The 55,008-nt window shown below is 59.6% G+C and carries 58 protein-coding genes and 1 tRNA gene (1 of these 59 only partly in view); 28 read left to right on the plus strand and 31 right to left on the minus strand.

Translation table 11 applies throughout. The annotated features are described in order from the left end of the window. On the minus strand, window positions 1-344 hold the start of the coding sequence (mgtE, locus tag MRBLRC7O_RS03275; protein WP_020809600.1) for a magnesium transporter. 1,030 nt of this gene lie to the left of the window's left edge; only the first 344 of its 1,374 coding nucleotides appear in the window; the start codon lies at window positions 342-344; the stop codon falls past the left edge of the window. A 286-nt stretch (window positions 345-630) separates the two neighbouring features. Further along, entirely contained in the window at window positions 631-1,875 is a 1,245-nt protein-coding gene (locus tag MRBLRC7O_RS03280; protein WP_080866556.1) for an MFS transporter, read from the minus strand. A 235-nt stretch (window positions 1,876-2,110) separates the two neighbouring features. Between MRBLRC7O_RS03280 and MRBLRC7O_RS03285 the strand changes: the two genes are divergently transcribed. The 3 genes from MRBLRC7O_RS03285 (at window position 2,111) to MRBLRC7O_RS03295 (ending at window position 5,154) form a co-directional block, all read left to right on the plus strand. After that, a complete protein-coding gene (locus MRBLRC7O_RS03285; RefSeq protein ID WP_003509989.1) occupies window positions 2,111-3,019 on the plus strand; it encodes a diacylglycerol/lipid kinase family protein in 909 nt (302 codons plus the stop codon). Between the two features lie 286 nt (window positions 3,020-3,305). Continuing rightward, window positions 3,306-4,679, plus strand: a complete 1,374-nt coding sequence (locus tag MRBLRC7O_RS03290; RefSeq protein WP_003509986.1) for an aspartate aminotransferase family protein — start codon at window positions 3,306-3,308, stop codon at window positions 4,677-4,679. A 4-nt stretch (window positions 4,680-4,683) separates the two neighbouring features. Next, entirely contained in the window at window positions 4,684-5,154 is a 471-nt protein-coding gene (locus tag MRBLRC7O_RS03295) for an OsmC family protein (RefSeq protein ID WP_003509984.1), read from the plus strand. A 171-nt stretch (window positions 5,155-5,325) separates the two neighbouring features. Here the strand turns inward: MRBLRC7O_RS03295 and MRBLRC7O_RS03300 are convergent, their stop codons facing one another. The 6 genes from MRBLRC7O_RS03300 to MRBLRC7O_RS03325 all read right to left on the minus strand — a co-directional run bounded on the left by MRBLRC7O_RS03300 (window position 5,326) and on the right by MRBLRC7O_RS03325 (window position 8,801). Next, complete coding sequence (locus MRBLRC7O_RS03300; protein ID WP_003509983.1) at window positions 5,326-5,535, minus strand: type II toxin-antitoxin system VapB family antitoxin; 210 nt, start codon at window positions 5,533-5,535, stop codon at window positions 5,326-5,328. 59 nt (window positions 5,536-5,594) lie between these two features. Further along, window positions 5,595-7,100, minus strand: coding sequence for an AMP nucleosidase (gene amn, locus MRBLRC7O_RS03305; protein WP_003509981.1), 1,506 nt, complete (start codon window positions 7,098-7,100; stop codon window positions 5,595-5,597). Window positions 7,101-7,203: 103 nt separating this feature from the next. Next, window positions 7,204-7,377, minus strand: coding sequence for a hypothetical protein (locus tag MRBLRC7O_RS03310; RefSeq protein WP_003509979.1), 174 nt, complete (start codon window positions 7,375-7,377; stop codon window positions 7,204-7,206). Between the two features lie 10 nt (window positions 7,378-7,387). Continuing rightward, on the minus strand, window positions 7,388-7,570 hold the full coding sequence (locus tag MRBLRC7O_RS03315) for a hypothetical protein (protein WP_020809511.1): 183 nt from the start codon (window positions 7,568-7,570) through the stop codon (window positions 7,388-7,390). A gap of 157 nt (window positions 7,571-7,727) precedes the next feature. Continuing rightward, window positions 7,728-8,324, minus strand: a complete 597-nt coding sequence (locus tag MRBLRC7O_RS03320; RefSeq protein WP_003509977.1) for a P-loop NTPase family protein — start codon at window positions 8,322-8,324, stop codon at window positions 7,728-7,730. A gap of 138 nt (window positions 8,325-8,462) precedes the next feature. After that, on the minus strand, window positions 8,463-8,801 hold the full coding sequence (locus MRBLRC7O_RS03325) for a DUF2147 domain-containing protein (protein WP_003509976.1): 339 nt from the start codon (window positions 8,799-8,801) through the stop codon (window positions 8,463-8,465). A gap of 603 nt (window positions 8,802-9,404) precedes the next feature. On the opposite strand from MRBLRC7O_RS03325, the gene MRBLRC7O_RS03330 reads away from it, so the two are divergent. Next, on the plus strand, window positions 9,405-9,668 hold the full coding sequence (locus MRBLRC7O_RS03330; RefSeq protein ID WP_003509974.1) for an SEL1-like repeat protein: 264 nt from the start codon (window positions 9,405-9,407) through the stop codon (window positions 9,666-9,668). 304 nt (window positions 9,669-9,972) lie between these two features. Here MRBLRC7O_RS03330 and MRBLRC7O_RS03335 read toward each other — a convergent pair whose 3' ends face one another. Both MRBLRC7O_RS03335 and MRBLRC7O_RS03340 read right to left on the minus strand, forming a co-directional pair. Next, a complete protein-coding gene (locus tag MRBLRC7O_RS03335; protein ID WP_003509973.1) occupies window positions 9,973-11,085 on the minus strand; it encodes a pyridoxal phosphate-dependent aminotransferase in 1,113 nt (370 codons plus the stop codon). A 156-nt stretch (window positions 11,086-11,241) separates the two neighbouring features. Then, window positions 11,242-11,589: a hypothetical protein gene (locus MRBLRC7O_RS03340; RefSeq protein WP_020809747.1), complete on the minus strand. Its 348-nt coding sequence runs from the start codon at window positions 11,587-11,589 to the stop codon at window positions 11,242-11,244. A 327-nt stretch (window positions 11,590-11,916) separates the two neighbouring features. Between MRBLRC7O_RS03340 and MRBLRC7O_RS03345 the strand changes: the two genes are divergently transcribed. After that, complete coding sequence (locus tag MRBLRC7O_RS03345) at window positions 11,917-13,134, plus strand: NAD(P)/FAD-dependent oxidoreductase (RefSeq protein ID WP_065694919.1); 1,218 nt, start codon at window positions 11,917-11,919, stop codon at window positions 13,132-13,134. Window positions 13,135-13,141: 7 nt separating this feature from the next. Further along, window positions 13,142-13,942: an aldolase/citrate lyase family protein gene (locus tag MRBLRC7O_RS03350; protein ID WP_003509969.1), complete on the plus strand. Its 801-nt coding sequence runs from the start codon at window positions 13,142-13,144 to the stop codon at window positions 13,940-13,942. A 1-nt stretch (window position 13,943) separates the two neighbouring features. Here the strand turns inward: MRBLRC7O_RS03350 and MRBLRC7O_RS03355 are convergent, their stop codons facing one another. Further along, entirely contained in the window at window positions 13,944-14,120 is a 177-nt protein-coding gene (locus tag MRBLRC7O_RS03355) for a hypothetical protein (RefSeq protein ID WP_162993007.1), read from the minus strand. An 89-nt stretch (window positions 14,121-14,209) separates the two neighbouring features. Then, window positions 14,210-14,551: a hypothetical protein gene (locus MRBLRC7O_RS03360; protein WP_003509967.1), complete on the minus strand. Its 342-nt coding sequence runs from the start codon at window positions 14,549-14,551 to the stop codon at window positions 14,210-14,212. Between the two features lie 163 nt (window positions 14,552-14,714). On the opposite strand from MRBLRC7O_RS03360, the gene MRBLRC7O_RS03365 reads away from it, so the two are divergent. Next, window positions 14,715-14,805 (plus strand) — tRNA-Ser (locus MRBLRC7O_RS03365). Window positions 14,806-14,936: 131 nt separating this feature from the next. Here the strand turns inward: MRBLRC7O_RS03365 and MRBLRC7O_RS03370 are convergent. Continuing rightward, window positions 14,937-15,074 (minus strand): hypothetical protein, encoded by a 138-nt coding sequence (locus tag MRBLRC7O_RS03370; protein WP_162690761.1) that lies wholly within the window; start codon window positions 15,072-15,074, stop codon window positions 14,937-14,939. Between the two features lie 425 nt (window positions 15,075-15,499). Here MRBLRC7O_RS03370 and MRBLRC7O_RS03375 point away from each other — a divergent pair, with 425 nt between their 5' ends. Beyond that, on the plus strand, window positions 15,500-16,516 hold the full coding sequence (locus MRBLRC7O_RS03375) for a porin (RefSeq protein WP_080866034.1): 1,017 nt from the start codon (window positions 15,500-15,502) through the stop codon (window positions 16,514-16,516). 608 nt (window positions 16,517-17,124) lie between these two features. Beyond that, the gene (locus MRBLRC7O_RS03380) at window positions 17,125-18,147 is read left to right on the plus strand and encodes a porin (protein WP_080866035.1); all 1,023 of its coding nucleotides are present in this window, start codon (window positions 17,125-17,127) and stop codon (window positions 18,145-18,147) included. A 170-nt stretch (window positions 18,148-18,317) separates the two neighbouring features. On the opposite strand, the gene MRBLRC7O_RS03385 is transcribed toward MRBLRC7O_RS03380, so the two are convergent. After that, complete coding sequence (locus tag MRBLRC7O_RS03385) at window positions 18,318-20,390, minus strand: lytic transglycosylase domain-containing protein (protein ID WP_162690762.1); 2,073 nt, start codon at window positions 20,388-20,390, stop codon at window positions 18,318-18,320. A gap of 362 nt (window positions 20,391-20,752) precedes the next feature. Here MRBLRC7O_RS03385 and dapA point away from each other — a divergent pair, with 362 nt between their 5' ends. Together dapA and smpB are read left to right on the plus strand one after the other, a co-directional pair. After that, on the plus strand, window positions 20,753-21,637 hold the full coding sequence (dapA, locus tag MRBLRC7O_RS03390; protein ID WP_003509960.1) for a 4-hydroxy-tetrahydrodipicolinate synthase: 885 nt from the start codon (window positions 20,753-20,755) through the stop codon (window positions 21,635-21,637). A 161-nt stretch (window positions 21,638-21,798) separates the two neighbouring features. Further along, complete coding sequence (smpB, locus tag MRBLRC7O_RS03395; protein ID WP_003509959.1) at window positions 21,799-22,281, plus strand: SsrA-binding protein SmpB; 483 nt, start codon at window positions 21,799-21,801, stop codon at window positions 22,279-22,281. A 194-nt stretch (window positions 22,282-22,475) separates the two neighbouring features. Here the strand turns inward: smpB and MRBLRC7O_RS03400 are convergent, their stop codons facing one another. Further along, window positions 22,476-23,975, minus strand: a complete 1,500-nt coding sequence (locus tag MRBLRC7O_RS03400; RefSeq protein WP_003509958.1) for a methyl-accepting chemotaxis protein — start codon at window positions 23,973-23,975, stop codon at window positions 22,476-22,478. A gap of 215 nt (window positions 23,976-24,190) precedes the next feature. After that, the gene (locus tag MRBLRC7O_RS03405; RefSeq protein ID WP_003509957.1) at window positions 24,191-24,760 is read right to left on the minus strand and encodes a LabA-like NYN domain-containing protein; all 570 of its coding nucleotides are present in this window, start codon (window positions 24,758-24,760) and stop codon (window positions 24,191-24,193) included. 392 nt (window positions 24,761-25,152) lie between these two features. On the opposite strand from MRBLRC7O_RS03405, the gene rpoZ reads away from it, so the two are divergent. The 11 genes from rpoZ to recO all read left to right on the plus strand — a co-directional run bounded on the left by rpoZ (window position 25,153) and on the right by recO (window position 34,682). Beyond that, the gene (gene rpoZ, locus MRBLRC7O_RS03410) at window positions 25,153-25,545 is read left to right on the plus strand and encodes a DNA-directed RNA polymerase subunit omega (protein WP_020009554.1); all 393 of its coding nucleotides are present in this window, start codon (window positions 25,153-25,155) and stop codon (window positions 25,543-25,545) included. 132 nt (window positions 25,546-25,677) lie between these two features. Continuing rightward, window positions 25,678-27,912, plus strand: a complete 2,235-nt coding sequence (locus MRBLRC7O_RS03415; protein WP_003509955.1) for a RelA/SpoT family protein — start codon at window positions 25,678-25,680, stop codon at window positions 27,910-27,912. Between the two features lie 197 nt (window positions 27,913-28,109). Next, on the plus strand, window positions 28,110-28,256 hold the full coding sequence (locus MRBLRC7O_RS03420) for a hypothetical protein (protein WP_003496944.1): 147 nt from the start codon (window positions 28,110-28,112) through the stop codon (window positions 28,254-28,256). 473 nt (window positions 28,257-28,729) lie between these two features. Beyond that, on the plus strand, window positions 28,730-29,308 hold the full coding sequence (locus MRBLRC7O_RS03425) for a DUF2062 domain-containing protein (protein WP_003509953.1): 579 nt from the start codon (window positions 28,730-28,732) through the stop codon (window positions 29,306-29,308). Continuing rightward, entirely contained in the window at window positions 29,305-29,709 is a 405-nt protein-coding gene (acpS, locus tag MRBLRC7O_RS03430) for a holo-ACP synthase (protein ID WP_003509952.1), read from the plus strand. Before MRBLRC7O_RS03425 ends, acpS begins: the two co-directional genes overlap by 4 nt. 208 nt (window positions 29,710-29,917) lie before the next feature. Beyond that, window positions 29,918-30,664 carry a signal peptidase I gene (gene lepB, locus MRBLRC7O_RS03435; protein WP_060723996.1) on the plus strand — a complete coding sequence of 249 codons (747 nt, stop codon included), beginning with the start codon at window positions 29,918-29,920 and terminating at the stop codon, window positions 30,662-30,664. Further along, window positions 30,661-31,380, plus strand: a complete 720-nt coding sequence (gene rnc / locus MRBLRC7O_RS03440; RefSeq protein ID WP_080866037.1) for a ribonuclease III — start codon at window positions 30,661-30,663, stop codon at window positions 31,378-31,380. The genes lepB and rnc overlap by 4 nt, the downstream gene beginning before the upstream one ends. Window positions 31,381-31,453: 73 nt before the next feature. Further along, on the plus strand, window positions 31,454-32,404 hold the full coding sequence (era, locus tag MRBLRC7O_RS03445; RefSeq protein ID WP_161974047.1) for a GTPase Era: 951 nt from the start codon (window positions 31,454-31,456) through the stop codon (window positions 32,402-32,404). A gap of 175 nt (window positions 32,405-32,579) precedes the next feature. Beyond that, a complete protein-coding gene (locus tag MRBLRC7O_RS03450; RefSeq protein WP_020813373.1) occupies window positions 32,580-33,332 on the plus strand; it encodes a Crp/Fnr family transcriptional regulator in 753 nt (250 codons plus the stop codon). Between the two features lie 136 nt (window positions 33,333-33,468). Continuing rightward, on the plus strand, window positions 33,469-33,846 hold the full coding sequence (locus tag MRBLRC7O_RS03455; RefSeq protein WP_031234546.1) for a response regulator: 378 nt from the start codon (window positions 33,469-33,471) through the stop codon (window positions 33,844-33,846). 56 nt (window positions 33,847-33,902) lie between these two features. After that, complete coding sequence (gene recO, locus MRBLRC7O_RS03460) at window positions 33,903-34,682, plus strand: DNA repair protein RecO (RefSeq protein ID WP_060723998.1); 780 nt, start codon at window positions 33,903-33,905, stop codon at window positions 34,680-34,682. Here recO and MRBLRC7O_RS03465 read toward each other — a convergent pair whose 3' ends face one another. Next, window positions 34,683-35,897 carry an MFS transporter gene (locus MRBLRC7O_RS03465; RefSeq protein WP_162690763.1) on the minus strand — a complete coding sequence of 405 codons (1,215 nt, stop codon included), beginning with the start codon at window positions 35,895-35,897 and terminating at the stop codon, window positions 34,683-34,685. It lies immediately after the preceding gene. 166 nt (window positions 35,898-36,063) lie between these two features. Between MRBLRC7O_RS03465 and MRBLRC7O_RS03470 the strand changes: the two genes are divergently transcribed. Continuing rightward, window positions 36,064-36,798 carry a class I SAM-dependent methyltransferase gene (locus tag MRBLRC7O_RS03470; RefSeq protein ID WP_080866038.1) on the plus strand — a complete coding sequence of 245 codons (735 nt, stop codon included), beginning with the start codon at window positions 36,064-36,066 and terminating at the stop codon, window positions 36,796-36,798. Window positions 36,799-37,006: 208 nt separating this feature from the next. On the opposite strand, the gene MRBLRC7O_RS03475 is transcribed toward MRBLRC7O_RS03470, so the two are convergent. The 4 genes from MRBLRC7O_RS03475 to MRBLRC7O_RS03490 form a co-directional block, all read right to left on the minus strand. Then, entirely contained in the window at window positions 37,007-37,849 is an 843-nt protein-coding gene (locus MRBLRC7O_RS03475) for an MOSC domain-containing protein (protein ID WP_003501958.1), read from the minus strand. 11 nt (window positions 37,850-37,860) lie between these two features. Then, entirely contained in the window at window positions 37,861-38,505 is a 645-nt protein-coding gene (locus MRBLRC7O_RS03480; protein ID WP_080866039.1) for an HD domain-containing protein, read from the minus strand. Beyond that, window positions 38,502-41,273, minus strand: a complete 2,772-nt coding sequence (locus MRBLRC7O_RS03485; protein WP_162690764.1) for a DUF2339 domain-containing protein — start codon at window positions 41,271-41,273, stop codon at window positions 38,502-38,504. The genes MRBLRC7O_RS03480 and MRBLRC7O_RS03485 overlap by 4 nt, the downstream gene beginning before the upstream one ends. A 170-nt stretch (window positions 41,274-41,443) precedes the next feature. After that, a complete protein-coding gene (locus tag MRBLRC7O_RS03490) occupies window positions 41,444-43,003 on the minus strand; it encodes a VOC family protein (RefSeq protein ID WP_080866040.1) in 1,560 nt (519 codons plus the stop codon). 290 nt (window positions 43,004-43,293) lie between these two features. Here MRBLRC7O_RS03490 and MRBLRC7O_RS03495 point away from each other — a divergent pair, with 290 nt between their 5' ends. The 3 genes from MRBLRC7O_RS03495 to MRBLRC7O_RS03505 all read left to right on the plus strand — a co-directional run bounded on the left by MRBLRC7O_RS03495 (window position 43,294) and on the right by MRBLRC7O_RS03505 (window position 46,071). Next, on the plus strand, window positions 43,294-44,337 hold the full coding sequence (locus MRBLRC7O_RS03495) for an ABC transporter substrate-binding protein (RefSeq protein ID WP_035212343.1): 1,044 nt from the start codon (window positions 43,294-43,296) through the stop codon (window positions 44,335-44,337). Between the two features lie 130 nt (window positions 44,338-44,467). After that, window positions 44,468-45,256: an ABC transporter ATP-binding protein gene (locus MRBLRC7O_RS03500; RefSeq protein ID WP_003501967.1), complete on the plus strand. Its 789-nt coding sequence runs from the start codon at window positions 44,468-44,470 to the stop codon at window positions 45,254-45,256. Next, window positions 45,253-46,071: an ABC transporter permease gene (locus tag MRBLRC7O_RS03505; protein WP_003501970.1), complete on the plus strand. Its 819-nt coding sequence runs from the start codon at window positions 45,253-45,255 to the stop codon at window positions 46,069-46,071. The genes MRBLRC7O_RS03500 and MRBLRC7O_RS03505 overlap by 4 nt, the downstream gene beginning before the upstream one ends. Window positions 46,072-46,255: 184 nt before the next feature. Here the strand turns inward: MRBLRC7O_RS03505 and MRBLRC7O_RS03510 are convergent, their stop codons facing one another. The 9 genes from MRBLRC7O_RS03510 to MRBLRC7O_RS03550 form a co-directional block, all read right to left on the minus strand. Then, window positions 46,256-46,942: a ZinT family metal-binding protein gene (locus MRBLRC7O_RS03510; protein WP_080866041.1), complete on the minus strand. Its 687-nt coding sequence runs from the start codon at window positions 46,940-46,942 to the stop codon at window positions 46,256-46,258. Window positions 46,943-47,111: 169 nt separating this feature from the next. Continuing rightward, window positions 47,112-47,933 carry a mechanosensitive ion channel family protein gene (locus MRBLRC7O_RS03515; protein ID WP_003501978.1) on the minus strand — a complete coding sequence of 274 codons (822 nt, stop codon included), beginning with the start codon at window positions 47,931-47,933 and terminating at the stop codon, window positions 47,112-47,114. Between the two features lie 75 nt (window positions 47,934-48,008). Next, the gene (locus MRBLRC7O_RS03520) at window positions 48,009-48,527 is read right to left on the minus strand and encodes a tyrosine phosphatase family protein (RefSeq protein ID WP_080866043.1); all 519 of its coding nucleotides are present in this window, start codon (window positions 48,525-48,527) and stop codon (window positions 48,009-48,011) included. After that, the gene (locus MRBLRC7O_RS03525) at window positions 48,524-49,147 is read right to left on the minus strand and encodes a YfbR-like 5'-deoxynucleotidase (protein ID WP_003501981.1); all 624 of its coding nucleotides are present in this window, start codon (window positions 49,145-49,147) and stop codon (window positions 48,524-48,526) included. Before MRBLRC7O_RS03525 ends, MRBLRC7O_RS03520 begins: the two co-directional genes overlap by 4 nt. A gap of 2 nt (window positions 49,148-49,149) precedes the next feature. After that, window positions 49,150-49,998: a CAF17-like 4Fe-4S cluster assembly/insertion protein YgfZ gene (gene ygfZ / locus MRBLRC7O_RS03530; protein WP_080866561.1), complete on the minus strand. Its 849-nt coding sequence runs from the start codon at window positions 49,996-49,998 to the stop codon at window positions 49,150-49,152. 122 nt (window positions 49,999-50,120) lie between these two features. Further along, window positions 50,121-50,888: a hypothetical protein gene (locus MRBLRC7O_RS03535; RefSeq protein ID WP_060726125.1), complete on the minus strand. Its 768-nt coding sequence runs from the start codon at window positions 50,886-50,888 to the stop codon at window positions 50,121-50,123. Window positions 50,889-50,902: 14 nt separating this feature from the next. Next, a complete protein-coding gene (locus tag MRBLRC7O_RS03540; RefSeq protein ID WP_003501987.1) occupies window positions 50,903-51,160 on the minus strand; it encodes a hypothetical protein in 258 nt (85 codons plus the stop codon). Window positions 51,161-51,265: 105 nt separating this feature from the next. After that, entirely contained in the window at window positions 51,266-51,703 is a 438-nt protein-coding gene (locus MRBLRC7O_RS03545; protein ID WP_003501989.1) for a TIGR02301 family protein, read from the minus strand. A gap of 98 nt (window positions 51,704-51,801) precedes the next feature. Continuing rightward, window positions 51,802-52,218, minus strand: coding sequence for an NUDIX hydrolase (locus tag MRBLRC7O_RS03550; RefSeq protein WP_020811564.1), 417 nt, complete (start codon window positions 52,216-52,218; stop codon window positions 51,802-51,804). A 129-nt stretch (window positions 52,219-52,347) separates the two neighbouring features. On the opposite strand from MRBLRC7O_RS03550, the gene MRBLRC7O_RS03555 reads away from it, so the two are divergent. Both MRBLRC7O_RS03555 and MRBLRC7O_RS03560 read left to right on the plus strand, forming a co-directional pair. Further along, entirely contained in the window at window positions 52,348-52,671 is a 324-nt protein-coding gene (locus tag MRBLRC7O_RS03555) for a YnfA family protein (protein ID WP_031234137.1), read from the plus strand. Window positions 52,672-52,681: 10 nt separating this feature from the next. Then, window positions 52,682-53,443, plus strand: a complete 762-nt coding sequence (locus tag MRBLRC7O_RS03560) for an SOS response-associated peptidase (protein WP_003501994.1) — start codon at window positions 52,682-52,684, stop codon at window positions 53,441-53,443. A gap of 83 nt (window positions 53,444-53,526) precedes the next feature. On the opposite strand, the gene MRBLRC7O_RS03565 is transcribed toward MRBLRC7O_RS03560, so the two are convergent. Beyond that, window positions 53,527-54,819 carry a GGDEF domain-containing response regulator gene (locus MRBLRC7O_RS03565; RefSeq protein WP_003501996.1) on the minus strand — a complete coding sequence of 431 codons (1,293 nt, stop codon included), beginning with the start codon at window positions 54,817-54,819 and terminating at the stop codon, window positions 53,527-53,529. Window positions 54,820-55,008 lie beyond the last annotated feature (189 nt).

The following is a 55,008-nucleotide window of genomic DNA, read 5'->3' on the forward strand; positions in this document are numbered from 1 at the left end:
AGCGCCGTGGTGCGGTCCAGCCGGGCAAACAGCTTGGCGCGGGGCTCTTCTTCCATTTCCGCCATGACGTCGGCGACGCGGTCGTCGGACATGAGGTTGACGAAACGGGCGGCCTGTTCGAGCGGAATGCCGGCAATGATGGCGGCTGCGTCATGCAGTTCCGGCCGGTCGAGAATGGCAACGGCCTTTGCCTGCGGCATGGCAAGCAGGGCAGCTACGGCTGCGTCGGTATCAAGCGTGTTGAGGTGCTCGACACGTTCTGCGATGGTGGTGGAACCGGCATTTCCGCTGCGGAGAAGACGTGCGGCCTTGCTGGCTCTCTGGGAGAGAGTGTGGAAGTTCATGATTGCTCACCTTTCCGTCGATTCGCCGATTACGGCGAACGCGGTGGTGAGCCGACAGAGGTCGGATCAGTTCCCGTTCGCCGCTTTCGGCAAAGGCAATCGACTACTACTGTCGCTAGACATCTAATGATGCTCCGTTGAAATCCGCACAGTTCCGGGTCACGGCCCGTGCGTAACGCCGTGTTGCGCCTGAAACGAAAAAGAGTCAAGCGGGCCTATTGTGAAATTTCCGTAAGGTTCCGGGCGGGTCCCGGAAAGGGCATTCAAGCGGTTAAAAAACCGGCATTCAGCCGGCTTTTGCGCGCCGCTCGACGGTGACGGAAACGAGGAAAACGCCAAGCCCGAGAAGGGAAAGAACCGCACCGACATAACCCGTCGAGGCGTAACCGAAACCCATGGCGATGACGAGGCCGCCAAGCCAGGCGCCAAGCGCGTTGGCGATGTTGAAGGCGGAATGGTTGGAGGCGGCAGCCAGCGTCTGCGCATCCTGCGCCACATCCATCAGCCGGGTCTGCACGGCCGGGCAGGCTGCGAAACCGCAGCCGATCAGGAAGACGCAGAGGCAGAGCATGAATGGATTGTCCGCCGTCATGCCAAACACGGTCATGACAAGCACGTTGAAGGCCAGCATGCCGCCAATCGTGCCGTTGAGCGAGATATCCGCCAGCCGCGAGCCGACGACATTGCCGACATTCATGCCGATGCCGAACAGCGCCAGCACCATGGAAACGGTGGAAACCGGCATCATCGCCACATCGGTGGTGGTCTTGGCGATATAGCTGAACACAGAGAACATGCCGCCGAAACCGACGGCGGCGATGGCAAGCGTCAGCCACACCTGCACGCGCCGGAAAGCGCCAAGTTCGCGCCACACGCTGGCGCCTTCTTCCACCCTGTCACGCGGCTGGAACAGCCAGAGAAGGGCGACCGTCAACAGCCCGATGCCGCCGACCAGCATGAAGGCCGCGCGCCAGGACAGAAGCTGGCCGAAGAAGGTGGCAAGCGGGGTGCCGAGCAGGGTGGCGATGGTGAGGCCGAGCATCACGCGGCCAACGGCGCGGGCGCGCTTGTGGATGGGCGCCATGGAGGCCGCCACCAGCGCCGCAACGCCGAAATAAGCGCCATGCGGCAGGCCGGTGATGAAGCGCAGGACGGTGAAGCTCAGGAAATCAGGTGCAAGGGCGCTCAGGATATTGCCGACCGCAAAAAGCCCCATCAGGCCGAGAAGCAGGGTACGACGCGTTATGCGCGCGGCAAGCACCGCAATGATCGGCGCGCCGATGACGACGCCGAGCGCATAGGCGGTGATGACGTAACCCGCCTGCGGAACGGTGACGCCATAGGTGGTGGCAACGTCAGGCAAAAGGCCCATGATGGCGAATTCACCGGTGCCGATGCCGAAGCCGCCGGCGGCAAGCGCCAGTTCGATAAGTGCGATGGCAAGCGGGGAGAGGGCCACGGCCGGCGCTGCCGTGTAAACGGTTTCATTCTCCGCGCCAGGGCGGGCTTCGGAAATATTCGACTGGCTCATCGTGACCTGAAAAACGGGAAGGGCCCACAGAAAAAAGGGCAAGACCGTATGGGAGCGGTCTGCCCTGACTGGAGATGCGCGGTCATGAAAATGACCTTAAGTGATCCCTAACATGAAATGATGCGTTGCGGTAGAGCGATTCTCGGCAAAAGAGCATCTTCACGCGATGGTGTTCGGAACTCTATATGACGACAGGCATTTACGCGCGGCTGCGCTACTGGATCGGGTTGGAAACATGAAGCTCATTGCAATTTTCAATCGCGACGGCGGCACTTTTCGTACCACTGACATGGAAGCCTATTGCGAACACGCCCGCGACGTTTTCACCCGTGCCGGCCACACGATCGATTGCCGTCTGGTCTCCGGAAAAGATATCGTCGAGGAAATGGAACGCGCCGCCGATGAACCGGGCATTGAAGCCATCATTGCCGGCGGCGGCGACGGCACGATTTCCGCAGCAGCGGCCATCGCCTGGAAACACGGCATCGCGCTCGGCATCGTTCCGGCCGGCACCATGAACCTCTTCGCCCGCTCGCTGAAGCTGCCGCTCGATATTCGCCAGGCGCTGGAAACGCTGGCGAGTGGCGAGATTGCCAGTGTCGACATCGCCAGCGCCAATGGCCGCCTCTTCGTCCACCAGTTTTCCGCAGGTCTGCATTCGCGCATGGTGCGCTACCGCAACAATCTCGCTTTCGCCTCCCGTCTTGGCAAGATCAAGGCGAGCATCCGCGCCGCCATCAACGTCATCCTCAATCCGCCGGTGTTCGAGGTGCAATATACTGTCAATGGCAGGACGCAGCATCGCAAGGTCTCGGCCATTTCCGTCTCCAACAACGAGTTCGGCCAGAGCTCGCTGATGGTGGCGGATAATGTCTCGGGCGGCCATCTCGGCTTTTATCTTGCCGATCCGCTGCGTCCCTCCGGCGTTGCGAAACTCGCTTTCGACATTCTGCGCGGCAGGCTGAAGGAAAACGCCGCCGTCACCGCCATGACCGTGACGGATGTGGAACTGCATTTCCCGAAGAAGCGCCATGACCTGCGTTGCGTCATCGATGGCGAGTTGCTGCCGATGGAGCGCGATGTGGCGCTGAAAGTTCATGCGGGCGAATTGAAGGTGCTGGTGGGGCGGGCGTTTTTCGCATAGTGCAACCGCCTGTGAATTGGGCGATTACCCCTTGTTTCTTCTCCCCGAGGGGGAGAAGTCCGCGGCAGCGGGATGAGGGGCGAGGTTTCCGACGTCCTGCAACGGTACCCCCTCATCCGACCCTTCGGGCCGCCTTCTCCGCGGCGGGAAGAAGAAACTAGCGGCAACCGCTCGTTCCATGCGCTCCCCCTAAAAAACGCCAGCCTTGCCAAATCGAATCCGCCCGGCCATGTTCGGCGGGCGCGGTGGCGTGAGCGCCGTTGCCTTTATGGGAGTGCGATCTGTCATGAATGAAATCTCCAAGCCGCTGTCCAACCTCGCCGCCATCGATGCCGCCCATCACCTTCATCCCTTTTCCGATATGGGCAAGCTGAATGCCGCCGGCACCCGCATCATCGAGCGCGCGGAAGGGGTTTTCATCTATGACAGCACCGGCAAGAAATATCTCGACGCCTTTGCCGGCCTCTGGTGCGTGAATATCGGATATGGCCGCCGCGAGATCGCCGATGTCGTGCAGCGCCAGATGAACGAGCTGCCCTATTACAACGCGTTTTTCGGCACCACCACGCCGCCGGCGACACTTCTGGCGCAGAAAATCGCCTCCCGCGCCGGGCCTGACATGAACCATGTGTTCTTCACCAATTCCGGATCGGAAGCGACCGATACCTGGTTCCGCATGGCGCGGGTCTACTGGAAGGCGCTCGGCCATCCGACGAAGACGAAGGTGATTGCGAGGCGCAATGGCTATCACGGCTCGACGGTGGCCGGAGCCTCGCTCGGCGGCATGAAATGGATGCACGAGCAGGGCAACCTGCCGATCGAGGGTATCGCCCATATCGGCCAGCCCTATTGGTACGCCGAGGGTGGCGATCTTTCACCGGCCGAATTCGGCCTAAAGGTGGCCCGGGAACTGGACGCGAAGATCGACGAGCTCGGCGAAGAGAATGTCGCCGCTTTTGTGGCCGAACCCATTCAGGGCGCCGGCGGCGTCATCGTGCCGCCGGAAACCTATTGGCCGGAAATCGCCCGTATCTGCAAGGCGCGCAACATCCTGCTCGTATCCGATGAGGTGATCTGCGGTTTCGGCCGTCTCGGTTCGTGGTTCGGTTACCAGCATTTCGGCGTGAAGCCGGATTTTGCGCCCGTCGCCAAGGGCCTGTCATCAGGTTATCTGCCGATAGGCGGCGTCATCGTCTCGGATCGGGTGGCGGCAGTGATGTTGTCTGAGGTCGGTGACTTCAATCATGGTTTCACCTATTCCGGCCACCCCGTCTGCGCCGCCGCAGCGCTTGAAAATCTCCGCATCATCGAGACCGAAGGGCTGGTGGAGCGGGTGCGCGACGATATCGGCCCGTATTTTTCGCAAGGCTGGAAAAGCCTTGAGGACCACGAACTGGTGGGCGAGGCTGTCAATGTCGGCCTGATGGGCGGCTTGCAGATAACGGCCGACAAGGCGACACGCAAACGTTTTGCGAAGCCCGACGATATCGGAACCGCGGTGCGCAACCATTGCCTGGCAAACGGCCTCGTCATGCGCGCCACGGGAGACCGCATGCTGGCCTCGCCGGCGCTGACGATCAGCCGTTCGGAAGTGGATGAGATCATCGAGACGCTGCGCAAGGGGCTCGACCACCTGCGTGATACGATAAGGGAGGAGTAATTACATGGCAGGACAGGAACATCATTACGCCGTTCAGGTGAAATGGACGGGCAATCGCGGCAAGGGGACGTCCGGCTACCGCGACTATGAACGCGACTATACGATTTCCACCTCGGGAAAAGCCGATATCGCCGGCTCCTCCGACCCTGCCTTCCGCGGCGATGCCTCCCGTTGGAACCCGGAAGACCTGCTCGTCGCCTCACTCTCGGCCTGCCACAAGCTCTGGTACCTGCATTTCTGCTCCGTCAACGGCATCATCGTCGAAGACTATGTCGACAATGCCGAAGGCACGCTGTTGATGGAAAAGGACGGCGCCGGACAATTCAGCGAGGTGGTGCTGAAGCCGGTGATCACCATTTCGAAGGGGGATCCCACGAGAGCCGACGAATTGCACCATGACGCGCATGAGAAATGTTTTATCGCCAGATCGGTGAATTTCCCCGTGCGTGTGGAGGGGACGGTGAAGGTGGTTTAAAGGCACACGTCGCCTTCATTCAGTCTGTGTGGGCAGACTGTTAAAGCATCCCTCACACTCGACGTCATCCTCGGGCTTGACCCGAGGATCCATTGCCGCGTGTGATGGTGGATCCTCGGGTCAAGCCCGAGGATGACGACGGAGAGGTTTCCAGGCCTTCGTCACTGCCCGCTAGACGTCGTCCTTGCCCGAGCCATCTCGGATTTCATCAAGATTGCCTTCCCAGCCAATCCCCCGCAGTTCCTCAAGCGCACGTCTCTGCCAGTGTACCCGGACAAATTCTCTCAGAGCCCGTCCAACCGTCGCCTCGACGGTGGACAATCCGGTGATTTCCATGGCCTCGGCCATCAAGTCGTCATCAAGGTCGATAGTCACACGCATCGCACGGCCTCAAGGTGTATGAACAGACATCACCACCTTGAGGGCGAAGATGTGCGATCTTACTGAAACGCCGTCTCGTAAAAGCTTCGAAGCTTGCGCGAATGCAGCGTTTCCGTCGGCATCGCCGCAAGCTTCTGCACGGCACGGATGCCGATCTGCAGATGCTGGGCGACCTGGGTGCGGTAAAACTCTGTCGCCATGCCCGGTAGTTTCAATTCCCCATGCAGCGGCTTGTCGGAGACGCAGAGCAGGGTGCCGTAGGGCACGCGGAAGCGGAAGCCGTTGGCCGCGATGGTGGCCGATTCCATGTCGAGCGCGATGGCACGCGATTGCGACAGGCGCTTGACGGGGCCGGCCTGATCGCGAAGCTCCCAGTTGCGGTTGTCGATCGTGGCGACGGTGCCGGTGCGCATGATGCGTTTCAGCTCGAAGCCCTCGTAACCCGTGACTTCGGCGACCGCACCTTCCAGCGCCAGCTGCACTTCGGCAAGCGCGGGGATCGGCACCCAGACCGGCAGGTCGTCGTCAAGCACATGGTCCTCGCGCACATAGGCATGCGCCAGAACATAATCGCCAAGCCGCTGGCTGTTGCGCAGGCCGGCGCAATGGCCGACCATCAGCCAGGCATGCGGGCGCAGCACGGCGATATGGTCAGTGATCGTCTTGGCATTGGAGGGACCGACGCCGATATTGACGAGCGTGATGCCGGCATGGCCCTTCTTCTTCAGGTGATAGGCAGGCATCTGCGGCAGGCGGCCGAGAACGGCGTCCGTTTCCGGCTTGTCGGAGCCGGCAGGGGTGATGATGTTGCCCGGCTCTACGAAGGCCGTGTAGCCTTCGCCGCCATTCTTCATCATCTGCCGCGCCCATGCGGCGAATTCATCGATATAGAACTGGTAGTTGGTGAACAGCACGAAGTTCTGGAAGTGGCTGGCGCTGGTTGCCGTATAATGGCTGAGGCGGGCCAGCGAATAATCGATGCGCTGTGCGGTAAAGGGTGCGAGCGGCGCGGGTTCGCCGGGCACCTGATCATATTCGCCATTGGCGATGAGATCGTCGGTATTGTTGAGATCGGGCGTATCGAAAAGATCGCGCAATGGCACGTCGGAGAGCGAGGATGCCGCCGCCGCTTCGACATAAGCGCCTTCGCCGAAGGCGAAATGCAGCGGAATGGGCGTGGCCGATTCAGCAACCGTCACCGGAACGCCGTGGTTCTTCATCAGAAGCCCCAGCTGCTCTTTCAGGTAATGGCGGAAAAGCTCCGGCCGGGTGATCGTCGTCGTATAGACGCCGGGGGCGGTGACATGGCCGTAGGAGAGACGCGAATCGACATGGCCGAAGGTGGCGGTCTCCAGGCTGACCTGCGGGTAGCAGGCGCGGTAACGGCCGGTGATCGGCGCGCCCTTGGCAAGGTCGGTGAAGGAGTTGATGAGGAACGCCGTATTGCGTTCGTAGAGCGCGGTCAAAGCCGCCACAGCTTCTTTCGGGTCCGTGAATGTCTGCGGCGCGAAAGGCTCGGGGCTGATGAAGGTGAAGGGCGGAATCGTTCGTTTTGCTATTGTCATGGCCCATTATAAGAGGCCAAATTCGACAGGCAAGCGACAGAAATACGAAGAAACTGAAAAGAAACGGAAAAAGCGGCTGGAGCAATATTGGGGCGGCGGAAACTCAGCCGAGCGCGCCGCGCTGAAGGCTCATCAGGAGCACGAAACCGGCGCCCTTGGAGGCGGGGCGGGGATCGGCCTTGTAAACCGCAAGTCCGGCCACCGGACCAAGAAAGATCGAGGCCATCAGCACCAGTCTCAGTGCGGAAAACAGGCCGTTGGAAAAACTAGTCGTCATCGGCCGGTCCTCAAAGTACGACGGGGCAATTGGCGGCGGGCGACGGGCTGTGCTGGCAGGCAATTGCCGCACCTGCATTCACCCGCTGGAAACTGCGGTTCGGATTAACGACGAGCGAGGCGAAGGACATGGCGAAGATCGCCATGAGAAACGCGAAGATTGCCAGTCGGCTGATCAGCTTTGCCATGTCCATTCCCCTTTATTGGAGTTGATGGACAGAGTTTTGCCACACTCGGACTGAACGGACCCTGAGACCCCGGTTCATATGGTGTTCAGGGATGTTAACGGGTGGTGACATGGTGGATTGGCGTCGCAATGGCGCTGGGCATCTCGCACCACCCGCTTTTCGATCAGGACAGAGGGGCCTCCGCGCGTGCCGCAAGATCGGTCAGCAGGGTCTCGAATGCCTGAGGCTGGGTCACATCGACAACCGGTACATGGTGTTCCTGCGCGGATGCCAGCATGTCGGTGTTTTCCCGCAACGAACGCTCGATGAAAGCGTCCATGATCCGCCGCCTGTCGGCCGTTGCGTCTTCATATTGCGCGTGAGAGCGCATTCTATCGAGAAGAAAATCATTGCCGGCATGGAGAAAGACACCGGCGACGGTGCTGCCGAGCAGGGGCGATATCAATTCCGGCCGCAGGGCCGCGCCCTCGAAGATTGTGGGAATGTTGGTGCCCGACCTGCTGTCGATCATCGTGCGGATCAATGGCCAGATATTCTGATGATGTATCTTCAGAAACCAGTGGATCGTTTCCGCCGAGAGCTGTGAGTAATATTCCTCCACCGGAGTCGGAATGCCCGGCCATGGCCTTCCCGGATGGCGGGCGAGACTGTCGGTCGATATTGCCTCGCAGCGCAGTCTTTCGCTCAGCAGGCCGGCAAGGGTGCTTTTGCCGACATGGGAGGTGCCCGCGATCAGGATTGTCGAAAGGGTGGGGCGCATGCGTTGCTCTCGTAGGGATATACGGCTTCCATGCGGCGTCTGTCCGCAATTTCGGGCGCGATCCTTGGGCAGCGCACCGCGCCGTCAGGCGCGGGACCGCAGGCGGGAGGACAGAAAGCCCACCCGCCGCCTTGTCGATTACAGCCGTGTCCAGGTCTGTGATTTGCACAGAACCTTCAGCACGCAGCCCTTCATGCTCAGCGAGTTGCCGGAAACGGTGCCGGAGCCGCTATAGGTCTTGTCATTGGCGGGATCGGTGATTTCGCCGGAATAGCTGTTTCCCTTGCCGGCAAGCTTGCCGATCTGTTTTCCGGCGTGTTTGCCGGTCTTCAGCGTTACGCAGAAGGCGCCGCCGCAGGGGCCGATCACGGCGGTTTCGCCGCTGGCCGTCTTCCAATTGCCTTCGATCGCCTCGCCGGCAAAGGCAAGGTTGCCGCTCAGCATGAGGGCGGCGGCAATCGTCATCATACGCTTCATAAAATTCCTCCCGAAATTCGCGCAGGCTTTCCTGGGCCGGACAGGCCCGAAGAGGCGATGCGCAGATCAAACCCATTTGGCATGCGAATGCACCATTTCTGGCCCAAAGCCGCCCTGCGGCGCAACGATTGCTCCTCACACCGCAATATCCTTTGCCCGTTTCATCCTCATGACGGGCAGCGCGGATAGTATTTGACGTTCACGTAAAAGGAAACAGAAATTTGTGGCCGCGGCGCGGCATTTGCAGCAGCGGGAGGAGCGAAAAAGGGAGAATTCGAAAACCGCTGTTTTGATCGTGGTGAAGGAAGGGTTTAAATCCATTTCTAAAGTTTTCGTAAAATTCGCCGCAAAGTCCTTAATTTCCGCGGCTCGTGATATTTAACAAAAACCCAATTTTACCAATCGTTTGCAGTTTGTTTGCGGCCCATTAATCATGCCTTTTAAGCGACCGTTGAAAGCCCCGTGGCATAGTGAACTCATCAAAAGCGCAGGGAAAACCTGCCGGACGAAAGGACAAAAAAGCCGCAAAAGACGGCGGGTCCGGACGGTAGCCTCGACAAGAAGGCGAATGGTGAAACAGGTAGAAAGACAGGGATTAAAACAATGGCACGCTTTGACATCAGCGATATCGAAATGGCTGCCGGTGGCGAAACCCGCGCCGACACTCTTTGCAATCTCGGCCTGGTCTATGCGACCGGCCGGGGCTGCAAGGTGGATCTGATCGCAGCGCATAAATGGCTCAACATCGCCGCGATCCGCGGATCGGAAAGAGCCGCTTCACTGCGCGCTGATCTCGCCCGCAACATGACGAAATCGGAACTCGCCGAAGCGCTGCGCGCCGCCCGCGACTGGATGACGATGCACTGATTTACCCAAGCCATTATTGAGATTTCCGGTCCGGTTCCCTCCAGTCCCGACGACCGGTCAAAACGAAAGTAAACCCGAAGGGGAACGCGGCGAGGGCTTTGAAAAGGGCTTTTGCGCTGACACATCAAACCGCGACCGGCAGGAACAAGGCCGGCGCGGTTTTCTTATGTCTGGTGAGCTCTCGTTGCCGGAAAATGATTCCTGGGCAGGGGTTTGCGGGAGGATGTTGAATCGATGCGCGCAAGTGCGGACTTTCCAACCCTCATTCCTGTGACGAGCACAGGAATGAGGGTTGGTTGGGAACTTACCCGATCGCCTTGAGAACCTTCGGCAGCGCCTGTTCGAAAAGATCAAGCTTGTCATCCGGCCCCACGCTCACGCGGATGCAGCGGTTGAGCGGCGCAACACCCGGCATGCGGATGAACACACCATGCTCCATCAACCCATCGACGATGGCGCGGGCGTAAGCACCATCGCGGTGGCAATCGATGGTGACGAAATTGGTGGCGGAGGGGAGCGGTGAAAGGCCGTTCTCGCGGGCGATTGCCGAAATCCGCTCGCGGGTCGCGGAGATTTTGCCAACGACTTCATGCAGATAGGCCTGATCCTTCAGCGCCGCCAAGGCACCGGCGACCGAAATGCGCGCCATGCCGAAATGGTTGCGGATCTTGTCGAAGGCTTCGACATTGCCGAGCGTGCCGATGGCGTAACCCACGCGCGCGCCGGCGAGTCCATAGGCTTTCGAGAAGGTGCGCATGCGCAGGATGTTCGGCTGGCCGATCAGCGCATCGATGGCCGGAACGGCGCTCGCGGGCGCGGTCTCGCAATAGGCTTCGTCCAGAATGAGCAGGCAGGTTTCCGGCAATGCGCGGGCAAAGGCAACCACCTCGCTCGCTTCCCACCAGCTTCCCATCGGATTATCAGGATTGGCGAAATAGACCAGCGGCGCATTTTCCCTGTTAACGAGGTCGAGAAGACCGTCGAGGTCTTCGTGATCGTCGACATAGGGCGTGGTGACGAGTCTCCCGCCAAAACCATTTACATGGTAATTGAAAGTGGGATAGCCGCCAAACGAGGTGACGACGGGCGTGCCCGGCTCGACGATCAGCCTGGCGATCTCGCCCAGCAAGCCATCAACCCCGCTGCCGATGGCAATATTGCCGCGTGCAACGCCGTGGTGAATGGCAAGCGCTTCCTTCAACTCGAAATTTTCCGGATCGCTATACATCCAGGTTTCCGCTGCCGCATCGCGCATGGCCAGCAGCACGGAAGGGGCGGGGCCGAAGCCGCTTTCGTTTGCGCCGATTCGCGCCTCCACCTTCAAACCGCGGTTCCGCTCGATGGCCTCGGGGCCGACGAAGGGAACGGTGGAGGGAAGCGAGACGGCAAGTGGTGTAAGGCGTGAAAAAGCGGACATTGGCTGAAAGTTCCGGTACCTGTGTTTAAAACCCGGCTCACAATAGGTGCAAAAAAACCGGACGCAAGGCGCGGCCGGTTGCGGCATGGCTGTTTTGGAACAGAATTTTTCGTCGCGAAGAAGGGATGGAAAAACCATCGGCCTGTCGTGACAAGGTCAGACGCTGGTCTCGAAGCTCAGGCGCCGCACATGGTGCAGGAATTCCGCATCGATCAGCATGTTGAAGCCGATCGTGGCCTTTTCTTCCTCGCGGCGGATCAGCGTGCAGCCGATCTCGTCGCGGATGCCCAGAATTTCCAGATAGAAATTGGCCGGCATTTCCAGATCGGGGCTGACATCCAGCTCGGCGCCGTAGAGGGAAATGGTCCGCACCAGGCAGCGCATGGTGTCCTTGGCGCTGAGATGATGCCCGATGAAGGTGATCTTGCCGGGCCGGTCGATCTGAAATTTCTCGTACATCTCGTCCTGTGGGACGTTCTGACTGATATCCATATGTAAAGCCATGACAACCTCCCGGATTGCCTCTTTCGTGCCGATTTTAACGCCGCTTCCTTGCCAGGGCATGAAGGAAATGCGCGCAATTATCTCTAGTCTGTGTCGATCTCGACCAATCTTCCCTTGGGGAAGCCGATGTTTCCACTATGGAAATGCGTTCGGTCCCATCAGGTTGCAGTCGTGCCGCAGCCTGTGCTGATAATGCGTCATGCTTGCACCGGGCTGGCGTTGCTGCGCGGTTGACTGGGGCCGTACTTGGCGTTACGCCTGATCCGGTAATATGGCTTCGCGAGGGTCGGCAGGATCGGCGCTTCGTGGTTGTTCTGGGAGTGAACTGTGACGGGAAGGCTGGTAATCGTCGGGGCGGGGCAGGCCGCTTTCGCGCTGGCGTCGAAGCTTCGGGCGCTGAAGGACGAGCGCCCCATCACCATCATCGGTTCCGAGGATGCCTATCCTTACCAGCGTCCGCCGCTATCCAAAAAATACCTTCTCGGTGAGATGAGTTTCGACCGGCTGATGTTCCGCCCGGAGGAATGGTACGCCGAAAACAATGTCGATATTCGGCTTTCCACCTGGGTGGAGGAGATAGACCGCGCTGAAAAAACCGTGCGCATGCAGGATGGCAGCACGCTTTCTTATGACAGGCTGGTCCTGGCAACCGGGGCCGCACCTCGCCTGCTGCCCGCCAGCATCGGCGGTGATCTCGAAGGCGTCCTGACGGTTCGCGACAAGCGCGACGCCAACCGGCTGATGGAGGAGATGAAGCCCGGCCGCAGGCTGCTGGTGATCGGCGGCGGTTATATCGGCCTTGAAGCGGCCGCCGTCGCCCGCAAGCTCGGCCTCGAGGTGACCTTGATCGAGATGGCCGACCGCATTCTGCAGCGCGTGGCGGCGAAAGAAACCGCCGATATCATGCGCGGCATCCATCAGGCCCATGGCGTTTCCATCCGCGAAAAGACCGGCCTCGTGCGCCTTGTCGGCATGGAAGGCCGGGTGGCCGCTGCCGAACTCTCCGACGGCTCGATGCTGGATGTCGATTTCGTCATCGTCGGCATCGGCGTGACGCCGAATGACCGCCTTGCCCGCGAATCGGGCCTCGATGTCGGCAATGGCATCGTGGTGGACGACCATACCCGCACATCCGACAGCGCCATTCATGCGGTGGGCGATTGCGCGCTGCTGCCGTGGCGAGGCCAGCATGTGCGTCTCGAATCGGTACAGAATGCGGTCGATCAGGCGGAGGCGACCGCTGCCGTGCTCACCGGGGCTGAAACCGCCTATGATCCGAAACCGTGGTTCTGGTCGGATCAATATGACGCCAAGCTACAGATTGCCGGCTTCAACCTGGGTTACGACGAGACGGTGCTCCGGCCCGGTGCGCGCGAAGGCAGCTGGTCCGTCTGGTATTTCCGCGATGGACGATTCGTCGCCGTCGATGCCGTCAATGACGCCAAGGCCTATGTTGCCGGCAAGAAACTGCTCGATACCGGCGCGGAGCCGGATCGCGCCATCCTGGCGGACTTCTCCGCCGATCTGAAATTACTGCTTTCCTGAGGATATCATGCCTGCTCCCGAAAACCGTTTCAAAACCGCCATCCATGCCGGCAAGCCGCAGATCGGCCTCTGGCTCGATATGGGCGAGGCCATCACGGCGGAAATCGCCGGTACGGCGGGGTTCGACTGGCTGGTGATCGACGGCGAGCATGGGCCGAACGATCTGCGCAGCATCATCGACCAGCTGCGTGCCCTCGCCACGTCGTCCGCGGAACCCGTGGTGCGCGTGCCGGTCGGCGAAAGCTGGATGATCAAGCAGCTTCTGGATGCGGGTGCGCGCACGCTTCTTGTGCCGATGGTTGATTCCGCTGCCCAGGCCACGGATCTGGTCAGCGCCATGCATTATCCGCCGCGCGGTATTCGCGGCATGGGCGCGGCCGTTGCCCGTGCTTCCGCTTTCAACACGATAACCGACTATGCCGACAGCGCCTCCGATAGCGTCTGCCTGCTGGTGCAGGCCGAAACGCGCGCGGCGATCAACGATCTCGATAATATTCTCGCGGTGGAGGGCGTGGACGGCGTCTTCATCGGCCCGGCGGATCTGGCCGCGGATATGGGTTATCTTGGCCGCATAGACGAGCCGGAAGTGCAGGCGGTGATTGAGGCGGCCATCGTCAAGATCGTCAAGGCGGGCAAGGCTGCCGGCATTCTCACCTTTAATGAAACCTATAATCGCCGTTATCTCGAACTCGGCGCGTCCTTCGTCGCCGTCGGGGCGGATGTCACGGAATTCGCCAACACCCTGCGTGCGCTGTCGGCCCGTTACAAGGGCGGAGCAGCGCCTGCGCCATCGCGGTCGGGATATTAATTCAGTCGTCGTTGCTGGCGTTCAGCTTTTCCGGCGGAATGCCTTCTTCGCCGGAGGCGAGATAACCGCTATTGATAAGGGCGGCGCGAATGATGCGCTGGATGGCCTCATCCCTGTCTATGCCGTGATCCCTCGCAAAATCCGACAAAGCCGTTTCAAGATCGTCGCTGAACCGCATATCCGCCCCCATTCATTACATTTCAAACCCATACGAAAAGGCAAGGCAGGGTTGACCCGCCTTGCCTGAATTTTAATTCCATGCAGCGATTAGCGCCAGCGATAAAGGCTGCTGTTCGACGAGTTCTGCTGTGTGCTTGTGCCGACGGCATAACCGATGGCAAAACCGAGTGCGCCAACGATCGTCAGCAGGGAGGTTGCCGTGCCGGGATTTTCCTTGACAGCTTCCACGACATTCTGGCCCTGGGCGCGTACATTATGCGCGGCCTTGCGGACGCGTCCGCGCGCCTCATCCAGAAATTCGGATGCATCCTCGCTCACCCCTTCCGCGCGGGCGGATACGGATTTGGAGAGGGATGCGATCTGCGAACGCAACTCCGCAATCTGGTTTTCGATCGTGTCTTCGACAACATTCAGTTTGGTCTGAGCCATTAGAACACCTCTTTTGTTACCGAAGGCAGAACGTACGGTCGGTCAAGAAGTTCCCGAATTGCCCGCAAAGTTTCGCGGGGACGATGTTCAGCCAACAGGTTTTTGTGCTTCTTGGCGAAAAAGCCTTGCAATCATTTTTTTTACGCAATAATCAGGCCGCACCGGAGAGGTGGCCGAGTGGTCGAAGGCGCTCCCCTGCTAAGGGAGTATACGTCAAAAGCGTATCGTGGGTTCGAATCCCATCCTCTCCGCCACTTCGGCACAGACCGGAAACTTCAGCCCTACATATCCCTCAGCTCCAAATCATAGCCGACCCGCGCTTCGTGCTTCGGTGCGCGACAGCCATGTCGACCTCGCACCATGAAGCCGCAGACGTCCGCGCTCTTCAGGTTTCGATTATGGAAGAAACGAGCGAATCAAGAGACTTGGCGGTGTCGACTTCAATTATCGTGCCGGCAGTATCGTAACCAAGGCTGAGCAAGTGCGTCGAATCGTTGCGCGAGGAATCGGTGGCAGACGGCATGGTTTTCTATCCTTTCTCCATGAGCGCCGTGGCGGCATGTCAGGTTAAGGGGTATGAGGAAGCAAAAATTTCCATTATCCTTGCCCAGCAAGGCAAGGCTTCGCCGAAAAGGCCGGTAGTTTAGAAAGACCTTGTTAACCTCGCTAACTAACGGATTTTCAAGCAATTTCTTAACGCATGGTAAAGCTGTCTCCCGGCCGGGTGCGCACTGTGTGTTGTTTCCGCAACAAACCGAAATGAAGCATATACGTAAATGCTATTTATCGGATGTTGGCGATTGCAAGCGGCGAAACCTTTTGTATTTTCACCACCAGAAGCGAGGCGGTGGATCGTTTGGCTTCTAAGAACACGGGAATGGGGCAGGGAATGCTGTCCTTCAGCGAAAGTACCCAGACCCACTTAAAAACTTTGACTGGAGGTCAACCATGAACATCAAGAGCCTTCTCATCGGCTCCGCTGCGGCTCTCGCAGCAGTATCCGGCGCTCACGCTGCCGACGCTATCGTCGCTGCTGAGCCTGAGCCCCTGGAATACGTTCGCGTTTGCGACGCTTTCGGCACCGGCTTCTTCTACATTCCCGGCACCGAAACCTGCCTGAAGTTCGGCGGTTACGTTCGTTTCCAGACCAACATTGGCCGTGACGCCAAGGGTACGTCTGACTGGAACTCATTCACGCGCGCTCAGTTCGAAGTTGACACCCGCACCGACACCGAACTCGGTGCTCTGCGTGGCTTCATCGGCTTCCGTGGCAATGCCGACAACGGTTCTGCTTCTGGTTCCAGCGTTTTCGTTGATCAGGCTTTCATCGAACTCGGCGGCCTGAAGGTCGGTAAGTTCTACAGCTGGTGGGACGATAGCCTTTCTGGCGAAACGGACGAGCTGTCTTCCAACGCTCTGTTCAACTCCATTCGTTATACCTACGATGCTGGCTCGTTCTGGGCAGGCGTTTCGGTTGACGAACTCGAAGGCATCTCTGTTGGTCCGTTTAACGAAACCGACAACAACGTTGGTGTTGCTCTCGGCGTTGGCGCCAAGCTCGGCGCTGCTTCCTTCCAGCTCATCGGTGGCTACGACACCGACCGCGAAAACGGCTCTGTACGCCTGATCGCAACGGCTGACGTTGGTCCGGGCACGCTTGGCCTGGCTGGTGTTTGGGCTTCCGGCGCAAACGCTTACTACAACGTCTCCGAGTGGGCAGTTGCTGCGGAATACGCCATCAAGGCAACCGACAAGCTGACGATCACCCCCGGCGTTCAGTACTACGGCAACTACGGCCTGGTTTCCTGGGATGACTTCTCGAACGATGACGGCTGGACAGCTGGTCTGACGCTCGACTACAAGATCACGCAGGGCCTCTCCACGAAGATCGCTGTTAACTACGTTGACATCGACAACCGTGACGACCAGGTTAAGGGTTTCGTTCGCCTTCAGCGTTCGTTCTAATCTGATCTGACATTGTCAGTGATGGAAAGCCCGGCTCTCGAGCCGGGCTTTTTTCGTTTCTGCAATGTCTTTCCGGAAAGAGGTGTGGGGATCATCGCCACACCAGTGGCCGGGTGCCGATTGGCTTTGATGTTTCGACCCGGCGTCGCAGCGGATGACTGGCCTTTGACGGCAATTGCGGCTGTTGATTCGTTCGGGATCCTCTGCCTCCGGAAATGTATGAAGGTGAGACAACGAGTCGATTCTGAGCGCTGCCTGTGAATTCTGGAGAGCCGCAAATCGCTTTTTGGACAATCTCACATGGCCTGATTGCGTCGGTATTTTGGTTATGCAACGGATTTGACTCATGAGAAAGATTTGCCATTTTCCGCAAGTGCTTGAAATAAATTAAAAATTAACGATTCGTTAAGAAGTGGGCCAGGGTCGGTTAGAATTGTAGCTATTTCGCAACAATGAAAAACTAAGGACACCTTACTGTCTTCCTTTCGTCATGATTGCGATTGCCTGTCCGCCAGGTTTTGGCTCTAATCAGCACCATAAGCGGCACGCATTCGTTAGTGCTTTCCCACCCGCTGCTTAGAAAATTGGCGTTTGACTGGAGGTCAACCATGAACATCAAGAGCCTTCTCATCGGCTCCGCTGCGGCTTTCGCAGCAGTATCCGGCGCACAGGCCGCTGACGCTATCGTCGCTGCCGAGCCTGAGCCCCTTGAATACGTTCGCGTTTGCGACGCTTTCGGCACCGGCTTCTTCTACATCCCCGGCACCGAAACCTGCCTGAAGTTCGGCGGTTACATCCGTTTCCAGACCAACTTTGGCCGCGATGCCAAGGGTACGTCTGACTGGAACTCGTTCACGCGCGCCCAGTTTGAAGTTGACACCCGCACCGACACCGAACTCGGTGCTCTGCGTGGTTTCATCGGCTTCCGTGGCAATGCCGACAACGGCACTGCTTCTGGTTCCAGCGTTTTCGTTGACCAGGCCTTCATTGAACTCGGCGGCCTGAAGGTCGGTAAGTTCTACAGCTGGTGGGACGACGATCTGAATGGCGAAACCGACATTCTGTCCACGAACACCCTGTTCAACTCGATCAAGTACACCTACGACGCTGGTTCTTTCCAGGCTGCTCTCTCGGTTGACGAGCTTGAAGGTTCGTACGGCCAGTTCCAGTACGGCGCTGACAACAACGTCGGTATCGGCGGCATGATCGGCGGCAAGTTCGGCGCTGTTACGGCTAACCTGATCGCCAGCTACGACTTCGACGCAGAAAACGTTGCTATCCGCGGCATGCTGTTCGCAGATATCGGTCCGGGCACCTTCGGTCTTGCTGGTGTATGGGCTTCTGGCGACAACGCTTACTACGCAAAGTCTGAATGGGCTGTTGCCGTTGAGTACGCGATCAAGGCAACCGATCGCCTGACGCTTACCCCCGGCTTCGAATACCTCGGTACGCTGGACGTCAACCCTGCTGACGGCGACTTCGTTGGCGACCGTGACGCTTGGACTGCTGGTCTGACGGTTGACTACAAGATCACCGAAGGTCTGGCCACCAAGATCACCGCCAACTACTACGACGAAGATGGTCGTGACGACGAAGTCACCGGCTTCGTTCGCCTTCAGCGCACGTTCTAATCTGATCTGACATTGTCAGTGATGGAAACCCCGGCAGAAATGCCGGGGTTTTTCGTTTGATGGCTTCCGGCGCTGAGAGGCGTTACTCAAACACGGAAAACAAAAAAGCACCGGGCGAACCGATGCTTGAATGTTTTAGAACGATCAGCGATTGGCGGAAGAATGCTGCCTTATCCCGCACGCCCATGGCGCAGATCATCGACAATATCGGCCTGTTGCCCCAGCCGTGTCTTGTAGACCTGATAATTCTCCATCACCCGCTGCACGTAATTGCGCGTCTCGGGGAAGGGGATGCGTTCGATCCAGTCGACCACCTCGTCGATCGGCTTGCCGCGCGGGTCGCCATATCGGGAGATCCATTCCGGCACGCGTTTCGGTCCGGCATTATAGGCGATGAAGGTGAGGATGTAGGAGCCGCCGAAGCTGTCGATCTGCTCGCCGAGATAATGCGCGCCGAGCGTGGCGTTGTAGCCCGCATCGCTGGTCAGCATTGCCTGCGTGTAGGGCAGGCCGTGGCGGCCGGCCACGCCCTTGGCGGTTCCGGGCAGTAGTTGCAGCAGGCCGCGGGCATTGGCGGCGGAGACGGCGGCGGGATTGAAAGCGCTTTCCTGCCGGGCAATCGCATAGGCGAGCGCCTTGCCGGAGCCGGCAATATTGGCGCTGGCGGGAATGACGCCGAGCGGATAGGCGAGCGCTGCCGCATCGATGCCGCGGCTGAAGGCCGTCTTGCCGATCTGCAGCGAGACCTGGTGATTGCCGTTGCCCTCAGCCCTTGCCGCCAGAATGGCAAGCTCGCCGGGACTGTCGAGCTGTTCCGCAAGCGACCGATAAAGGCTGTCGGCACGCCAGCCGTAACCGGCCGCCTCCAGCCGGTCGATGGCGCGTACGGCTTCTCGGCCGGCGAAACGTTCGCGGTCGCTGCTGCTGGGGCTCGGATAGGTGACGTTTAATGTTTTTGCGCCGATTCGCGCGGCGGCGAGCTGGCCGTAAAACGTGCCGGGGTGAGCGGCTGCCTTGGTGAAGAAGTCGCGGGCGTCGCCCGGTCCACCGGCTTCCGCCGCCCGACCTAGCCAATAATAGGCGCGCGACGCCGAAAGCGGCCGGTTCGAGGTCTGAAGCAGCGTGTTGAAGTGACGCGAAGCCGTCGCCGGGTCGCGCAGCGCCCTCAGCGCGTACCAGCCGGCATGGAATTCCGCATCGGCGGTATCGACCGCCGAGGTGGCAGAATGATTGGCGACAATGCGATAGGCCTCGGCGAAATCACCGAGATCGGCGACGCCGCGGGCGATGATACGGCGCTCGTTCCACCATTCGCCGGCATTAACGAGCTTGGCCGCTTCCTTCGGCGCCTGTCGCAGAAGGGCTGCTGCTTCGGGGTATTTCTGCTGGTTGCGCAGGTTTTCCACCCGCGCGAAGAGATAAGCAGGGTCGCTACGCCAGGAGGCGTCGACCTTGCCGAGGAGCGCGGTTGCGGTTGCGGAGCGCTGCAGCACGGCCGCCCAGGCGTTGTAAAGCGACTGCGCCTTGCCGAGATCACCAAAACGCTTCGCCTGGCTGATGCGGCTGCGATACATCAGATAGTCCATGCGCGCCTTATGGTCGGCGGGCGTCAGATAGGCGGGAAACTCGGCAAGCACACGGTCTTCCATGTCCTTGTCCATGCCTTCGCTGACCCAGAGCTGGCGAATGAGACTCTGCGATTCCGCACCCTTGCCGGAGGAGGCGAGCGCCTTGGCGAACACCACGGCGCCTTCGGCGGTTTCTGGACGGCTATTGCCGAAGGCGGCAAGCACCTGGGGTGCGGGCGGATCTTCGCGGTAAAGCGCTTTTTCGGAATTGGCGCGCAGCGTCGCCGCACCCGGCCAGCCGGAGAGCTCGCGCTGGGCAGCGGCAATTTCGGCGGAAGCGACGTCCTTCTGGCCGGAAACGGCAATAGCCCAGGTGAGGATATGGCGGTCAAGGCTGCCGGTCGGCATGGTGTTGCGCAGCGCAATCGCGCGGGCCGCATCACGGCTCGAAAGCGCGTCGAGACCTGCCTTCAACTGGCTTGTGTCATCGGGGCGGTTGAGGCGCGGTATGGCGCCGGTGATCTCGGGCGAGGCCGGCATGAAGGCCGGAACAGCAGGTGCATTCGGCTTGACATAGGGAAGCGGCGCCGCACCTTCCGGCAGCGGCCCGGCCAGTGCGTTCCAAACGGTTGCGGCAAGGCCCGCCGCCATCAATCCCCAGACTGTCTTTTTCATGCCGCTCTTCATCGTGTAACGGATTTGTCGACTTTCTTGTAATATCGTTTCATTGCAGCGGGATTGCCGAAAACGGTCTGATGTCCCGCACCGGAATCTTGGGATTTCAGCCTTAATGAAATCTTAATAACCGCCTCGCAATTCAATCAACTTTTATTCACCGGCCCGCGAGCGACGTCTCTTTTCGGCACCGGCCTTTTGTGCTTGCCGATCACGGTCCGGAGACTGTCACACTTCCGACAATTTCGGACAAAATACGCTGCCTTTGCGCTTGTCGGCGCCAAGGGCTGGCTCTAATGTGTGCCGGTTTTAACCATCGAATGCGGCCGAAGCATGAACCGGCTCGGCGCCAGGAGCTTTGCATGTTCAAGGGATCAATTCCCGCCCTCATTACCCCGTTCACGGACAATGGCGCCGTGGACGAACAGGCGTTTGCCGCCCATGTGGAATGGCAGATCGCCGAAGGCAGCAACGGACTTGTGCCCGTGGGCACGACGGGGGAATCTCCAACCCTCTCCCACGACGAGCACAAACGTGTCGTCGAGCTGTGCATCGAGGTAGCGGCGAAACGGGTTCCGGTCATTGCGGGCGCTGGCTCCAACAATACCGATGAGGCGATCGAGCTTGCGCTGCACGCGCAGGAAGCCGGTGCGGATGCGCTGCTGGTGGTGACGCCTTATTACAACAAGCCGACCCAGAAGGGCCTGTTCGCCCATTTTTCTGCCGTGGCAGAAGCGGTGAAGCTGCCGATCGTCATCTACAATATCCCGCCGCGCTCGGTGGTGGATATGTCGCCGGAAACCATGGGCGCCTTGGTCAAGGCGCATAAGAACATCGTCGGTGTGAAGGATGCGACGGGCAAGATCGATCGTGTTTCCGAACAGCGTATTTCCTGCGGCAAGGATTTTATCCAGCTTTCGGGTGAGGATGGTACGGCGCTCGGTTTCAACGCCCATGGCGGCGTCGGCTGCATTTCTGTCTCCGCCAATGTCGCGCCGCGCCTCTGTTCGGAATTCCAGGCGGCGATGCTCGCCGGTGATTACGCCAAGGCGCTGGAATATCAGGATCGCCTGATGCCGCTGCACAAGGCCATCTTCATGGAGCCCGGCGTCTGCGGCACCAAATATGCGCTGTCGAAGACCCGCGGCGGCAATCGCCGGGTCCGTTCGCCCTTGATGAGCACGCTGGAACCGGCAACGGAAGCGGCCATCGATGCGGCGCTGAAGCATGCCGGCCTGATGAACTGAGACACGCCTGAAAACCTAAAAGGCGCGCCATGGACCGCTTCGAAACAGAAGCCGTTCGGCGCGCCTTTTCTTTTTGCGACGACAACATTAAATAGAGGTTCGAAAACCGCTCTCGGCGGTAAGCCGAAGGCGCAATAAGAAAAACAAGGGATTGAAATATCATGGCCCCCAAAGGCAGCCAGCGCGTGGTGAACAAGATCGTTGCGGAAAACCGCAAGGCCCGTTTCAACTACGAAATCATCGATACCTATGAAGCAGGGCTCGTGCTGACCGGCACCGAGGTCAAGTCGCTGCGCGAAGGCAAGGCGAATATCGCCGAATCCTACGCGTCGGACGAGGGCGATGAAATCTGGCTCATCAATTCCCACCTGCCGGAATATCTGCAGGCCAACCGCTTCAACCACGAGCCGCGCCGCCGTCGCAAGCTGCTTTTGAGCAAGCGCGAGATCAACCGCCTGCGCGCCGGTATCAACCGCGAAGGCATGACGCTGGTACCCTTGAAGGTCTATTTCAACGAAAAAGGCCGCGCGAAGCTGGAACTGGCGCTCGCCAAGGGCAAGAAGCTGCACGACAAGCGCGAGACCGAGAAGGAACGCGACTGGAACCGGCAGAAGTCGCGCTTGCTGAAGGGTGGCAACGCCTGAGCGGCAATAAATTTTGCCGGGCAGGGGCTTGCTGCCTTTCACCGCTTGTTCCTCCGTCATGCCGGACTTGATCCGGCATCCAGTCACGGCGCGTCTGCGCCGTGGAAAGAGTTCTTTCAGCCCAAGGACTTGGACTGGCTGGATCCCGGCTTAAGGCCGGTATGACGGGAGTGTGTTGCGCGCGCCGGGCCCCGTTACGCCGCCTTGTAAGTCCGCTCCACATGAGCTTTCGTTGCCGAGACGCTGAACCGGCTGACGAGCGCCGCCAGATTGGCGCTGACATCGCTCAGATTGTGCGTGGCCGCATTGGTTTCTTCCACCATGGCCGCATTCTTCTGGGTCAGATTATCCATGCTGTTGATAGCGGCGCTGATTTCCTGAATGCCGACGGATTGCTCCTGCGCCGCCTTGGTCAGCGAGGCAATGTGTTCCTGAATATGATCCACCTTGTTGCCGATCGTATTCAAGGATTCGCCTGTCTTGTTGACCAGCGAGACGCCTTGCATCACATCCGCGGAGGATTTGGAGATCAGGGTCTTGATTTCCTTTGCGGCGTTGGCTGAACGCTGCGCCAGTTCGCGCACTTCCTGAGCAACGACGGCGAAACCCTTGCCCGCTTCGCCGGCGCGCGCGGCTTCCACGCCGGCATTCAGCGCCAGAAGATTGGTCTGGAACGAAATCTCGTCAATGACAGAGATGATCTGGGTGATCTTCTGCGATGAGTCCTCGATGGCCCCCATCGCCTTCACCGCTTCCGTCACCACATCGCGCGAGCGCGCGGCTTCAACGGCCGAGCTTTCGACGATGGCCTTGGCCTCTTCGGAACGCTGCGCCGACAATTTGGAAATGGTGGTGATTTCCTCAACAGCGGCGGCGGTTTCCTCAAGGGCCGCGGCCTGCTGCTCCGTCCGGCGGGCCATGTCGTCGGTCGCTGACGTCAGTTCGCGCGTATTGCCGGAAATCTTGTTCGCTTCCTCGACGATCTGCGCAAATGCGCCGGAGAGATTGCCGACGGCGGCGTTGAAATTGGCGATCAGCCCCTGGAATTGCAGCGCGGTCTTTTCACCGATGCTGGAGGTGAGGTCGCCATTGGCCAGCCTGTCGAGGGCGCTGTTGAGCAGTGCGAGAACATGCTCCTGCTCCTTCTTCATCTGCGCCTGTTCGGCCTCCACCTTGTGCCGCTCGGCGGCAAGCACGTCGAGATAGACGGAGATCGAATAATCCATGTCGAGAAGCGCGGCCTTGATGGTGGCGGACAAGGCGTCCTTCACCTTCCTGGCCTTCTTTTCCATGAAGAGGCCCTTCAACTCGGACTCGACCAGAGCCTTTACGATGCCATCGAGCATCAGCGCATAACCGCCGATGTACCATCGCGGCTCCAGCCCGAGCCTTGCATGGGTGCGGCCGATGGCGGTCACGGCATCGGTATAATCCGCGTTGAATGTGCCCGAGGCGATCCTTGCCCAGTGTTTGAGCTGCATGGCCTTGGCGTGCTGTACATGCGCGTCGTTCGCGAAGAACTTCGCGGTCTCCGGCACCGAGCGGACCTTCGCATAAAAACGATCGAGAGAGGCGTCGAGAGAGCCGGTGATGACGCCCTTCATGTCTGAAAGATTTTGCCGCTCACCGTGGCCGAGCCCCAGAAAATTCAGTCTTTCATCGAGTTGTCGGTCGGTTTTTTCTTGGCCATGCATGTCTAGTCATCCTGATCTGGCGCCCAATTCACGTCTCTGGCGCCGTTGCGTGATTTAGACACGTCTAAAATTAACCAAGATATAATTTCGACTGGCTGAATTTGATGTTTGTTAATTCTAAAAGGAATTTTGTCCTGCTGGAGACGCTTGAAACAAAAACGCGCCCGTCTTTTGGACGGACGCGTTTTTGCAATATCAGCGGTACAAAAACCGAATCAGACGGTCTCTGGACCTTCGGCGTGACGAACGGGGCGCTCGTTCGGGTCGCGCCCGATTTCGGCCTTCAGCGTCATCAGATCGATGAAGTGATCGGCCTGGCGGCGCAGATCGTCGGCGATCATGGCGGGCTGGGTGGCCATGGTGGAAACCACGGAAACCTTGCGGCCCTTGCGCTGCAGCGCATCCACCAGCGTGGTGAAATCGCCGTCGCCGGAAAACAGCACCAGGTGATCGACGGTCTCGGACTGCTCCATGGCGTCGACTGCCAGTTCGATGTCCATATTGCCCTTGATCTTGCGGCGGCCGAGTGCGTCGGTGAATTCCTTGGCGGGCTTGGTGACGACCTTGTAGCCGTTATAATCCAGCCAGTCGATCAGCGGGCGGATCGAGGAATATTCCTGATCTTCGATAAGAGCGGTGTAATAATAGGCGCGCAGCAGATAGCCACGCTTCTGAAACGCCTTCAGAAGCTTGCGATAGTCAATATCGAACCCCAGGCTTTTCGATGCTGCATAAAGATTGGCTCCGTCTATGAAGAGCGCAATTTTCTCCCGTGGATCGAACATTCCATCCCATTCCTTTTTTTGGAAAGGCCATTATCTGGCTTTTATTTCCGGTCGCTAACGCAAAAAATCATGTCGTATCAACGAATTTTGCGCATCGCCGTTGCGTTTTAAGTAAGCTACCTTCCCCCGTATTCCAAGACAATTCTTCTAGACATTTTGTTCATCAGACGCCAAACATGGCGGATAAGTTGCCAAAAGACGCCAAATACAGGAAAAACTTGAATTCCGCGGCCAATGGCTGTATCGGAAGCTGGAAAGCTTCGTCACGAGAAATCTTGAGTGTTTTTCGCAAGGCGCGAGGCGCAGATTCAATAGGTTAGGGCACAGCCGGTGCATCGCTAATATCGCACCGCGCTCTGATCCACGACATTACGACCCACAAAGGACAGGCAATGGCCCGCGTCACAGTAGAAGATTGCATTGATAAAGTAGACAACCGTTTCGAGCTGGTGCTTCTCGCTAGCCACCGTGCGCGCCAGATTTCGCAGGGCTCTTCCATCACGGTTGACCGCGATAACGACAAGAACCCTGTCGTTGCGCTGCGCGAAATCGCTGATGAGACGCTGTCTCCCGACGATCTCAAGGAAGACCTCATCCATTCGCTGCAGAAGCATGTGGAAGTGGACGAGCCCGAGCCCGATCCGGTCACGCTCGCCGCCTCCGCTATTGCTGATGGCGAAGACGACGACCAGCCGGAAACCGTCACTTTCGACCAGATGTCGGAAGAAGAACTGCTGGCCGGTATCGAAGGCCTTGTGCCGCCGGAAAAAAATGACGATTATTGATCTGACTTTATGACGCCTTTGGCAGGCGGTGGTTACCGTCTGTCAATAGTTGCCGTCATAATCTGATCCCTATTGATGCAGCATTGTGCGCCGACCCCAAGGTTGGCGCGCTTTCTTTTTGTGGAATATCGCATGATGCGGCAATACGAACTCGTTGAGCGAGTTCAAAAATACAAACCGGATGCGAATGAGGCCCTGCTGAACAAGGCCTATGTTTACGCCATGCAGAAACACGGCCAGCAGAAGCGGGCCAATGGCGACCCCTATATCTCGCATCCGCTGGAAGTTGCCGCGATCCTCACAGAAATGCATCTCGACGAATCGACCATCGCGGTGGCGCTGCTGCACGATACGATCGAGGACACCACCGCCACCCGCGCGGAAATCGACGAGCTATTCGGCGAAGATATCGGCCGGCTGGTGGAAGGCCTCACCAAGCTCAAGAAGCTCGACCTCGTTACCCGCAAGGCGAAACAGGCCGAAAACCTTCGCAAGCTGCTGCTCGCCATTTCCGACGACGTGCGCGTTCTCTTGGTCAAGCTCGCCGACCGCCTGCACAATATGCGCACCATGGAATACATGCCGGCCGACAAGCGCAGCCGCATTTCCGAAGAGACCATGGAAATCTATGCGCCGCTCGCCGGCCGCATGGGCATGCAGGACATGCGCGACGAGCTGGAGGACCTGTCCTTCCGTTATCTCAACCCGGAAGCCTATGAGACGGTGACGAACCGCCTGCAGGAACTGGAAACGCGCAATGAGGGCCTGATCAAGAAGATCGAGGACGAGTTGCGTGAGCTTCTCGTGGCGAACGGCCTGATCGGGGCCAACGTAAAAGGGCGGCAGAAAAAGCCCCATTCGGTTTTCCGCAAGATGCAGGCGAAGTCGCTTTCCTTCGAGCAGCTTTCGGATGTTTACGGTTTCCGTATTCTGGTGGACGATATTCCCGCCTGCTACCGGGCGCTGGGCATCGTGCACACCCGTTGGCGCGTGGTGCCGGGTCGCTTCAAGGATTACATCTCCACGCCGAAGCAGAACGACTATCGCTCCATCCACACCACCATCGTCGGACCCTCGCGCCAGCGCATCGAGCTGCAGATCCGCACCAAGCGCATGCACGAGATCGCCGAATTCGGCATTGCCGCCCATGCGCTCTATAAGGATGGCGAAAACGGGGAGGGCGATCTGCTTTCTCGGGAAAGCAACGCCTATTCCTGGCTGCGCCACACCATCGAATCGCTCGCCGAAGGCGACAGCCCGGAAGAATTCCTCGAACATACCAAGCTGGAACTGTTCCAGGACCAGGTGTTCTGCTTCACGCCCAAGGGCAAGCTGATTGCGCTGCCGCGCGGCGCGACACCTATCGATTTTGCCTATGCGGTGCACACCAATATCGGCGACACAACGGTTGGCGCCAAGATCAACGGGCGGATCATGCCGCTCGTGACCCGGCTTAACAATGGCGACGAGGTGGAGATCATCCGCTCGGGCGTGCAGGTGCCGCCTGCCGCATGGGAAGAGGTGGTGGTGACGGGCAAGGCCCGCTCGGCCATCCGCCGTGCCACCCGCATGGCCATCCGCAAGCAATATTCCGGCCTCGGTTATCGCATTCTGGAGCGCACCTTCGAGCGCGCCGGCAAGGCCTTCTCGCGTGAAGCACTGAAGCCCGTTCTTCATCGTCTCGCTCAGAAGGATGTGGAAGACGCGATCGCTGCCGTCGGCCGCGGCGAGGTCTCCTCGCTTGATGTCTTGCGTGCGGTCTATCCTGATTATCAGGACGAGCGCGTCACGGTGAAGATGACCGGCGACGACGGCTGGTTCAATATGCGCAGCGCTTCCGGCATGGTCTTCAAGATCCCCGGAAAGTCGCGCTCCGCTCTGGAGGACGACGGCGCGGCCGAAATGCTGGATGGGCCGGACCCGCTGCCCATCCGCGGCCTTTCCGGCAATGTCGACGTGCATTTCGGTGCCGCCGGCGCGGTTCCGGGTGACCGCATCGTCGGCATCATGGAAAAAGGCAAGGGCATTACCATATATCCCATTCAGGCGCCGGCGCTGCAGCGTTTCGACGATGAGCCGGAGCGCTGGATCGATGTCCGCTGGGACCTCGATGAAGCGAACAAGTCGCGCTTCATGGCGCGGGTGATGATCAATGCGCTGAACGAGCCGGGCACGCTCGCCTCCGTGGCGCAGTCCATCGCCACGCTCGATGTCAATATTCGGGGCTTGAACATGGTCCGCATCGGCACGGATTTCTCCGAGCTGGCGCTGGATGTCGAAGTCTGGGATCTCAGGCAGCTGAACCAGCTTCTGTCGCAGCTCAAGGATCTCGACTGCGTCTCGACGGTGACGCGTGCCTTCGATTGAGGCATTTTTGATCCTTTGAAGATACCGAAAGGCCGTTGTTATGCGTTAAACGCATGGCAGCGGCCTTTTCCTGTCTCTGGTCGTGGAAGTGGTTTGCGACTATTTTCTCCTCAGAAATTGAAGAGAAGGAAACGCGGCGTGCCGGTGGATGAACACCGATGAGAAACGCCAGTTCCAAACCGAAAGGACCGAAAATCATGTTTACTCCGCTTCGCAAGATCGCCCGTGCCGTCCGTGGCAAGACCACCCAGGAACGCGAATTCGAATATCTCAGCGGTTCGGTATCGAACGTCGATCTCGAATTCCGCCAGCGCGAAATCGACCGCGGCCTGTTCCGCCGGTAATGCACTCAACGCATGGCAGCCCATCGCCATGCGTATGGGGCTAGCAGATGCAGCCGTATCGGCCTGTGCATTCCTGCGTCTCGTAGACCAAGGTGAATACGCGCTTCTAGCGGGTGTCCCACACACAGCTGTCCGGTTTGACTGATATGACATGCTGCGTTTGCAATGAAGTTGACGGCGAGAGGGAGCGTATTTCCTCAACGTCTCCTTGGTCCCGGGAACAAGTTCGAGGATGCCCCAAGGATCTAATCACGTTGAATTGAATCAATCGCTTGCTGATCCTCGGGACAAGCCCGAGGATGACGTCAGAGTGTCCGGCAAGGTTTGTTATTGATCTGTCGACGCTGCGCGAACACGCGTAGGCTGGTTTCCGGCTCAAGGCCAGAATGACGGACGTGGGGATAAGTCGGCAAAAGTCCTTTGTTGTCTGCCATGCTCTTGGCTCGGCCGGGGCGATGAAATAGACTGCCCCCATGCCGTTTCGCCGCCGTGAACCCGTTGGCTTTTCAGAGAAGATTCGCGACCTGTTCTGGCCGCGAACGGGTTTTTCCCGTTCGCTGCGCTATATGAAGCTGCGCCTGCTCAGGCTTTCCGCCTCTCCGCATTCTGTTGCCGCCGGTGTCGCCATCGGTGTGGGCGTGGCGTGGACGCCGTTTCTCGGCGTTCACATCATCATCGCCATGGCGCTTGGTTTCCTCTTGCGCGTCAATCTCGTGGCGGCAGCACTAGGCACCACCTTCGCCAATCCGCTGACATTTCCTTTCATCTGGGCATCCACCTGGGAGCTGGGGCACTTCATCCTCGGCCGGCAGAAGACGGAAAGTGCCGCGCATGTGGATTTCGTGGCGCTGTTCAGCCATCTTGAATTCCGGCAGATATGGACGCCGGTGCTGGAGCCCATGACCATCGGCGCGCTTCTTCCTGCCGTCATCAGCGCAGTCATCGCCTATATCGCCGTTTATGGCCTCATCAGCGGTTTCCAGCGCCGCAAGATGGAAAATCTCGCGCATCGCGCCGCCAACAAGAATGCTTCTCTGGAGATGCTGAAATGATCATTGGATTGGGTAGCGACCTGATCGACATCCGCCGCGTTGAAAAGTCGATCGAACGTTTCGGCGAGCGCTTCACCCATCGCTGTTTCACCGATATCGAGCGCGCCAAATCTGATGGCCGCAAGAACCGCGCCGCTTCCTATGCCAAACGTTTCGCCGCCAAGGAAGCCTGTTCCAAGGCGCTGGGAACCGGCCTTGCGAACGGCGTCTTCTGGAAGGATATGGGTGTCGTCAATCTGCCGGGCGGCAAGCCGACCATGGTGCTGACCAATGGGGCAGGGGAGAGGCTGGCGGCCATGCTGCCTGCCGGCCACCGCGCCAATATTCACCTGACGATCACGGACGATTTTCCTTATGCTCAGGCATTTGTGATCATAGAAGCGCTTCCCGTGATCGATTGAGGCCCCGGCCTTGCCGCATTGGCGTTCTATTTGTGGGCGTGTGACAGAAGCGCTTCCCTTCGGGCTGGAAAGGTTCTAGAGAAGTCGCAGAAATATGAAAGCGTTGCTGGCAGTGTGAAACCGCTCCACCGCCGCAGGCTCTACAAACAACGGCCCGGAAGCCTTCGCGAAGCCGAAGAAGCCGGGAAACAATCAGGCAGGTCTTTAAGTGTCGGAAAAAGCTGAAAAGAAGCAGAACGCCCTCTGGGAGAACGTCAAGGTCATCATTCAGGCGCTGCTGCTGGCCATGGTCATCCGCACCGTGCTTTTTCAGCCCTTCACGATCCCATCGGGCTCGATGATGCCGACGCTTCTGGTTGGCGACTATCTTTTCGTCAATAAGTTCTCCTACGGCTATTCGAAATATTCGCTGCCTTTTTCGCCGAACCTGTTTTCGGGCCGCATTCTCGAATTCAGCAAGCCGAAGCGCGGCGACGTCGTGGTCTTCCGCCTGCCGCCCAATCCTGAAGTCGATTATATCAAGCGTCTCGTCGGCCTGCCGGGTGATCGCATCCAGGTGACGAACGGCGTGCTGTTCATCAACGGTCAGCCGATTCCGAAGCAGCCCGACGGCACCTTCACGTCAGATTATCGCGCCGATCCGGGCGCCAATGTGCCTGTTTTCCGCGAAACGCTTGATAATGGCGTCACCTACGACACGCTGGACCAGTCGCCCGATTCGCGTGGCGACAACACGCGTGAATTCGTGGTGCCGGAAGGCCATTATTTCATGATGGGCGACAACAGAGACAATTCGCTCGACAGCCGCTTCGATGTCGGTTTCGTGCCTGAAGAAAACCTGATCGGCCGCGCCAGCGTCATCTTCTTCTCGCTGGGCAACGACACGCCGTTCAGCCGCATTTGGGAATGGCCGGCCAACATGCGTTGGGACCGCCTGTTCAAGGTTGTGGGATGAGTAAGACCAAGCCGCTTTCCGCGGACGAAATCTCCCGTCTGGAAGCGTTGATCGGATATGAATTCAAGGACAAGGCCCGGCTCGACCGGGCCTTGACCCATGCCAGCGCCCGCTCCGCCGCGGCCGGCAATTATGAGCGGCTGGAATTTCTGGGGGATCGCGTTCTCGGCCTCTGCGTGGCGGAATTGCTGTTCTCCATCTTCCGTAACGCCACCGAAGGTGAACTCTCCGTCCGTCTCAACCAGCTCGTGAGCGCCGAATCCTGCGCCGCGATCGGCGACGAGATGGGGCTGCACAATTTCATCCGTACCGGATCCGACGTGAAGAAGCTGACCGGCAAGGCGATGTTGAATGTGCGTGCCGATGTGGTCGAAAGCCTGATCGCCACCATCTATCTGGATGGCGGGCTGGAAGCATCGCGCAAGTTCATTCTGAAATATTGGCAGGGCCGCGCAACGAGCGTGGATGCCGGACGGCGAGACGCCAAGACCGAATTGCAGGAATGGGCGCATGCCAGATTTGCGACCACGCCCTCTTACAGGATTGACGATCGCTCCGGACCGGATCACGATCCTCGCTTTACAGTGACTGTCGAAATTCCCGGCGTAAAGCCGGAAACCGGTGTCGAGCGCTCCAAGCGCGCGGCCGAGCAGGTGGCGGCAACCAGATTGCTGGAACGCGAAGGCGTCTGGCAGAAGGGCTCCACCCAGAACTGAGCGCCCGCCATAGGGTGCTAAATCGAGCGCATGGCGGACCGATAAGGCCGCATGTTGAATACCTCTGACCTTGATGGATATCATGACCGATCACGAAAACCCCGCCATTGAAGGCGAAGACAACAACCTTCCGACCCGTTCCGGTTTCGTGGCCCTTATCGGCCCGACCAATGCCGGCAAGTCGACGCTGGTCAACAGGCTGGTGGGCGCCAAGGTCTCGATCGTCAGCCACAAGGTTCAGACGACGCGCGCCGTGATGCGCGGCATCGCCATTCACAAGAATGCGCAGATCGTTTTCATGGACACGCCCGGCATCTTCAAGCCGCGCCGTCGGCTCGACCGCGCCATGGTCACCTCCGCCTGGGGCGGCGCGAAGGATGCCGATCTCATCCTGCTGCTGATCGACAGCGAACGTGGTCTTAAAGGCGACGCCGAGGCCATTCTCGAAGGCCTGAAGGATGTTCCGCAGAAGAAGATCCTCTGCCTCAACAAGATCGACCAGGTGAAGCGCGAAGACCTGCTTAAGCTTGCCGCCGCCGCCAATGAGACGGTGGCCTTCGACCGCACCTTCATGATTTCGGCCACCAACGGTTCGGGTTGCGAAGACCTGATGGATTATCTGGTGGAGGCTCTGCCGGAAGGTCCGTGGTATTACCCGGAAGACCAGATTTCCGATCTGCCGATGCGCCAGCTCGCTGCCGAAATCACCCGCGAGAAGCTGTTCCTGCGCCTGCATCAGGAGCTTCCCTATGCCTCGCATGTCGAGACGGAAAAGTGGGAAGAACGCAAGGACGGCTCGGTACGCATCGAGCAGGTGATCTATGTCGAGCGCGACAGCCAGAAGAAAATTGCGCTCGGCAAGAACGGCGATGCAATCAAGGCGATCTCCACCGCCTCGCGCAAGGAACTGTCGGAAATCCTCGAACAGCCGGTGCATCTCTTCCTGTTCGTCAAGGTGCGCGAGAACTGGGGTGATGACCCCGAGCGTTTCCGCGAAATGGGACTGGAATTCCCCCGAAACTGAAGCACATCCGCTTCACCCCTCATTCCTGTGGCAAGCACAGGAATGAGGGCGCTGGGGGATGGAACGACGTACAAATAGCGAACTGAATATCTTCACCCACCATCGGGAACCGAATACGTTCGGGCGGGTTGTTCCAAAACAATTGGGCGCAACCTTTTTTCGATGACGGATATTCATGTCGCCAAAAAAACCGAACGGAATTTCCACCACCCCGTGCCAGCAATGTCCCCTGCGCGACCTGCCGCATTTCCGCGACTTTTCCTCCTCCGAGCTAGATTTCGTCTCGCGTTTCAAGACGGGGGAACTTGCGGTGGAAGGCGGCTCCGTCATCCTGATGGAAGGCTCGCATAGCGCCCATCTTTACACCGTTTTGCAGGGCTGGGCTTTCCGTTACAAGACGCTGGAAGACGGCAGGCGGCAGATACTGAACTATGTCATGCCCGGCGATCTCGTCGGCCTGCAGGGCACGGTGATGGGGGAAATGCAGCATTCGGTGGAGGCGCTGTCGCCAGTCACCCTATGCGTCTTCGAGCGCTCGCGCCTCAATAATCTCTTCACCGACCATCCGACGCTTGCCTATGACCTGACCTGGATCGCTGCGAGTGAGGAACGCATGCTCGACAGCCATCTCCTCAGCATCGGCCGGCGCACGGCGCTGGAGCGCGCCGCCTATCTGATTGTTTTCCTCTACAGCAAGGCAAAGGCGGTCCATCTCATACAGGGGGAAACGCCGATCCCGGTCACCCAGCAGCATGTGGCGGATACACTTGGCCTGTCCATTGTCCACACCAACAAGACCTTGAGAAAGCTGGTCGATCGCGGTCTCATTCGCTGGACCGACAAGGGTTGTCTGGTGCTTGATGATGCCGGGTTGAGCCATGTGGCCAGCTGGGAAAGCGAAGAGAAGCGGCAAAGACCCTTCATCTGATCTTCTTTCGACATGTCTTTTTTAAATGACGGTGGAGCCGTAATTTGCGACTCCTGTCGTGATATCTCACTGGAGAATCATGTCGGAAACTGCAGCTTCGAGCCTTGCGGCCATCTTTTTAGGAAGAAGAAAACATATGGTGCCACAACGGGTTATCATCGTTGAGGATGAATATCTGGTGGCGCTTGATGTCGAAGCGGTTCTCCAGTCCATGGGGGTGGAAACCGTCGTCATCGCCACGACGCTGGCGCAGGCGAGACAGGCCGTTGAAGAGGACGGCGCCGATTGTGTGCTTCTCGATGTCAGCCTTACCGACGGCAAGAGCTATGATTTTGCGCGCGGGCTGCGCGATGGGGGAATTCCCTTCGGTTTCGTCAGCGGCTATGGCGACACGACGGGCTTTCCGGATGATCTCATGCATGCGCCATTGCTGGGCAAGCCCTTCGGGGAAAACGAAATTATCGATTTCGTCCTCAACCTCGTCGGCACGGTCGACAATGCCGTAAAAGAATAACGTTTCGCCGCCAGATCGGGTATGATCGGCCTTGAATCGAAATTCGGACGCGTTTCATGCAGTGGCAGGAAGAGGCAATCATTCTCGGCGTAAAACGCCATGGCGAGACGAGTGTCATCGCCGAGGTGATGACCCCTTCGCGTGGCCGCCATCTGGGGCTGGTCCGTTCCGGCCGTTCCCGCAGCATGCAGCCGGTGCTACAGGCCGGAAACCGGGTGGATGTCATCTGGCGCGCGCGCCTTCACGATCATCTCGGCGAGTTCCGCATCGAGCCGCTGCAATTGCGCGCCGCACAACTGATGGAGACGGCGACCGCGGTTTATGGCGTACAGGCCATGGGTGCTCTTCTCAGGCTTCTGCCGGAGCGTGATCCGCACCCGCATCTCTATCAGGCGCTCGATATCATTCTCGACAATCTCCACGACCCCGTCGATGCCGGGGAATTGTTCGTGCGCTTTGAACTGGCAGTGCTGAACGATCTCGGTTTCGGGCTTGATCTTACCGAATGCGCGGCGACGGGGCTGCGCACCGACCTCATCTATGTATCGCCAAAGACGGGCCGGGCGGTTTGCCGCACGGCAGGCGCGCCCTATGCGGAGCGCATGCTGTCGCTTCCGGCTTTCTTGAGCGAAGGCCAGTCGAAGGCCGCCGATCCTGACAGCCTTGCGGCGGCTTTCCGCCTCACCGCCCATTTCCTCAACCGACATGTCTACGATCCGCGTGGGCTCAACGAAAACGCCGCCCGCGACGGTTTCGTGCAGGCGGCGCTGAAGGCGCTGGAAGGCCGGGCGACTGAGGGGAAGGTGATGCCGCCCGCGCTCGATAAGGCTGTCTGACTAGGCCATTGCAGGCCTCGGGGCCGGTTGCTCCTGAATGGGCCAATGCACGATGGCCGCAAAAATCCCCATGCCGACGCCCAGCCACCAGACGAGATCATAGGAACCCAGCCTGTCGTAAAGGAAGCCGCCGAGCCAGACGCCGAGGAACGAGCCGATCTGGTGCGACAGGAACACGACGCCGCCGAGCATGCCGAGATGGCGGGTGCCGAACATGATCGCCACCAGCGCATTGGTCGGCGGCACGGTGGAAAGCCAGAGGATGCCCATGACGGCGGCGAAGATGATGACCGAAAGCGGCGATTGCGGCAGAAGCAGGAAGGCTGTGACGGCGACAGAGCGGGCGATATAGATATAGGCGAGCAGATAGGGTTTCGAATAACGCTGGGCAATGACACCGGCGGCAAGCGACCCGATGATGTTGAAGAAGCCGATCAGCGCCATGGCGATGACGGCGTAGCGCGGTTCGATGCCGATATCGCCGAGATAGGCCGGGAAATGCGCGGTGATAAAGGCCACCTGAAAACCGCAGACAAAAAAGCCGGTGGTCAAAAGCAGGTAGCTTTTATGGCCGAGCGCCTCCTTCAGCGCTTCGCCTGCCGTCTGCTGGAACTGCGCCTGCGACTGGCTGCCGGAAGAGGAATTGCCGCGCATGAAGAAGGCGAGCAGCGGCACGAGCATCATCATCGCGGCAAGCCAGACGAGGCTGTCCGACCAGCCATAGGTGGAAATCAGCCCCTGACTGATCGGTGCGAACAGGAACATGCCGGCTGAGCCCGCCGCCGTGCCGATGCCGAAGGCGAGCGAACGCTGCTGCGGCGCGACATGGCGTGCAAAGGCCGAGAGGATGACGCTGAAGGAACCGGCGGCAATGCCGAGCCCGACGAGCACGCCGCCGCCGAAATGCAGCCAGAAGGGCGAGGTGCCAAAGGACATGCAGATGAGGCCGGCAGCATAAAGCAGGCCGGAGAGAACAAGCACGCGGCCCGTGCCGTATTTATCGGCGATGGCGCCGAAGAAGGGCTGGCCGAGACCCCAGAAGAGGTTCTGCAGGGCCATGGCGAGACCGAAGGTGGAACGGTCCCAGCCGGTATCGGCAAGCATCGGCAGCTGGAAGAAGCCCATGGCCGAACGCGGCCCGAAGGTCATGACGGCAATCAGTGACCCGGCGGCGATAATCAGCCAGGGCATTGTCTGGCGTGTGGCTTGCAACATGAATATTCCCCCATCGCGGCGCCTCGTCCCAAAAAAGAGGGACATGGCCTGCCGCGGATTCCGCTATGATGGGATGAATATTATCTTTTGTCAGCCAGTCCCACTAGCGACTTTTCTTGACGGCCACTATTCATGCGATTGATGGAATACGGCCGGAGAGAAGACGATGAAACAGAATATCTACGACGATCCAGGGTTTTTTGAGCGTTACAGCGCCATGCCGCGCTCCGTGGAGGGCCTGCGTCAGGCCGGCGAGTGGCATGAATTGCGTGCCATGCTTCCGCCCCTGAAAGACAGGAGCCTTCTTGATCTCGGTTGTGGTTTCGGCTGGCATTGCCGTTTTGCCGCAGAGCAGGGCGCGCGCCATGTCGTTGGCGTTGATCTCTCGGAAAACATGCTGCACCGCGCCGCCGAAATAAATGGCGGGCCCGGCATCGAATACCGCCGCGCTGCCATCGAAGACATCGATTTTCCGCAGGAGAGTTTCGATGTGGTGCTGAGTTCTCTCGCCCTGCATTACGTCCGCGATCTCGACTTGGCATTCGCGAAGATTTTCACCGTACTGAAATCCGGCGGCGATTTCATCTTTTCCATCGAACATCCCGTTTTCACGGCGCTGGAAAAACAGGACTGGTTTTATGGCGAGGATGGCGAAATCCTGCACTGGCCGCTCGATAATTATCAAAGTCAGGGCGTGCGCCACTCCAACTGGATGGCGGACGATGTGGTCAAATATCACCGCACGGTGTCAGGCCTTCTCAATGGTCTCCTGGCTGCCGGATTTGTTTTGGCGCGGCTGGCGGAGCCGAGGCCTGATCCGGCCTTGATGGCCGAGCGGCCTGAACTGAAGCACGAAGACCGCCGTCCGATTTTTCTGATCGTCGGGGCGCGCAAGCCGTGATCGTGCTCGTTCCTTTCCTCATCCCTGTACTTGTCACAGGGATCCAGCCAGCCCAAGTCTTTGGGCTGAAAGGGGTCTCTCTGCCGCGCAGACGCGCGTCGGCTGGATTCCTGTGACAAGCACAGGAATGAGGGAGAGAAGAGGGTGTGCCAGCCTTTGAAAACATGGCGCTGTGGTCTGTGGGTTGGGTTTGACCCGCACCAGCAACTTACCGCCGTTTGATCGTCCAGCCTTCCGGCCGTTCCTCGACCACCTTTGCCACATCGCCGACGGACAGCTTGCCCTGGCTGCGCGGCGTCACATTCCAGCCGAAGAGCGGGCCGGGCACGCGCCGGTCGCCGGACATGCGGATGCGGCCCATGGCTTTCATGGGGGAGGGCACATCGCGCGAGCCGGTGGTCTGATCCTGCGTGGTCATGATGCAGCGGGCGCAGGGCTTGACGAGATCGAAGCGAATGCCGCCAATCTCGATGGCCGCCCAGCGGTCCTCAGCCCATGGCTCGTCCGTGTCAAGCACGATATTGGGCCGGAAACGCTCCATGCCAACAGCGTCTTCGCCATTGGCGCGCATATTGTCGTTCAGCGCGGCAAGCGAAGCGGTGGTAGTGACAAGGATCTGGTAGCCGTCCGCAAAGGTGACGGGCGTTTCGTTGCCCGTCCATTCGAGGCTCGCAATACGTTTCGAGGTATCATCAAAAAAGGCGAGCTTCACCTCGCGCCCGAGCCATGCCGATAGCGTGCCATTGGTCTCGTCATCGGCGATATTGGCGCTGACGATCGATTTCCACACCGCCACATCCATGCGCTGCCCGGATGGCCTTGCGAAAATCTCGCCGTCCTTGTCGCGCGCCAGCACCATGCCACCATCCTCATGCCGGGCCAGAACCGTGGCGATGGCGGGCAATTCGCGCTGGGTGATGAAATGGCCGGAGGGATCAGTGAGCATGGCGCGGCGGTCACCCGGCAGGCCTTCGGCCGAAACGGCGCTTTCGGAGAGAGGGATACCGCGCGCGCTTTTCAGCGGATAGATGTTGAGTTCGGTCACACGCATCTCGGGTCTCCTTAGATCTCGTCGAGAAACAGGTCCAGCACCTGTTTCAGCCGCTCATGGCGGGCCTTGGCCATCTGCCGGCCTGTCTCGGTGCGAAAACCGTCGGCCAGCTTGAACAGTTTGGTTTCGAAATGGTCGATGGCAAAGGCGCGGTCGTCAAGCGGCCGGTCCTTCGCCAGCGGGTCGACCGGATCGTAAAGTGCCGAGCCCATGCGCCCGGCAATATAAAAGCAGCGCGCCGCCCCCACCATGCCGATGGCGTCCAGCCGGTCGGCATCCTGAAGGATTTTCGCCTCCAGCGTCTGCGGTTCGATATTGGCGGAAAAGCTGTGTGTGGTGATGGCATGGGCGGCGGCGTCAATATCTTTCTGCTGCCAGCCAAGCCCGGCCAGAATGCCGGCTGCCTTTTCTGCCGCCAGCCTTGAGGCCTGCGCGCGCAGCGGTGAGTTCTTCTCCACCGCCACACAATCATGCAACAGCACGCTGGCGGCCAGCACGGTGCCATCGCCGCCTTCGCCCACATGGATGCGCATGGCGTTGCGGAAGACGCGGTGAATATGGGCAAGATCATGCGAACCGTCGCCGCTGTCCGCGGCGTGTGGTATCAGGTCCTGCGCAAGCGCCGCATAGGGCGCGAAAGCCTCGGCAGCAATCATGCCTGCGGCTTCCGGGTGAGGATTTTCTGGTAGAACAGGCCGATGCCGATGAGCACCGCGCCGAGCCCGATGAAGGACAGCGCCCTCAGCACGCCTTCGAGATTGCTCATGTCGATCAGGAACGCCTTGGCAACCGAGATCAGCACGAAGGCGGCCGATGCCAGACGCAGGCTGCGGGCATTAAAGCGCGAGCCAAGCACGAGCAGCAACACGCCGATCAGCAGCCAGACCACCGAATAGCTGTAGGTCTCGCCCTGCAGGAAACCCTTCCAGTCGGCAATATTTTCGCCCTGCCAGAAGCGGCGCACTGAAAGCGTGGCCCAGGCAAAACCGAGCGCTGCGCCCGCCACCGCCAGCATGCTGACATAGGGCGGTGGACGTTTTCCCCGCGCGTAATAGGCAAGGCCGCCATAGGCGAGCGCCGGCAGGAGGTAACCGATCAGCAGCAGGTTGAGGAACGGGATGCGGCCGGTATTTTCGCCGGTGAAATAGGGGTTGAGCGTGAAGAAATGCATCGTCAGCACGTTGATGACGGCAATCACGCCGGCAAGCATCGAGCCGTAGCGGAAGATGGGGCTGGGGCTTTTCAGATCGAGCGTCATCAACACGCCCGAGAAGCCGATGGTCAGCAGCGTATAGATCGATTGTTCGCCAAGCGTCGGCACACTGTCATCCAGCGTGCCGCCATTCATTGCGTGGCGGATGAGGATGGCGACGGCGAGAAGACCCATGACGCTGGCAATCGCCTGCAGGAAGTTCTTCGCCCTGACCCCCGGCCAGTCGCGCAGCAGCCATGCCGAGGCGACGGCCAGCAGTGCGGGAATGCCGTAACCCGGAAGAAGCGCGTTGAAGACCGGCGTGAGCCCAAGATTTTGCGGCCCGACAATGGTGGGTTCCCAGGCGATGCGGCCGAGAACGGCAACGCTTGCCACGGCCATCACCCAGGGCAGAACCTCCCAGTTGCGGTAACGGCTGGCCAGCACATAGATGAAACCGATGACCGAAAGGAGAACGGTTGTCACCAGCCCCTCCGTCAGCGTGTGCAGGCTGAGCGCGAAGGCGGCGAAGGAGCCGAGCACGAGGATGTTGAGCGGTTTGCGATAGGTCTCATTGTTCTGCCGATGCAGCCATTCGGCACCTGCAATCAACACGAAGCCGAGGCCGAGGCCATAGGCGGCGTGCAGCCAGTCGCGGCCAAGATTGCCGTATTCGACAAAGCTTGCGGTGGCGAGCCAGACCGGGAATAGCGCGGCGATACCAGCCCAGAGCTGGGCGAAATCCGCGTCGTCAGCACCCTCGCGCTTCAGGAAGGAGAAGGCGGACAGCACGAAGACGCCCCCGAGGCCGAGCGCCATGGCGATTTCCGCCGTGTAGCCAACCGACACGGGCGGAAGCGATACGGCCGTATCGTTGATGACGCCGATGAAGTCGAGACCCTGACGTGACATCAGCGATACCGCAGCCTGCGCGCCAAGTGCTGCGATAATAGCGGGCCATACCGCATAGTGGCGGGCGGCGCCAAGGGCCGCAAGGGCGGCTATGAGCGCTGAAACGATCAGGGCCGGATGAGTATCGACTCCGCCATCGGCAAAAAGGAAGCCGATTGCCGGCAGGATCACGGCCATCGAGACGGTGAGATTGAGGGCGAGTGACGGGCGTAGCAGAAGCCGCATGGCGCGGACGGCGCGTCGCTCGGGCGCTGCGGTTTCGGCAGTTTGGGCGGGCGGCGTGTCGAATGCCTTGCCGGGCCAGAGGAATATTGTTCCCGCCAGCATGACGAGCAGGGCAAGTGTTGGCGGTTCGGCGCTGATCGTTTCGGAAAAGTCGATATAGCCGAGCGCCCAGAGGCCAAGCCCGGCATTGGCGAGAGAGGGAACCACGGTCCAGCCCTGCCTGCGCGCCGCTGCCGCCGTTGCCAGCCAGGAGACGGTGAGGAAGACGAAGAGCGCCCAGATATTCGGCGTTTCGGTGGAAATCAGCGCGGGTGTCAGCATCGAACCGAGAAGGCCGAGACCGGCCAGCGCCTGCCCGTGCAGCAGCGAAAGCCCGATGGTGGCGAAAGCGACGAGGCCAAGCAGGCCAAAAGCCGCGCCGGGACCGATATAGTCGTAAATGCCATAGGCTGCATAAACCACGCCGAACAGCGTCAATGCGCCCGCCGCCGTCAGCACGCCCGGTATCATGGCGTTGGAATAGGTGGTGGCGATGCCCGGCACCGCCTTGCGGCGGATCGCTTCGCCGGCAAGCCCGAGAACAAGACCGAAAATGGCGGCGAGCGAAAGCCGCACGGCCGGGCTGAGCAGGCCCGATTCGATCGAATATTTAACGAGGAAAATGCCGCCGAGCGCCAGCGCCAGTCCACCGGCCCAGACCGCCCAGCGCGCGCCGATCAGGCTTTCGAAGCTTTCTTTCGTCGCAGGAGTGGATACGGCCTCGGCGGCAGGCGCAGGTTGGGCCTCCTCGCGCGCCAGCTCTTCCGATGCTGCCATGGCGGCGGCATCTTCGGGCTCGGATGCGTATTCAGCCTGGAAGGCTGTGTCTTCCGCAGGGGGCGTGCTTGGCTCTTCCGCCTCGAAATCCGGTTTTACCGTGGATTCCGTGCTCTCCGTTTGCACTGCCGCAGCCGACGTCACGCCCGCAGCCATCAGCCGCTTGAGGCTGTGCACCTCCCGTTCGAGCGACTTGATTCGGCTTGAATTGCGGATGCTCGCGACCAGCGTGTAGATGAAGGCCGCGACGAGGGCGAGGATAAACAGCGGGATTTCCAAACGGACTCTCCAATTACGAAGCTGTTTTTAAAGCCCTTTTGGTGAATTTATGCAAGGCCCGGTTGATGAATGGTGTGGGTGGCGCGGGGGTAAGCATATGCCATTTGTTTCTTCTCCCCGACGGTGAGAAAAAATGGGTGGCCTCCGCTCGATCCGATGTACCGCTCGAATCAGGAAGCACCCGCCAGCCACCGCCGCGCCGCTTCGATATCGGTAAGCCCGAGCTCGTGCCCGTCCTCAACCGTTTCCATCTCGGCCTTTGCACCGCTCGCCGTGAGCTTTCCCTGCAGTTCGCTCGCCTTGTCGAGATATTTGTCGCGTTGTCCCGCCACGAGCAGGAAATTGTGGCCGGAAAGATCGGTTTGCGGCCATGTTTCGAGAACCGGCATCGGGCGATAGAGCAGGGCGTCGCCTGCAAGTTCGGGATAGAGCGCGGCAAAGGCCGCGTAGAAGTTCGCGCCATTGGAATGGCCGATAAACCGCAGTTTCGAGCGATCAAGACCATAGGCGCGGATTGCCCCCTCCACGAAGGCGGCAAAGGCTTCTGTTTCCGTGACAATATCCTGCTGGTCGAAGCTGAAATCGGGAAAACGGCGGAACCAGCGGGCGATTTCTTCTTCCGTGCTGCGGCCGCGCACGCCCAGAAGGGTGGCGCCCGGTGCTGCCCGGTGCGCCAGCGGCATCAGGCTCGTTTCACTGCCGCCGGAACCGTGCAGCAGGATGATGGTGCTGCCATCAGCTTCCTCGGGCGTGTAGAAACGGTGCACGAAGGGCAGGTCGCGATAGATGATGCGTTCTTCGCCCGGCATCGAGAATTGCGGCAGGGCGACACGCACATCCGCCTCGTCCTTCATGAAGAGCGGCGGGATGAACAGTTTTTCGCCGAGCGATTCCAGCGGTTCGTCGACCGTCATGCCCGGCCCATCGGTCGCCATTTCGATCAGCACGCCGCCCGGTTCGCGGACGTAGAGCGAGTGGAAATATTTCCGGTCATGGGCGTTGGTGGTGCTGGAATTCAGCGATTTCAGCCCGGTTAGAACCGTGTTCAGCTCATCCATGTCCTTCGCCCGGAAGGCGATGTGATCGACGGTGCCGGTGCCCGGCGCGCTGGACCAGAAGCCGGTGGCGTCACGCACGTCGATAATGTCGCCGCTGTCGGAAACGAGCCGGCGGATCGCGCCCGCCTGGCTTTCCTGCCGGTAGCCGAAATGTTTCTCCAGAAACGCTACGGTTTCTTCCGGCACTTCGCTCAGCACCGTCGCACCATAGATTCGGCGAATGGCGTCTTCTGCGGAAATATCGTCGGTCACATGTGGCGTGGCATCGGCAAAGGCGCGGGTGCCGACCAGCTTGACGATCAGGCCGTCAGGATCTTTCAGCCGGATAACCGGAGCGCCGAATTCGTCAGTCGGGCCTTCCGCGCGGATGCCGAATCTCAGCGCCCGCGTCAGCCAGAAGCCGATCGCAGCGGGATCGATCGCCACGGAAATTTCCAGCGTCTGGCCGTAACCGACACGGCCCTGGCCGCCATCTTCCCAGACGAGAAATGTCAGAAGCGAGCCGGGTGAGGCGATGTCGTCGCCATAAAGCAGGTGAAGCTGCATGGCGTCTTCGAAGCCGGCCGTGCGCTTGGCCAGCCTCAAGCCCAGAAAGCCGGCGTAAAAATCCACATTCGCCTGCACCTTCCGGGTGATCATGGTGATGTGGTGTATGCCCAGTGCAGAATTCATCTTGCCGTCCCGCCGTTTCGCCTGCTGTTCCTGGCCCTATTTGTCGCACGCTGCCCCTGATCCGCAACCCCGGCAAATGAGAACGCTGTGTTCTCTGGGTGAACGATACTGCTTTCGCTTCGTTGCATTCGCGATGGGCAGATTGCCGGCTTTTTGCCTGTCTTGTGATTGTTTGTGCATATAAAATAAGCATACAAAATAACGGCTATTTTGTATGCAATTTTATCTTGCCTTGAGGGTTGGAATTGGGTCTTATGCAACCAATCCAACAAAACCATCAGGGGGAATAGATGATTTTAACGCGCAGGTTGTTGACCAGAGCTCTGGCCATTACCGCCATCGGTGTAGCCGCCGGCTTTTCGCTGCCGATCATCGAGGCGCGGGCCGAAACACCGGTGAAATTCACGCTCGACTGGAAGTTTGAAGGCCCCGCCGCCGGTTTCCTGCTGGCGCTCGACAAGGGTTACTTCAAGGCCGAAGGCCTGGATGTCACCATCGACAGCGGCAATGGTTCGGTGGAAGCCATTCCGCGCGTGGCGACCGGCGCCTATCAGATGGGTTTCGGCGATATCAATTCGGTGATGAAGTTCCTCGACGAGGATCCGAGCCAGAAGATCAAGGCCGTATATATGGTCTATGAGCGCCCGACTTTCGCCGTGGTCGGCCGCAAGTCGCTGGGTGTCACCGGTGATCCGAAGTCGCTGGAAGGCAAGAAGCTCGGCGCGCCGCCGCCGGATGGCGCTTTCGCGCAATGGCCGGCCTTCAAGCAGGTGGCGGGTCTCGACGACAGCAAGATCAAGATCGAATCGATCGGTTTTCCGGTGCGTGAACCGATGCTCGCCAAGGGCGATGTCGACGCCGTTTTCGGCTTTGCCTTTTCGGTGATCCTCAACCTCAAGAAACAGGGCATCGCCGATGACGATATCTCGACCATCCTGATGGCCGAGCACGGCTTGAATCTTTATGGCAATGCGGTGCTGGTAAACACTGATTTCGCAGAGAAAAACCCGGAAGCAGTAAAGGGCTTTCTGAAAGCATTGGCCAAGGGCTTCGCCGATTCCGTCAAGAACCCCGAAGAGGGCGTGGCGGCGGTGCTCAAGCGCAACGAGACGCTCGACAGCGCCATCGAGCTTGAACGCCTCAACATGGCCAACAGCATGAATATCAAGACGCCCTATGTGGTGGAAAACGGCATGGGCGGCGTCGATCCTGCCCGGCTTGCGGCCTCCGTCGAAACGCTGAAAGTCTCCCTCGGCCTGAAGGGCAACATCAAGGCGGAGCAGGTGTTCGACGCGACCTACCTGCCGGCCAAGGAAGAGCGCATGCTTCCCTGATGCTGAAGAAAGAACGGGCGGATGCCGCGAGTCTCTTCTCCCCGAGCGGGAGAACCCGGCGGGGAGAAGAAACAAGCGGCGACGCTTCGGGCTGTCATGGCCTATCATTTTACTTAAAACGGGAACAGCAATGTCACATCTCGTGGAAATAGACAGTGTCGACATGCGTTACGGCGGCTCCGCCGGCACGCTGGCCGTATCCGGTTTGAACCTGACGGTCGACAAGGGTGAATTCGCCGCCGTGGTCGGTCCCTCCGGCTGCGGCAAGTCGACCCTGATGAAGCTGGTGACCGGGCTGCATATTCCGCAGAAGGGCAATGTCATCGTTGCCGGGCGGCAGGTCACGGAGCCGGTTTCAATTGTCGGCATGGCGTTTCAGAACCCGACGATGCTGCCCTGGCGCACGACGCTTGAAAATATCCTGCTGCCGCTGGAAATCGTCGAGAGACATCGCCGACGCCTGCGCGCCCATAAGGCGGAATATGTCGCGAAAGCCGAGCGACTGCTGGAAATCGTCGGTCTGAAGGGTTTCGGTTCGAAGTATCCGTGGCAGCTTTCCGGCGGCATGCAGCAGCGCGCCAATCTTTGCCGGGCCTTGATCCACGAACCGGAACTACTGATGCTGGACGAGCCTTTCGGCGCGCTCGATGCCTTCACCCGCGAGGAATTGTGGTGCGTCATCCGCGACCTGCACGCCGCACAGCGTGTCACCATCATCCTTGTGACCCATGATCTGCGCGAGGCGACATTTCTGGCCGACAAGATTTTCGTGATGAGCGCAAGGCCGGGCCGCGTGCTCGCGGAACACCGCGTTCCGTTTGCCCGCCCGCGCCAGCTCGATATCATGTATGACAGGGGTTTCAACGACATGGTGCAGGAACTGCATGGCGAGATCGCCCAGGCGAGGGTGGCGGCATGAGTGCGATTGTGGAAAGCACCGTTGCGGCCGAGCCGCGCAAGCCGCTGATCGCCCGCGTCAACTGGGTGAAAGCCGCTCCATGGCTTTATACGCTGGCGCTTTTCGTGTTGTGGGAACTGCTCGTCCATGCGCTGAAAATGCCGCCCACCATTCTGCCGTCGCCGGTAAGGGTCGGGCAGGCCATCATGCAATATTGGTCGCCGATCTGGAAGAATTCGCTGCAGACGCTTTATACGACGACACTGGGTTTTGCCATTGCTGTGGCCGCCGGTCTTGCCATCGGTCTGTTCATCGGCTGGTCGAAAACCATCTATGCCGGGCTTTATCCGCTGATGATCGGCTTCAACGCCATCCCGAAAGTGGCGCTTGTGCCGATCCTCGTCATCTGGTTCGGCATCGGCACGGTCCCCGCCGTGTTGACCGCCTTCCTGATTTCCTTCTTTCCCATCGTCGTGAATGTCGCGACCGGGCTTGCCACCATAGAGCCGGAAACGGAAGATGTGCTGCGGGCGCTCGGCGCAAAGAAGATGGATATCATGCTGAAGGTCGGCATTCCGCGTTCCATGCCCTATTTCTTCGGCTCGCTGAAAATCGCCATCACGCTCGCCTTCGTCGGCTCGGTCGTATCGGAGACCGTCGCTTCCAATTATGGCCTCGGCAACATGATGAGTTCGGCCCAGAGCCAGTTCAATGTGCCGCTCGTCTTTGCCGGCCTGCTGATGCTCGCGGTGGAAGGCATCGTCATGTATGCGATTATGGCCTGGCTTGAAAAGCGCATGACCGGCTGGGCGCATCGTTCGACCATGGGGCAGTGAGCCTTTCTTCTCCCCGCCGGGGAGAAGATGCCCCGGAGGAGTAGATGAGGGGCACCGCCAGCGATAAGCCGAGAGCTTGCCCCTTCATCCCGCTGCCGCGACCTTCCCCCCTTGGGGAGAAGGTGACAAGCGGCAACCGCTCGCGTCATTCACGCATGCTGCGGAAGACCGCTAACTTACGGTCTCAATGCGCCGCCATTTCTTTCACGATATCGCCGCCGTCCATCAGGAAGGGATAATAGGTCGGCCAATTGGTCACTTCGTCCAGCAGCGCCTTGCGGTCAGCTCCCCAGTAGAGATGGTAATGGCCCGCCTTGACAGGGGCGATGGAGTGATCGCTGAACTGGATGAATTGCGGTGCGGCCTCATCGCCGCCGGTTTTCTTGAAGATGTAGCGGACACCGCGATTGCCCTTCTTGTAGGTCAGGATTTCATGGCCGTCGCTGGCATAGGTGCCTTCAGCGGGCTTGCCGTCCTTATAAAACGCCACGCTGTCACTCTTGATGACGATGCGGTTTACATCGGTCTTGTAACCGATGTCGTAATAGGCGCGGTATTCGGCGACGGTCTTGTCGCCATGGGCTGCTTTTTCGGCCATGACGGGGTCCAACGAGCCGTTCAGCAGGTAAGGATAGACCGACTGCCAGTCGCCTTCCCAGTCGGAAAGCGCGCGTGGTTTCACCTGCGCATCCTCGAAATAACCCTTGTAGATCTGCTTTTCAGCCTCGGTCATCTGGTGGCCGTGATCGTGTCCATGGTCGTGGCTATGGGCTGCGGATTTGTCGCCACCGGCAGCCATTGCCGTGGTCGCCGCCAGCAGCATGGAACCAAGTGCGACAGCGCCGGTGACGCGGGTGAGTATCTTCTGCATTGTTTCGGCCCTCTCATATCCATAAAAGTAAGTTACGTAATAACATTACGTAACGACCTATAGAGGCCATGTCAGCGGGATGCAAGTGTATGCTCCAACGCAACGCAACGAAAAAGCGCGATGGCTCTTGCAGCCACCGCGCTTGAAAAGAGGGGGGAGAGGTGAGGCCTCAGGCAGGCTGCGCGTTCACTTCCGCCTTGCGCTCGTCGAAGGCGAGCTTCATGGCCTTCGTCACGTCGCGGGTTGTCGCGAAATAACTGTCGCTGCGCACCCAGTAGCGCAATTTGACGGTGGCGCTGTCGGCGCTGACCGAATCGACGAAGGTGACGGGGGCGGGGTCCAGCAAAACCCGGCTCTCCGAGCGCACGACTTTCATCAGCATATTCTGCGCGGCCGTGAGATCCTCGTCAGTCTTGACCGTCAGGCTCAGTTCGTGACGGCGCGAGGGAAAACGGCTGTAATTGGTGATCGGCACGTTCCAGAGGGTGGAGTTGGGCGCGAGACGATAGAGCCCATCGCTGGTCTTGAGTTCGGTGGCAAAGAGCCCGATCTCGATCACCGTGCCGCTGACTGTGCCGGTCTCGATATATTCACCGACCCGGAAGGGGCGCAGCACCAGAAGCATGATGCCGGCGGCAATATTCTGCAGCGTGCCCTGCAGCGCCAGACCAATGGCCAGGCCGGCGGCGCCAAGGGCGGCGAGAATAGAGGCCGTCTGCACGCCGAACTGGCCAAGCACCATGACCAGCACCAGAATGAGAACCACATAGCGGATGGCGCCCGCGAAGAAGCCGGCAAGCGTCGCATCGAAGCCACGAATGCGTGACAGGCCCTGAAAAGCCCAGCGTTGCAGGAAGGTGGCGGCCAGCCAGCCGATGATCAGCAGCAGAAGCGCACCAACGACCGAGAAGGAATATTGCACCGCAAGCGCGCTCGCCTGCTGCAACGCCGCCTGCGATGCGACGATGATATCCGTTGCCTGTTGTTCCATGAATTATCCTGTGATTTTTATTGCTGTTCAGGGTTGGTAACGACTGGACGCCGTGAGGGTTCCGCTAAAACGGCCTCAGGCGCCAAGCGGCAGTACGAAGGGCACGTTACCATCCGTATCCGCGCCCCTGCCGATTTTTTTGATCGCCGCCACCAGCCTGCCGTCGCGTCCGAGCAGACGGTCGCCGATGGCAATGATGCGGGCATTCGGCGTGGAATAGGGTGAGACGGCGCGCAGGCGCAGCGCAAGCTCCATTTCATCCTGGTCAGGATAAAGGCTGAGCGCTGCGATGACGGCGGCGGCGGGCGAGCGCGAAACACCCATCCAGCAATGGACGAGCAGCGGCGCGGACTGGTCCCATTCGCGGGCGAAATCGATCAGCCTCAGCACATGCGCATCATCAGGCGCGATGAGATCAGCGGTGCCCTTGAATGTGATGTCGTTCATGGCAAGCGTCAGATGCCGGTCTGCGGCAATGACGGCGGGGCGGTGAAAGGCCTGCTCTTTGGCGATCAGTGTCACCATTTCGCGGGCCTTGTGTTTCACGGCCATCTCCGCGATCCGCGACAGCGGCGATACGACAATGGCCGTCATGTCGCGCTCCCCGTCCTGACCGCGCGCAGCGCCTCGATAGCCTCGAAACGTTCGATGAACAGCTTTTGCGCTTCGGTGGAGGGAAGGGGCGTCATGTCGAACATATCGCGGGTAATGCCGCGCGGCAGGCCGAAGAATTTCTGCGCCTCGGCGGTGGAAAAACCGGCAAGCTCCGTCGCCTCGAAAAAGGCGGCGACCGTGTCGGCCTTCTTGATGCGGTCCTTCAAGTCGCGCGATGCATGTGGTGGCAGGCCGAAACGCAGATGCACGGCGGCCTCCAGCCGTTTTTCCACGGTCTTGTAACCACCGCCGACCACGGATTTGAACGGCGAGATCATATCGCCGATGACATATTCCGGCGCGTCATGCAGAAGCGCCATCTGCATGTCATCAGGCGTCGCACCCGTGCACATGCGGCAGAAGATGGTTTCGACGATGAGGCAATGCTGGGCGACGGAAAAGGCGTGGTCGCCGCGCGTCTGGCCGTTCCAGCGGGCGACACGGGCAAGGCCGTGGGCGATATCGGCGATTTCCACATCGAGCGGCGAAGGGTCGAGCAGATCGAGTCGCCGGCCGGACAGCATGCGCTGCCAGGCGCGCGGGCTTTTTGCGGGCGTCACTCTTAATCCTCCGCCCGAGCCGCGGGATCGGCCGCCGGGAAGGAAAGGCCGCTCCAGGCCGGCAGGGCCACGGTCACGGGAACAGTCTCGGCAAGAAGCGGCGTGCCCGAAGCAAGCGCATCGGCAATGCGGTCGATTCGCACGATGGCAAGCGCCCTGTTGCCGCAAACGGTTCCAAGCGTGCCGACCGGTTTTCCATCGGCGGTAATCTCCGTCCCGCTGGCGGGCAACGCGCCTCCGGCCGAAACGGTGACGACACGGCGTCTCGCCGTGCCGCGGTGCTTCATGCGCGAGACGACTTCCTGACCGACGAAGCAGCCCTTCCTGAAGGAAACGCCGTCATTCACATCCATCAGAACATCATGGGGGAAAGCATCCTGCAGCGCATAATCCCGGCCGGATTCGGCAATGCCATGGTCAACGCGCAGCGCATCATAGGCCGCGACATCGCCCGAGGCCGATGCGCCCGGTAGCCTGAAGAGATCGATTCCGGCCTTGGCGAAACGGCCGTCCCTGACGCCTGCCACCGGTGCAGTCTCGGTCCAGAAAACGCTCACACCTTCGACCGTCTCGACTTTGAGGTCGACCGGTGCGCGCAGCTTGTACATGGTCAGGCGGCGCAGCAATGCGTCCTGTTCGGCGGCGCCCGTTTCGATCAGATAGTCCCCGCCATCGCGCCAGATTAGGAAATCGAACAGGATCTTGCCCTGCGGCGTCAGAAGTGCCGCGGCCCGGGCCTCGCCTGCCGGAAGATTTTCGATATCTGCGGTGATGAGGTTGTTCAGAAACTCCTCGGCGCCGGTGCCGGAAACCCGGATCAGGCGGCGGTCGGCAAGAAAGGCGGAAGGCATGGCGTCACCGTTCGGTTCGTCGAGACTATGCGGATAGCAGGCAAGATGCAGATGCATTTGCTGGAATGCTCATTCCGCACAGTTAGGATTTTTGCCCGAGAACGGCAAGCACTGCGATGCGATCAATCGCCGGCGGTGAAGAACTTCCACTTGCCATCAGGCGAAATGCCGACGCGATAGAAGCTGTAATTGCCAAATTCCTGCATGTCCGCCAGATCGCCCGCCGTGATGATTCGCAGAAGCTCCACTTTTTCCGGCGCAGTCAGCGTATTCAGCGGTTTTCCGGCAAAATAGGGGAAAACATAGGCTTCGTCAGGGGTGCCGGCATCGATATGGGCATAACCGGTCGACAGGAGATCGATGATGATCGCCAGCACTTCCAGCCCGTCCGGATCGCCGGAATAGCTTTTCAGCGCTGCAATCGGGTCTTCGCTGTCATTGCCGTCGATGCGGAACTGGTTCTGCCCGGCGGCGATGAAGGGTCGCAGCTTTTCGATATCGCCTGACGCGGCGGCATCGATGATCTGCTGGCGCAGCTTGCGCACGGGTTCCGGCGCCTTGGAAATGTCGTGCTCGATTACAACAGACATTTCCGGGGTGTTATCGGGCTTGGCGGATTGCTGGTTTGCCTGGCCAGCGGAACGGTCCACCAAAGGGTCCGGCAGGGGAATGCCTTCCGAATCGCCTTCGATCTCGTCCGGCTCAGCAGGCTGGGCCTGCTGCGGCTGCTCGCCATTCTCGGCCTTCGGCTCGCTTTCGGTGTTCTGCGCCGGCTTCAGCTCGGAAAGGGCAAAGGCGCGGCTCGGCACGCCAATCGGACCGGCGGTCAGGGCAAGCAGAATGGACAGCAGGGCGGAAGAGCGCAAAAGGCCCTTGCTCAGGCAAGACATGATAGACCCCGGCTTTACTGTATTACCCGCTGCGGCGAAAATTCGCCCTGAAGCATGCGCTGGCGCAGCGATTCCAGCATTGCTTCAGCGCCGGCCTCGCCATGGATACGGATGGTTTCGCGCATGGCCAGAGCGATGGCGGCATCGGCGATGATCTCCGGCTCGATGCCGTCGGCCATGCCGTCAGCCCATGCCTCGTTCTGGTGTTCCAGAGCGACCTGCATCTTTTCATGCACGATCATATCGTCGATTTCGTTACGGCTTGTCTGCATTTTTCATCCTCGACAGGGCGGGCAAGTCCTTACCACCCTGTTAACAACACTAGCAGCCTTTTATCAAAACGGCACGGGCTGCGGCGAAAAGAGGTTAACAATCCTCTAATTTCCGAACCTGGACGCGATTTCCTGCGCGAGTGTTGCCCCTTCGTTACGGTAGTTCTCTTCTGCCATGATGGCGGCGCGTGTGCAACTGGTGTGGATGGCCGCAAAGGAGCGGTATCCACGGTTGAATGCAGCCGTCATGCGCTGACGTCGTTCAGGTTCGTTGGCCGTGTCCGCAGCCAGAAGATCGCTCATCGACCTGCGCCAGTCCTCCGGTCCGGAAGAGGGGCACAGGGTTCTCAGATATTGCACCGCGCCCAGTATTTCCGACAGCCGTGCCAGCTTGTCGTCATAAGGAGCGGGCTTGGGCGGTGTCACTTCCGCTGGACGTGCCTCGGAAGCCGGTTTTGAAGGCTGCGCATAAGCGATGCCTTCCTGCCCTGATATGGCAAGCATGGTCAGAAAAAGAGACAGGAAGATGGTTGGCCGTATCAAAATTCTATTCTGCCCCACACATACTCGTGAACTGTTGGCTCGTGACCATCCGGCGGGCGGATCGGTCCTAGATAATAGCGATTCTGGCTGACTGGCAATCATGCAAGCAGGCGCTCGGCGCATTCGACCACACTTTCGGGCGCAGGCAGAAGGCGGATTTCCGCCAATGTGTACCACCCGGCATCTGCTGCATCGTCGCCCACAGTCACGACGGGGTCGGCATCCGTCTCCACGGTGAAGACGGAGAGGAAATAATGGCTCGTCAGCTCGCCTTCAGCGTCGCGGGAGGGAAGATCATAGGTCGCGAAAAGCTGCGGCCTTCGCGCCACGATACCGGTTTCCTCGTGCAATTCGCGCAGCGCCGTCTCGGCTGCCGTTTCGCCGTCTTCGCCGCGCCCGCCCGGAAAGGCGAACATGTCCTTCGAGGGCGGGTTGATACGGCGCACGAGAAGCAGTCGGTCTCCGTTCCTGACGATGGCGGAGGAGGCAGCGCGGGGCTTGATACGAAGGGTCATCAATGGTTTCGCTTGTTTCGGCCGTCTGCGGCCTGTCTATAGTGTCGTGGTCCGGAAAATCGATTCCGGTTTCCGAAGTGAGCGTTATAGTCCGGAACTGTCGCGATTGTGCATGCTAAAGACGGTGGAATGAAGGTCTATCTTATCTATGTCCTGGCGGCTCTTGCCGAAATCGCCGGCTGTTTTTCCTTCTGGGCCTGGCTGAAACTCGGCAAGACCGGGTGGATATTGCTGCCGGGCATGCTGGCGCTGGCCGCTTTCGCCTGGCTTCTGACGCTGGTTCCGACGGAGGCGGCGGGCAGGGCTTATGCCGCCTATGGCGGGATTTATATCGCTGCTTCGCTTTTCTGGCTCTGGGGCGTGGAAGGGCATGCGCCGGACAAATGGGATATTGCCGGCGGCGCTGTCTGCCTTGCCGGCACCGCCATCATCCTGTTCGGACCAAGGGGTTGAGGAAAAAAGCATGTGTGGACGTTTCGTGCTGAAGGCAACGCCCGATGAGATCGCCGACTATCTCGATCTGATCGGCCTTGAGGATTTTCCCGCCCGTTTCAACATCGCACCGACGCAGCCCATTTTGGTCGTGATGGAGGGGGAGCGGCAGGAGCGCGGCAGCAACCTGCCCAATCGCCGCGCCGTGCTGGTCCGCTGGGGTTTCATGCCGGGCTGGGTAAAGGACCCGAAGGATTTTCCGCTGCTCATCAACGCCCGTTCGGAAACCGCCATCGGCAAGGCCTCCTTCCGCGCCGCCATGCGCCATCGCCGCGTGCTGGTGCCCGCAACCGGCTTTTACGAATGGCGACGCCCGCCGAAGGAGGAGGGCGGCAAACCGCAACCCTATTTCATTCGCCCGAAAAGTGGCGGCATAGTCGCTTTCGCCGGCCTCATGGAAACCTGGTCTTCCGCCGACGGTTCGGAGGTCGATACCGGTGCGATCCTCACCACCGCCGCCAATGCCGCGATCGGCCGTATTCACGACCGCATGCCTGTTGTCATTGCGCCCGAGGATTTCAGCCGCTGGCTGGATTGCAAGACCCAGGAACCGCGCGAGATCGTCGACCTGATGCGGCCGGTTCAGGATGATTTCTTCGAGATGATCCCGGTATCGGACAAGGTCAACAAGGTCGCCAATGTCGGTGCCGATCTCATCGAGCCGGTGCCGGAAAGCGCGCCGCTGGCGAAGATCAAACCGGCGAAGGATGACGGGCAGATGTCGCTGTTTTGAGATGCTTTCCGAGGAAGTCGAGGTCAGCCGTCGTTACGCGGCACGCGCTCGGTCCCACACAAGACTATCTTGTTCAGAAAAGCTCAGCTGTTCCGGCCGATCTTCTGCAGGCCTTCCTGGATCATGATGTCGGAATAGACGCGGTTGCGGCCATTTGCCTTGGCGAGATAGAGCAGCTGGTCCGCCGCATTCAGCTGGTTGTCGAAGGGTTCGCCCTTTTCGATCTCCACGACTCCGAGCGAAATCGTCAGGGCGAGGCTGCTGCCGCTCAGCTGCCGGCCATTCTTTTCCACCTGCCCACGCAGCTCTTCGCAGAACTGATAGGCGGCTCGCGCATCCAGCCCACGTAGGAACACGGCAAACTCCTCGCCGCCGAGGCGGGCGGGAATATGGCGTTGTTCATCGCACATGTCATGCAGCAGTTCGGCCAGCTTTTTCAACGCCCTGTCGCCGGCATCGTGCCCCAGCGTGTCGTTGATCTTCTTGAAATGGTCGATGTCGAGAATGGCGACGGCGCCGCTCTCGTCATTGCCGTTGATGACATCCATCAGCGCCCGCGTGCGCTCGAAGAAGGAGCGGCGATTGGGCAGACCGGTGAGGTGGTCTCGTTCGGCCAGCTCGCGCAGGCGTTTAAGCTGCTTCAGCGTCTCGATATTGTTATCGATGCGGCATTGCAATTCTTCCGGCACGAAAGGGCGGTAGACGAAATCCGAGGCGCCCGCCTTCAGGAAGCTTGCCGAAAGCAACCGGTCGGTGGAGGACGATATGCCGATCACCCGCAAATCTTCGGATGAGCGGCTGTCGCGGATGCGGCGCGTCAGCTCATAACCGTCCATGTCGGGCATATGGTAGTCGGTGATGACAAGCTGGATCGTCGGGTCCTGCGACAGTATTTCCAGCGCCTGCTTGCCCGAATGGGCCTCGCTGACCCTGAAATTCTGCCGCTCGAGAATTTCCACGAGACCGGAACGGGCTGTGCGAACATCATCGACCACCAGAACGGAAAAAAGCTTGTTGCTCAAAATCCGCTGGACCGTTCTGACCACCGCATCGACGGTGCGATGGCCGTCCTTGACAATGTAGTCGATGATCTTCTTCTCGGCGTAGCGCTTGCGCGCCTCGTCATCCACCGTGGCGGTGAAAACGATCGCCGGCACCTTACGCTCGGATAAAAGTGCGAGAATCTCGCCCTTCGGCGCATCGGGCAGATTGAGACCCGTCAGCGCCAGCGTGAAACTATGGGCCTGCATGAGGGCATCGGCCGCGGCCATGCTGTCACAATGAACAACCTCGGCTTCCGTTTCTTCCGAAAGCCGCGTCTTCAGCAGCATGGAAAGAGCAACGGAATCTTCAATCAGAAGGATTTTATCCTGCATGGCCGTCCCAAGCCCCCCTGGCCTGTCTTCACAATCTTCCCCCAACGCCGAATATTCGTCATCCGCATTTCTGCGAATTCGAAAATTGGCTTATTCATTGTTGTGGAAAAAAATGCGGAATAGAAAAGTTCTTTTGTATTCACTAATCTATACGTCGCTGTTCGTATAGCCTTCTTGTGGAAGGCGAGA

This window comes from Agrobacterium radiobacter (assembly GCF_040801995.1).
Lineage (GTDB): Bacteria > Pseudomonadota > Alphaproteobacteria > Rhizobiales > Rhizobiaceae > Agrobacterium > Agrobacterium radiobacter.

Coding starts and splice junctions, on each gene's coding strand:
- MRBLRC7O_RS03280 (WP_080866556.1), bottom strand. CDS start 1,875: ATGAGCCAGTCGAATATTTCCGAAGCCCGCCCTGGCGCGGAGAATGAA.
- MRBLRC7O_RS03285 (WP_003509989.1), top strand. CDS start 2,111: ATGAAGCTCATTGCAATTTTCAATCGCGACGGCGGCACTTTTCGTACC.
- MRBLRC7O_RS03290 (WP_003509986.1), top strand. CDS start 3,306: ATGAATGAAATCTCCAAGCCGCTGTCCAACCTCGCCGCCATCGATGCC.
- MRBLRC7O_RS03295 (WP_003509984.1), top strand. CDS start 4,684: ATGGCAGGACAGGAACATCATTACGCCGTTCAGGTGAAATGGACGGGC.
- MRBLRC7O_RS03300 (WP_003509983.1), bottom strand. CDS start 5,535: ATGCGTGTGACTATCGACCTTGATGACGACTTGATGGCCGAGGCCATG.
- amn (WP_003509981.1), bottom strand. CDS start 7,100: ATGACAATAGCAAAACGAACGATTCCGCCCTTCACCTTCATCAGCCCC.
- MRBLRC7O_RS03310 (WP_003509979.1), bottom strand. CDS start 7,377: ATGACGACTAGTTTTTCCAACGGCCTGTTTTCCGCACTGAGACTGGTG.
- MRBLRC7O_RS03315 (WP_020809511.1), bottom strand. CDS start 7,570: ATGGACATGGCAAAGCTGATCAGCCGACTGGCAATCTTCGCGTTTCTC.
- MRBLRC7O_RS03320 (WP_003509977.1), bottom strand. CDS start 8,324: ATGCGCCCCACCCTTTCGACAATCCTGATCGCGGGCACCTCCCATGTC.
- MRBLRC7O_RS03325 (WP_003509976.1), bottom strand. CDS start 8,801: ATGAAGCGTATGATGACGATTGCCGCCGCCCTCATGCTGAGCGGCAAC.
- MRBLRC7O_RS03330 (WP_003509974.1), top strand. CDS start 9,405: ATGGCACGCTTTGACATCAGCGATATCGAAATGGCTGCCGGTGGCGAA.
- MRBLRC7O_RS03335 (WP_003509973.1), bottom strand. CDS start 11,085: ATGTCCGCTTTTTCACGCCTTACACCACTTGCCGTCTCGCTTCCCTCC.
- MRBLRC7O_RS03340 (WP_020809747.1), bottom strand. CDS start 11,589: ATGGCTTTACATATGGATATCAGTCAGAACGTCCCACAGGACGAGATG.
- MRBLRC7O_RS03350 (WP_003509969.1), top strand. CDS start 13,142: ATGCCTGCTCCCGAAAACCGTTTCAAAACCGCCATCCATGCCGGCAAG.
- MRBLRC7O_RS03355 (WP_162993007.1), bottom strand. CDS start 14,120: ATGCGGTTCAGCGACGATCTTGAAACGGCTTTGTCGGATTTTGCGAGG.
- MRBLRC7O_RS03360 (WP_003509967.1), bottom strand. CDS start 14,551: ATGGCTCAGACCAAACTGAATGTTGTCGAAGACACGATCGAAAACCAG.
- MRBLRC7O_RS03370 (WP_162690761.1), bottom strand. CDS start 15,074: ATGCCGTCTGCCACCGATTCCTCGCGCAACGATTCGACGCACTTGCTC.
- MRBLRC7O_RS03375 (WP_080866034.1), top strand. CDS start 15,500: ATGAACATCAAGAGCCTTCTCATCGGCTCCGCTGCGGCTCTCGCAGCA.
- MRBLRC7O_RS03380 (WP_080866035.1), top strand. CDS start 17,125: ATGAACATCAAGAGCCTTCTCATCGGCTCCGCTGCGGCTTTCGCAGCA.
- MRBLRC7O_RS03385 (WP_162690762.1), bottom strand. CDS start 20,390: ATGAAAAAGACAGTCTGGGGATTGATGGCGGCGGGCCTTGCCGCAACC.
- dapA (WP_003509960.1), top strand. CDS start 20,753: ATGTTCAAGGGATCAATTCCCGCCCTCATTACCCCGTTCACGGACAAT.
- smpB (WP_003509959.1), top strand. CDS start 21,799: ATGGCCCCCAAAGGCAGCCAGCGCGTGGTGAACAAGATCGTTGCGGAA.
- MRBLRC7O_RS03400 (WP_003509958.1), bottom strand. CDS start 23,975: ATGCATGGCCAAGAAAAAACCGACCGACAACTCGATGAAAGACTGAAT.
- MRBLRC7O_RS03405 (WP_003509957.1), bottom strand. CDS start 24,760: ATGTTCGATCCACGGGAGAAAATTGCGCTCTTCATAGACGGAGCCAAT.
- rpoZ (WP_020009554.1), top strand. CDS start 25,153: ATGGCCCGCGTCACAGTAGAAGATTGCATTGATAAAGTAGACAACCGT.
- MRBLRC7O_RS03415 (WP_003509955.1), top strand. CDS start 25,678: ATGATGCGGCAATACGAACTCGTTGAGCGAGTTCAAAAATACAAACCG.
- MRBLRC7O_RS03420 (WP_003496944.1), top strand. CDS start 28,110: ATGTTTACTCCGCTTCGCAAGATCGCCCGTGCCGTCCGTGGCAAGACC.
- MRBLRC7O_RS03425 (WP_003509953.1), top strand. CDS start 28,730: ATGCCGTTTCGCCGCCGTGAACCCGTTGGCTTTTCAGAGAAGATTCGC.
- acpS (WP_003509952.1), top strand. CDS start 29,305: ATGATCATTGGATTGGGTAGCGACCTGATCGACATCCGCCGCGTTGAA.
- rnc (WP_080866037.1), top strand. CDS start 30,661: ATGAGTAAGACCAAGCCGCTTTCCGCGGACGAAATCTCCCGTCTGGAA.
- era (WP_161974047.1), top strand. CDS start 31,454: ATGGATATCATGACCGATCACGAAAACCCCGCCATTGAAGGCGAAGAC.
- MRBLRC7O_RS03450 (WP_020813373.1), top strand. CDS start 32,580: ATGTCGCCAAAAAAACCGAACGGAATTTCCACCACCCCGTGCCAGCAA.
- MRBLRC7O_RS03455 (WP_031234546.1), top strand. CDS start 33,469: ATGGTGCCACAACGGGTTATCATCGTTGAGGATGAATATCTGGTGGCG.
- recO (WP_060723998.1), top strand. CDS start 33,903: ATGCAGTGGCAGGAAGAGGCAATCATTCTCGGCGTAAAACGCCATGGC.
- MRBLRC7O_RS03465 (WP_162690763.1), bottom strand. CDS start 35,897: ATGTTGCAAGCCACACGCCAGACAATGCCCTGGCTGATTATCGCCGCC.
- MRBLRC7O_RS03470 (WP_080866038.1), top strand. CDS start 36,064: ATGAAACAGAATATCTACGACGATCCAGGGTTTTTTGAGCGTTACAGC.
- MRBLRC7O_RS03475 (WP_003501958.1), bottom strand. CDS start 37,849: ATGCGTGTGACCGAACTCAACATCTATCCGCTGAAAAGCGCGCGCGGT.
- MRBLRC7O_RS03480 (WP_080866039.1), bottom strand. CDS start 38,505: ATGATTGCTGCCGAGGCTTTCGCGCCCTATGCGGCGCTTGCGCAGGAC.
- MRBLRC7O_RS03490 (WP_080866040.1), bottom strand. CDS start 43,003: ATGAATTCTGCACTGGGCATACACCACATCACCATGATCACCCGGAAG.
- MRBLRC7O_RS03495 (WP_035212343.1), top strand. CDS start 43,294: ATGATTTTAACGCGCAGGTTGTTGACCAGAGCTCTGGCCATTACCGCC.
- MRBLRC7O_RS03500 (WP_003501967.1), top strand. CDS start 44,468: ATGTCACATCTCGTGGAAATAGACAGTGTCGACATGCGTTACGGCGGC.
- MRBLRC7O_RS03505 (WP_003501970.1), top strand. CDS start 45,253: ATGAGTGCGATTGTGGAAAGCACCGTTGCGGCCGAGCCGCGCAAGCCG.
- MRBLRC7O_RS03510 (WP_080866041.1), bottom strand. CDS start 46,942: ATGCAGAAGATACTCACCCGCGTCACCGGCGCTGTCGCACTTGGTTCC.
- MRBLRC7O_RS03515 (WP_003501978.1), bottom strand. CDS start 47,933: ATGGAACAACAGGCAACGGATATCATCGTCGCATCGCAGGCGGCGTTG.
- MRBLRC7O_RS03520 (WP_080866043.1), bottom strand. CDS start 48,527: ATGACGGCCATTGTCGTATCGCCGCTGTCGCGGATCGCGGAGATGGCC.
- ygfZ (WP_080866561.1), bottom strand. CDS start 49,998: ATGCCTTCCGCCTTTCTTGCCGACCGCCGCCTGATCCGGGTTTCCGGC.
- MRBLRC7O_RS03535 (WP_060726125.1), bottom strand. CDS start 50,888: ATGTCTTGCCTGAGCAAGGGCCTTTTGCGCTCTTCCGCCCTGCTGTCC.
- MRBLRC7O_RS03540 (WP_003501987.1), bottom strand. CDS start 51,160: ATGCAGACAAGCCGTAACGAAATCGACGATATGATCGTGCATGAAAAG.
- MRBLRC7O_RS03550 (WP_020811564.1), bottom strand. CDS start 52,218: ATGACCCTTCGTATCAAGCCCCGCGCTGCCTCCTCCGCCATCGTCAGG.
- MRBLRC7O_RS03555 (WP_031234137.1), top strand. CDS start 52,348: ATGAAGGTCTATCTTATCTATGTCCTGGCGGCTCTTGCCGAAATCGCC.
- MRBLRC7O_RS03560 (WP_003501994.1), top strand. CDS start 52,682: ATGTGTGGACGTTTCGTGCTGAAGGCAACGCCCGATGAGATCGCCGAC.
- MRBLRC7O_RS03565 (WP_003501996.1), bottom strand. CDS start 54,819: ATGCAGGATAAAATCCTTCTGATTGAAGATTCCGTTGCTCTTTCCATG.